The 44,002-nt window shown below is 34.1% G+C and carries 35 protein-coding genes, 3 tRNA genes and 1 pseudogene; 22 read left to right on the top strand and 17 right to left on the bottom strand.

Annotation, left to right across the window (positions count from 1 at the left end):
• Window positions 1-3: 3 nt before the first annotated feature.
• Both A3SG_RS0105905 and A3SG_RS0105910 read right to left on the bottom strand, forming a co-directional pair.
• Entirely contained in the window at window positions 4-765 is a 762-nt protein-coding gene (locus tag A3SG_RS0105905) for a C40 family peptidase (RefSeq protein WP_016989102.1), read from the bottom strand.
• Between the two features lie 71 nt (window positions 766-836).
• Window positions 837-2,015, bottom strand: a complete 1,179-nt coding sequence (locus A3SG_RS0105910; RefSeq protein ID WP_016989103.1) for an acetyl-CoA C-acyltransferase — start codon at window positions 2,013-2,015, stop codon at window positions 837-839.
• Between the two features lie 241 nt (window positions 2,016-2,256).
• Between A3SG_RS0105910 and A3SG_RS0105915 the strand changes: the two genes are divergently transcribed.
• From A3SG_RS0105915 to A3SG_RS0105930, 4 genes are all read left to right on the top strand, one after another.
• Window positions 2,257-2,340, top strand: a tRNA-Ser gene (locus A3SG_RS0105915).
• Between the two features lie 97 nt (window positions 2,341-2,437).
• Window positions 2,438-2,512: transfer RNA gene (locus A3SG_RS0105920), tRNA-Pro, on the top strand.
• A 23-nt stretch (window positions 2,513-2,535) separates the two neighbouring features.
• A tRNA-Arg gene (locus A3SG_RS0105925) sits at window positions 2,536-2,609 on the top strand.
• An 82-nt stretch (window positions 2,610-2,691) separates the two neighbouring features.
• Window positions 2,692-3,351 (top strand): M15 family metallopeptidase, encoded by a 660-nt coding sequence (locus tag A3SG_RS0105930; protein ID WP_016989104.1) that lies wholly within the window; start codon window positions 2,692-2,694, stop codon window positions 3,349-3,351.
• Between the two features lies 1 nt (window position 3,352).
• On the opposite strand, the gene A3SG_RS0105935 is transcribed toward A3SG_RS0105930, so the two are convergent.
• The 8 genes from A3SG_RS0105935 to tsaD form a co-directional block, all read right to left on the bottom strand.
• Entirely contained in the window at window positions 3,353-3,919 is a 567-nt protein-coding gene (locus A3SG_RS0105935; RefSeq protein ID WP_016989105.1) for a hypothetical protein, read from the bottom strand.
• 5 nt (window positions 3,920-3,924) lie between these two features.
• On the bottom strand, window positions 3,925-5,103 hold the full coding sequence (locus A3SG_RS0105940) for a THUMP-like domain-containing protein (RefSeq protein WP_016989106.1): 1,179 nt from the start codon (window positions 5,101-5,103) through the stop codon (window positions 3,925-3,927).
• A gap of 1 nt (window position 5,104) precedes the next feature.
• Entirely contained in the window at window positions 5,105-6,196 is a 1,092-nt protein-coding gene (locus tag A3SG_RS0105945) for an AI-2E family transporter (protein WP_016989107.1), read from the bottom strand.
• Between the two features lie 78 nt (window positions 6,197-6,274).
• Window positions 6,275-7,225: a zinc metalloprotease gene (locus tag A3SG_RS0105950; protein WP_016989108.1), complete on the bottom strand. Its 951-nt coding sequence runs from the start codon at window positions 7,223-7,225 to the stop codon at window positions 6,275-6,277.
• 707 nt (window positions 7,226-7,932) lie between these two features.
• On the bottom strand, window positions 7,933-8,880 hold the full coding sequence (locus tag A3SG_RS0105960) for a zinc metalloprotease (RefSeq protein WP_016989110.1): 948 nt from the start codon (window positions 8,878-8,880) through the stop codon (window positions 7,933-7,935).
• 610 nt (window positions 8,881-9,490) lie between these two features.
• Window positions 9,491-10,129: a DUF4159 domain-containing protein gene (locus tag A3SG_RS0105965; RefSeq protein ID WP_016989111.1), complete on the bottom strand. Its 639-nt coding sequence runs from the start codon at window positions 10,127-10,129 to the stop codon at window positions 9,491-9,493.
• Window positions 10,130-10,234: 105 nt separating this feature from the next.
• On the bottom strand, window positions 10,235-10,942 hold the full coding sequence (locus tag A3SG_RS0105970; protein WP_016989112.1) for a 16S rRNA (uracil(1498)-N(3))-methyltransferase: 708 nt from the start codon (window positions 10,940-10,942) through the stop codon (window positions 10,235-10,237).
• Window positions 10,943-10,945: 3 nt separating this feature from the next.
• Window positions 10,946-11,968 (bottom strand): tRNA (adenosine(37)-N6)-threonylcarbamoyltransferase complex transferase subunit TsaD, encoded by a 1,023-nt coding sequence (gene tsaD, locus A3SG_RS0105975; protein ID WP_016989113.1) that lies wholly within the window; start codon window positions 11,966-11,968, stop codon window positions 10,946-10,948.
• A 210-nt stretch (window positions 11,969-12,178) separates the two neighbouring features.
• On the opposite strand from tsaD, the gene A3SG_RS0105980 reads away from it, so the two are divergent.
• The 5 genes and pseudogenes from A3SG_RS0105980 to A3SG_RS19225 all read left to right on the top strand — a co-directional run bounded on the left by A3SG_RS0105980 (window position 12,179) and on the right by A3SG_RS19225 (window position 20,509).
• The gene (locus A3SG_RS0105980; RefSeq protein WP_016989114.1) at window positions 12,179-16,606 is read left to right on the top strand and encodes a translocation/assembly module TamB domain-containing protein; all 4,428 of its coding nucleotides are present in this window, start codon (window positions 12,179-12,181) and stop codon (window positions 16,604-16,606) included.
• 486 nt (window positions 16,607-17,092) lie between these two features.
• Window positions 17,093-18,079 carry a 6-phosphofructokinase gene (gene pfkA, locus A3SG_RS0105985; RefSeq protein ID WP_016989115.1) on the top strand — a complete coding sequence of 329 codons (987 nt, stop codon included), beginning with the start codon at window positions 17,093-17,095 and terminating at the stop codon, window positions 18,077-18,079.
• 80 nt (window positions 18,080-18,159) lie between these two features.
• Complete coding sequence (gene gap, locus A3SG_RS0105990) at window positions 18,160-19,164, top strand: type I glyceraldehyde-3-phosphate dehydrogenase (protein ID WP_016989116.1); 1,005 nt, start codon at window positions 18,160-18,162, stop codon at window positions 19,162-19,164.
• Between the two features lie 126 nt (window positions 19,165-19,290).
• Complete coding sequence (locus tag A3SG_RS0105995) at window positions 19,291-20,142, top strand: N-acetylglucosamine kinase-like protein (protein ID WP_016989117.1); 852 nt, start codon at window positions 19,291-19,293, stop codon at window positions 20,140-20,142.
• 5 nt (window positions 20,143-20,147) lie between these two features.
• Window positions 20,148-20,509, top strand: a pseudogene (locus A3SG_RS19225) (methylglyoxal synthase).
• Here the strand turns inward: A3SG_RS19225 and A3SG_RS0106005 are convergent.
• A complete protein-coding gene (locus tag A3SG_RS0106005; protein ID WP_016989119.1) occupies window positions 20,504-20,884 on the bottom strand; it encodes a RidA family protein in 381 nt (126 codons plus the stop codon). The pseudogene A3SG_RS19225 and the gene A3SG_RS0106005 sit on opposite strands and share 6 nt — an antisense overlap.
• A gap of 62 nt (window positions 20,885-20,946) precedes the next feature.
• Window positions 20,947-23,700: a putative LPS assembly protein LptD gene (locus A3SG_RS0106010; protein WP_016989120.1), complete on the bottom strand. Its 2,754-nt coding sequence runs from the start codon at window positions 23,698-23,700 to the stop codon at window positions 20,947-20,949.
• Between the two features lie 81 nt (window positions 23,701-23,781).
• On the opposite strand from A3SG_RS0106010, the gene A3SG_RS0106015 reads away from it, so the two are divergent.
• From A3SG_RS0106015 to A3SG_RS0106050, 8 genes are all read left to right on the top strand, one after another.
• Window positions 23,782-24,948 (top strand): N-acetylmuramoyl-L-alanine amidase, encoded by a 1,167-nt coding sequence (locus tag A3SG_RS0106015; RefSeq protein WP_016989121.1) that lies wholly within the window; start codon window positions 23,782-23,784, stop codon window positions 24,946-24,948.
• 48 nt (window positions 24,949-24,996) lie between these two features.
• Window positions 24,997-25,962 (top strand): MlaD family protein, encoded by a 966-nt coding sequence (locus A3SG_RS0106020; RefSeq protein ID WP_016989122.1) that lies wholly within the window; start codon window positions 24,997-24,999, stop codon window positions 25,960-25,962.
• Window positions 25,963-25,967: 5 nt separating this feature from the next.
• Window positions 25,968-27,305 carry a (Fe-S)-binding protein gene (locus tag A3SG_RS0106025; RefSeq protein WP_016989123.1) on the top strand — a complete coding sequence of 446 codons (1,338 nt, stop codon included), beginning with the start codon at window positions 25,968-25,970 and terminating at the stop codon, window positions 27,303-27,305.
• An 84-nt stretch (window positions 27,306-27,389) separates the two neighbouring features.
• The gene (locus A3SG_RS0106030; protein WP_016989124.1) at window positions 27,390-28,181 is read left to right on the top strand and encodes a (Fe-S)-binding protein; all 792 of its coding nucleotides are present in this window, start codon (window positions 27,390-27,392) and stop codon (window positions 28,179-28,181) included.
• A gap of 46 nt (window positions 28,182-28,227) precedes the next feature.
• Window positions 28,228-28,710, top strand: coding sequence for a hypothetical protein (locus A3SG_RS0106035; protein WP_016989125.1), 483 nt, complete (start codon window positions 28,228-28,230; stop codon window positions 28,708-28,710).
• 14 nt (window positions 28,711-28,724) lie between these two features.
• On the top strand, window positions 28,725-31,718 hold the full coding sequence (locus tag A3SG_RS0106040) for a glycoside hydrolase family 3 N-terminal domain-containing protein (RefSeq protein WP_016989126.1): 2,994 nt from the start codon (window positions 28,725-28,727) through the stop codon (window positions 31,716-31,718).
• A gap of 99 nt (window positions 31,719-31,817) precedes the next feature.
• The gene (bshA, locus tag A3SG_RS0106045; protein WP_016989127.1) at window positions 31,818-32,987 is read left to right on the top strand and encodes an N-acetyl-alpha-D-glucosaminyl L-malate synthase BshA; all 1,170 of its coding nucleotides are present in this window, start codon (window positions 31,818-31,820) and stop codon (window positions 32,985-32,987) included.
• A gap of 46 nt (window positions 32,988-33,033) precedes the next feature.
• Window positions 33,034-33,444, top strand: coding sequence for a protease complex subunit PrcB family protein (locus A3SG_RS0106050; RefSeq protein WP_016989128.1), 411 nt, complete (start codon window positions 33,034-33,036; stop codon window positions 33,442-33,444).
• Window positions 33,445-33,491: 47 nt separating this feature from the next.
• On the opposite strand, the gene A3SG_RS0106055 is transcribed toward A3SG_RS0106050, so the two are convergent.
• Both A3SG_RS0106055 and A3SG_RS22915 read right to left on the bottom strand, forming a co-directional pair.
• The gene (locus A3SG_RS0106055) at window positions 33,492-34,001 is read right to left on the bottom strand and encodes a hypothetical protein (RefSeq protein ID WP_016989129.1); all 510 of its coding nucleotides are present in this window, start codon (window positions 33,999-34,001) and stop codon (window positions 33,492-33,494) included.
• A 486-nt stretch (window positions 34,002-34,487) separates the two neighbouring features.
• Window positions 34,488-34,946, bottom strand: coding sequence for a hypothetical protein (locus A3SG_RS22915; RefSeq protein WP_316945187.1), 459 nt, complete (start codon window positions 34,944-34,946; stop codon window positions 34,488-34,490).
• A gap of 276 nt (window positions 34,947-35,222) precedes the next feature.
• Between A3SG_RS22915 and aroC the strand changes: the two genes are divergently transcribed.
• The 4 genes from aroC (at window position 35,223) to A3SG_RS0106080 (ending at window position 39,745) form a co-directional block, all read left to right on the top strand.
• Window positions 35,223-36,281: a chorismate synthase gene (aroC, locus tag A3SG_RS0106065; protein WP_016989131.1), complete on the top strand. Its 1,059-nt coding sequence runs from the start codon at window positions 35,223-35,225 to the stop codon at window positions 36,279-36,281.
• Window positions 36,282-36,357: 76 nt separating this feature from the next.
• Window positions 36,358-37,638, top strand: a complete 1,281-nt coding sequence (locus A3SG_RS0106070; RefSeq protein WP_016989132.1) for a dicarboxylate/amino acid:cation symporter — start codon at window positions 36,358-36,360, stop codon at window positions 37,636-37,638.
• A gap of 81 nt (window positions 37,639-37,719) precedes the next feature.
• The gene (locus A3SG_RS0106075) at window positions 37,720-39,000 is read left to right on the top strand and encodes a dicarboxylate/amino acid:cation symporter (protein WP_029596638.1); all 1,281 of its coding nucleotides are present in this window, start codon (window positions 37,720-37,722) and stop codon (window positions 38,998-39,000) included.
• A 256-nt stretch (window positions 39,001-39,256) separates the two neighbouring features.
• Window positions 39,257-39,745 (top strand): hypothetical protein, encoded by a 489-nt coding sequence (locus A3SG_RS0106080; RefSeq protein WP_083832407.1) that lies wholly within the window; start codon window positions 39,257-39,259, stop codon window positions 39,743-39,745.
• Between the two features lie 386 nt (window positions 39,746-40,131).
• On the opposite strand, the gene A3SG_RS23070 is transcribed toward A3SG_RS0106080, so the two are convergent.
• From A3SG_RS23070 to A3SG_RS0106095, 3 genes are all read right to left on the bottom strand, one after another.
• Window positions 40,132-40,263 carry an Hsp20 family protein gene (locus A3SG_RS23070; protein WP_410500988.1) on the bottom strand — a complete coding sequence of 44 codons (132 nt, stop codon included), beginning with the start codon at window positions 40,261-40,263 and terminating at the stop codon, window positions 40,132-40,134.
• Window positions 40,264-40,547: 284 nt separating this feature from the next.
• The gene (locus tag A3SG_RS0106090) at window positions 40,548-41,807 is read right to left on the bottom strand and encodes a DEAD/DEAH box helicase (RefSeq protein WP_016989136.1); all 1,260 of its coding nucleotides are present in this window, start codon (window positions 41,805-41,807) and stop codon (window positions 40,548-40,550) included.
• Between the two features lie 133 nt (window positions 41,808-41,940).
• Window positions 41,941-42,978 (bottom strand): formimidoylglutamase, encoded by a 1,038-nt coding sequence (locus A3SG_RS0106095; RefSeq protein ID WP_016989137.1) that lies wholly within the window; start codon window positions 42,976-42,978, stop codon window positions 41,941-41,943.
• Between the two features lie 94 nt (window positions 42,979-43,072).
• Between A3SG_RS0106095 and A3SG_RS0106100 the strand changes: the two genes are divergently transcribed.
• A complete protein-coding gene (locus tag A3SG_RS0106100) occupies window positions 43,073-43,963 on the top strand; it encodes a hypothetical protein (RefSeq protein ID WP_016989138.1) in 891 nt (296 codons plus the stop codon).
• Window positions 43,964-44,002 lie beyond the last annotated feature (39 nt).

Below are 44,002 nucleotides of genomic sequence, written 5' to 3' on the forward strand. Positions count from 1 at the left end.
TTTTTATATAATCTTTTTTATAACTCTAAGTTTGTGGGTATGCTTATTTATTTCAGCATTATAAATCCCCAAATGATCTAATCTGTCAATTCTTACTTTTCCACTTGCATGGATAATATAGTTATCTTCCATGATAATACCCACGTGAATAATGCTGCCTTCGTCATTATCAAAAAAAGCCAAATCACCTGGTTCGCTCTCTTCGATAAAACTCAAAGCTTCTCCTTGAGTAGCTTGTTGCGATGCATCCCTTAATAACTTGTAACCATTAAGTTTGTAAACCATTTGAGTAAAACCAGAACAGTCAATTCCAAAGGGCGTTTTTCCACCCCAAAGATAAGGAGCGTTTAGATAGAGAAACGCAGTGTTTAGAAGGTGTTTTTTGTCTTTGATACCATTGACTTTAGTTCCTTCAAAATCAAATCCACTTGTATTGATTGTATCGTCGATGAGAAACCCAATAGAAGCTCCTAAAGGGATAGGCATTAACAGATTAGAAGGTCCGGTAACGTATTCTATTAAATCAGAATTTAAAATGATTGGTTCTTCAGAAAGTTGATTGAAGTTTGATTCAGAAATACCTTGATATTGTTTCGAATCCACCCAGCCCTCGTACCCATCAAAATACATTTTGATGCGAGACCATTGTTTCTGTTGTTCTAAAATTTCAAAATGTTCACCAAATAAAACTTGAGAAACGATTTCGCTTCTATCATTGGGTTCAAACCGAAGTGGGATTATAGCCAGATTACAAATTCCGAACATTTATGTAAAATTATGAGTTAAGAGTTATGAGTTATAAGCAGTAAGCCTTATAACTCATAATCCATAATTAATTATATTCTTTCTATAACAACTGCAGAAGCGCCGCCTCCGCCATTACATATGGCAGCAGCTCCAATTTTTGCATTGTTTTGTTCTAACACATTCAATAATGTTACAATGATTCGCGCTCCTGAACAACCCAACGGATGTCCTAATGAAACCGCTCCTCCATTTACATTTACTTTATCGTTGTCTAACCCCAAAATTTTAGAATTTGCAAGTCCCACCACTGCGAATGCCTCATTAAATTCAAAATAATCAACATCATTGATAGATATACCTGCTTTGTCTAATGCTTTAGGTACCGCTTTTGCTGGACTTGTTGTGAACCATTTTGGCTCTTGTGCCGCATCGGCGTAACTTTTGATGAATGCGAGAGGTTTTAGACCTAATGCTAGTGCTTTTTCTTCACTCATAAGTATTATAGCTGCAGCTCCATCATTTATTGTTGATGCATTTGCCGCAGTTACAGTTCCTTCTTTTGAAAAGACAGCGTTTAACGTTGGAATCTTGTCCATTTTGACATTCGTGAATTCTTCATCTTTGGATACTATAATTGGATCTCCTTTTCGTTGAGGAACTGAAACCGGAACAACTTCGTTATCAAATTTACCATCTTCCCAAGCTTTTGCTGAACGCTTGTATGATTGAATTGCGTAGTTATCTTGGTCTTCTCTAGTAAATTCATATTCAGAAGCGCACAAGTCTGCACAAACGCCCATAGCGTTATTGTCGTAGGCGTCAACAAGACCGTCCTTTTGCATTCCGTCAACCATAGTAGAAGGACCAAATTTTGTTCCATTTCTCAAATTCATGTAGTGAGGAATTAAACTCATGTTTTCCATACCTCCTGCAACAACGATTTCGGCATCCCCACATTGTATGGCCTGTGCTGCCAGCATTACTGATTTCATGCCTGATGCGCACACTTTATTTATGGTTGTACAAGTAACGGTGTTAGGTAAACCTGCAAAAAGCGCAGCCTGGCGGGCAGGAGCTTGTCCTGTTCCGGCCTGAACTACATTACCCATATAAACTTCATCAACTAAATTTGGATCTAACTTTATTCTATCTAAAGCTCCTTTGATGGCTATTGCACCTAATCTTGGAGCGGGTACTGTAGATAATCCCCCCATAAAACTTCCGATAGGTGTTCTAACGGCAGAAACGATAACGACTCTTTTGTTCATGATATTTACAATGTTGGTTTATGTAGCAAATTTAATCATTTTAAAACAAATTTTGATTTTGATTTGAGGATTATATTTTTTCAAAATAAAAACGATTTTTATTTATAGCTATATGTTTGATTGTGAACTCTTTTTATAAAAATGTACAAAAACATTAAAAAAAAAGCTCTGAAATAGTTGTGAGTAATGCAATGAAGTGTTACATTTGCAACCGCAAAAAGGACATGTTTTCTTTGAGCTTGGAGGGGTGCCAGAGTGGTAATGGAGCAGTTTGCTAAACTGTCACCGAGCAATCGGTGCCAGGGTTCGAGTCCCTGTCCCTCCGCTTAGTAATTTTTTTAGGAAATATATTATATTCCATTTACAAAGCTTTTGTTCAAGCAATGTTGACAAGAATTATTAGATTGATGAAATGTTTTTTTCGGGGTGTAGCGTAGCTCGGTTATCGCGCCTGCTTTGGGAGCAGGAGGCCGCAGGTTCGAATCCTGCCACCCCGACTAATATTTTTTAAATGAGCAATGGAGGCATAGCTCAGCTGGATAGAGCACCTGCCTTCTAAGCAGGCGGTCGAAGGTTCGAATCCTTCTGCCTTCACTTAAACGACACTAGTAATAGTGTCGTTTTTTTGTATATAATAGTTTCAAATGTTTTAATTTTGTAAAAAAAAAAGCATCAAATGATCTTTAAAAATAAATTTTGCTTTCTATTTGTTTTACTTTTTGCCATAGTTTCGTGTAAGTCTCAAGTGCATAATAGCGTAATGAAACAAGTTAACGCTGCGGTTTTGAATGATACTACATTTGTGAACTTGAAAGAGTACAGCGACGATTTCGTATATGATATGAAATATGCAACTGAAGATAACTTTTTAAAAGCAAAAGTATACGATTGTGCGGAGTGTTATTTGCGGCTGAAAACAGTTGTCGCTTTAGTGGAAGCCAATAAAGAATTTACTAAAAAAGGATATCGAATTAAACTTTTTGATTGTTACAGACCTCTGGATATTCAAAAAAAAATGTGGAAAATTGTTTCTAATCCACAATATGTTGCTGACCCAACCAAAGGTTCCATTCACAATAGAGGAGGAGCAGTAGACATTACTTTAATTGATGCTTATGGTGCCGAATTAGATATGGGTACTACATTTGACTTTTTCGGGGTTGAAGCCAGCCATAGTTATACAAAGCTTTCTGAAAAAGTGAAAGAAAACAGGTTGTTATTAAAAAGTATAATGACTACCGCAAATTTTAATTCCTTTGATTCAGAATGGTGGCACTACAATTTAAAATCGGCGCTGAAAGACAAAGTCTCTAATGTAAAATGGGATTGCGAGTAATCTACTCGATACATCCTAAATTAGTAATAAAATAGTTCTCGGGCTGGTATATTTCATTATTCAATTCTGATTGAAATTCTTTTTTAAGCACATAATCTTCAGTTTCGGTCAAGTATTTGATTCTCATCATGGAAACGGGAGAGCTTTTTAGCTCTTCAAAACTACCTTTTACAAACATAAAGGATCCCGTTGTGACTCTATTGTCAAATCCGTTGTCGTCTCGCACCATGGTGCCACAATTTTCTTCATCAATGTGTAATAACGTTACTATTTTTCCATTGTGTAATTGGAAATACAGTTTCGAATTTTTATCAAAACAATTTGCTTTCAAAAAGCCTTTACTTTTTTGAATAAGTTGAACATTTAATGTAGGTAGATCATCTGTTAATGCTAAAGAATAGAAAATATAACTCGAATTTCCTGCAAAATTTTTCTCAGAGATCATGTATTCCCTTGTTGATTTATAAGTTCCTATAGAGTCACTAACGTTTGCGCTATAGTCGCATGGTGCTTGGGCAAAAAGAGTACCGGCCAGGAATAAGAATACTAGTATAATGAGCTGTTTCATTTTTATTATATTTTGTTGCAAATTAAAACAATTTTATTGTTATTTTCATCAGTAGTGAAAAAACAATAACTAGTTCCCCCATCTTTTATTTTCCATTTTTTACGAATATTTTCAACTGTATCCGGAAAATTTCTAATTGTGACATTTGCTTTTTTATCTTGTAAAAAAGTTTTCATTTCGACTTTATTGTAGGTAATACAATTTTTGATTTCAAAAATTCTTCCTGGGAATGAAATTAAATTAGTTGAAGTGTACAAATGAGAATGTTTTTGCAGCTTGTTTAAGGTATAGAAAGTGCCTATTTCATCGAATCCTCCTGATTTCATTATAGCACTATTCGGCTCATATAAATACTTTTGTGGCGCGCTGTAGTTTGATGTCTGATATTGATTATTCCATATAAAATCAAAAGACTCTGTTTTGTCTTTCAATAGGTTGATTGTTTTGATCTCAATTTTCCCTACATAGTTTTTATGTAATTCCCATAGCAGTTCTTTTACATCGTTCTCCAAAGCCACAATATGAATGGTTTTTATATTTCGTAATTCTAATACACCTGCTGAAATATCGAGTAAAGGAGCCGTCTTTATTAAAATAGCGTCCGAATTTTTAAAATAGTTATCAAGATTATCTGGAACGTTAGGCAAACAATCTTTAAGCATAAATACTTTGCCTTTAGCATCATTGCGTCTGGAAGGATCGATATAAATCCAATCCCATTTTCGGTTAAGGGACTGTAAAGTATTTAAGCTGTCTCCAGCGTGGCAAGCGATATTAGTTACATCTAGCTGCATGTAATTGTGTGCTACAATTTCAGACAACTCTGGATTAATTTCGCAATGGGTAACCGCAGTGACTCTTTTTGAAAAGTAGTAATCATCTACACCAAAACCGCCGGTAAGGTCGATCAAAGTGCCACCGGAAACAATAGTGGATTTGTACAACGCCGTTCTTTCGGATGAAGTTTGTTCTATTGAAACCTTACTGGGGTAAACTATTTTTTCGGTCCTGAACCAATGGGGTAGTTTGTCTTTTGCTTTGGTTTTTGCTTCAATTTGATTTAAAATAGCAATCCATTCTACTCTTGGAAACGGATTTTTTTGTAATGCTAATTTTGCAATGCTGCTCCCAATATTCCGATCTATAAACTCTTGAATTTCAGAACTTAGTATGTTTAAATCCAAATTAAATGTTTTTAGTTAATAGTTGGATTATTTTATTTTCTGGAAAAAATTCTTTACCTATCACTTTTAGTATTGTATAAAGAGGAACCGCTGCGATCATGCCTAAAATACCAAAAAGGAAACCTGCAATAAGTATCACAAGAAATATTTCTAGTGGATGAGAACTAACACTTTTAGAAAAAATAATAGGTTGAGATAGATTGTTATCAATAATTTGAACAATCCAAAAACCAATCAAAACATATATTGTGGTAGGTAGAATTTCTGTCTGAAAATCACTCCCTAAATTACTCAACATCGTTAAAACTGCTGCTAAAACAGAGGCAATTAGAGGACCGATGTAAGGGATGATATTTAAAATAGCACATAAGAAACCAATGATAAATGCATTAGGAACACCAAAAATCAGTAGTACGGTAATGTAACAGATAAATACAATAAATAATTGTAGCAATAAGCCCAGAAAATAACGTGATAATAAAGAATTAATTTTTTCTAAAGAATTCAGCGCTTGATCTTCATGGCCGTCCGGAATTAATTTTTTTGCTCTTGTAATAAATGAGTGGCGCTCTTTTAGAAAGAAAAAAGTTATAAACAAGACAGATCCTAGGCCCATTCCGAAGCTGCTGATGGTTGCCACTATTGCATTTAAAAAATTAGGGATAATATTGAAATTCATTTTAGAGCTAATATCTACGGCTTTCAGTATTTTTGATGAATCGATATGATGATTCTCTAAAAAAATTCTTATTTGGTCAATTAATTGAAGGGTTTGTTGCTCAATAGCACCTGTGTTTAACAGTGATAAGTTTTGACTTTGGGCTAAAATTAGTGGAATAAACATCATGAGAAAGCCAGCTATAATTATCACGAAAATGAATAACGTGGCAATGGTCGCAAAAACATGATTAAATTTTAATCTTCTTCTAAAGAAATCTAAAATTGGATTTCCAATTAGAGTAAGGATTAAAGCGACTATAAGGTATATTAATACGGATTGAATTTGGTATAGAAAATAAAGAAGTAGAGCAGTTAAGACTATTACGGTAATTGCCCTTAAAATTCCGTTTGCTATAGTTTTTGATGTAACCATTTAAATTTATTAGAATATAAAGATAAAAAAAACTCGCTAACAAGTAGCGAGTTTTAGTATTCTTATTTTTATTAAATATTAGATTCCGAAAGCAGCTCTTGCACCACCAGAAACAAATACGGCATCCATTCTTGATTTTTGTCCATTTGTAAACATATACATACCTGGATCGTCAGTGTAGTCCATGTAGTTCATAGTCATTTCTACCGGAGTTCCAGCACAAGTACTGTAATGAGGATAAGCTGGTATACCATAGTTTGCAGTATTGTGAGTAGGTGTATCGTCTACGAAATCATTTCCACAAGTAGCATCTCCCCAAATGTGACGTAGGTTCATCCAGTGTCCCACTTCATGAGTAGCAGTTCTTCCTAAATTATAAGGAGCATTAGCAAATCCTGACAGTCCAAAGTATTTAGAATCCATTACTACACCATCCGTATCTGGATTTCCACCAGGAAATTGTGCGTATCCTAAGATACCTCCACCAATTGTACAAACCCACATATTCAATTTATTGTCTGGAGAAGTTGCGTCAATACCTCCTCTTTTTCCATTTTTCATTACATCTCTTGTTCCCCAAGATCTCTTTTTCGTTGATTTTCTGTTGATCGTTTCTAAAACGAAGCTGATTCCAACATTTGCTTTATCTCCAGAGAATAATGTAGGCACTGAATTATAATCAGAATTTGCACCATTGAAATCATCATTTAGAACATCGATTTGTGACTGAATTTGTGCATCTGAAATGTTTTCATCAGCAGTGTTGTACAATACGTTTACTACAACGGGAATTTCTACTTTGCCGTTCACTAAACGACCTGTTAACATTGCATTTTGAGTAAAAGCTTCAATTTTGTTCATTCGAATTGCCAATGTAGGGTCGGCAGCTAATTGTGCGGCCAATACTTCTTGAGTTGCACAACCTCGTTTGTTAATTGTATTTGTTGCTAATTCAGCGGATTCTGTTTGGTCATTTTGACATGAAAAGAGCATCATAAATGCCGCGGCGGATAAAATAATTTTTTTCATAATAGAGTTGTTATAAATAATTGGTTTTGGTTAATAATACCCCAATTTTATAACATTTTATTCAAAAATAAAAATTTTCAGCAATAAAAATATGCTATTTCATTTAAAAAATAGTTCTCATTGACTATTTTTCAATAGTAATTCTCTAGCTCTAAATTACGTTATCAGAAATTTATTTTATTTTAAATTTCAAAACCTTTTGGTAGTACTTTTTTGCATAGTAATTGTTTTGTCTTTTACTTTTAACAGTTTAGTATTCAGTTTTTTTACTGAACGAATTTATTTTTTCTGTAAGTTTATATTTTACTTTTGAGATATGTCACTATTTTCTTGCTCTAAAGTTGTTTTAGCCCATCTTACTTTAGAATGAATAAACTCTAATCAAATTTTTAATTTTTTTTTGAACCGCAAAATTTTTGGTCCGTTGCTGTCTTTTAGCTTTATTTTAATCTAATAATGTTCCTTTAGATTCAGTTTAGTAGTAGAAAAATTGATAAAATATGTTTTTATGCTATTTAATAGCAACTTTTATAAAAAATAATGTGAGGTTTTATTTTTAGGGAAGAATTTATCGTTTCGAGTATGTACGCAAAAGTGGCAGTAGATTCTACACTCAGCTCTTTTAGTTGTATTTATATTTTGGGATGTAAACATAAAAAACCCGCTAACAAGGAGCGGGTTTTTAAGATTCTAATTTTTATGAAAATTTAGATTCCAAAAGATGCTCTCGCACCACCTGAAACAAATAGAGCATCCATTCTTGCTTTTTGTCCATCAGTAAACATATACATTCCTCTATCGTCTGTGTAGTCCATATAGTTCATTGTCATTTCTACTGGAGTACCAGCACAAGTACTGTAATGAGGGTAAGCTGGAACACCATAATTAGCAGTATTGTGTGAAGGAGTATCAGAAACTAAGTCACTTCCACAAGTAGCGTCACCCCATATGTGACGTAAGTTCATCCAGTGACCCACTTCATGAGAGGCAGTCCTACCTAAGTTGTAAACTCCCGAAACTGTACCTGTACGTCCAAATGCGTTATTATCTATTACAATTCCATCAGTCGCTGCTGATCCACCAGGGAACTGAGCATATCCAAGGATACCACCCCCTAAATTACAAGACCACATGTTTAACACTGTTGTAGGAGAAGTAGGTGCGATTCCTTTGTTTGCCGTTTTCATAGCATCATTAGTAGAAAAGGAAGTCGTTCTTGTCGATTTTCTTACTATGTTCTGTAGTACAAATGTAATTCCAACGTTAGTAGCAACTCCAGAGAATAAAGCAGGAACGCTTCCGAAGTCAGCATTAGTAGCAGTAAAATCTTCGTTTAACACGTCAATTTGAGATTGAATTTGTGCATCAGAGATGTTTTCAGCCGCGGTTTTATACAATACGTTTACAACTACAGGAATTTCAATTTTTCCGTTAACTAAACGACCTGTTAATTTCGCTTTTTGAGTAAAGGCTTCAATTTCATTCATTCTTAACGCTAAAGTGGGGTCGGCTGCTAATTGGGCAGCAAGCACTTCTTGAGACGCGCAACCACGGTGCGCAATTGCATTAGTTGTTAGGCTTGTCGATTCTGACTGATCATTTTGACAAGAATAAAGCAGCGTCAATGCCATAACAGATAAAATAATTTTTTTCATAATACTTGTAGGTTTTGTTAGTTAATTGGATTATTAATCAATTAAGTGGCAATTTTATAACAAAAAAAGTAATAATCAAAATAAAATTAAAAAATAAATTAACAATAATTTAAGACCGCTTATTTAATGCGCTTTTTACAAGATTGAAAGAATAAATTTTTAGAATAAAACAACCTATGTCGGATATAATAATTTGCCTAATATTACTCTATTTTTTTCAAATGGGTCAATCGGTGTAATTTGTTAAAAATTAAATACTAATCTTTGAATTTCTTATCTCTGCTGTAATGGATTGAGAAATTGATTTTTTATATCGTAGCAAGTGCCTCCATTTAGGTCGGCCGTAACTTAAGTGGTGCTTTTTGTTGGCGTGATTATGCCTTCACTTGTCAATGCCTAAAAACTAAAATAGAGTTTGGGAGTGGCGATGCTACTGTGAAAATGCATTGGTATATTGTGATATGTCCTGCTTCCTTTTTTTAGTCCGTCTGTGATTTATCTAAAAAAAACAAGCTTTTTTTGGAAAAAAAAATAGAAATACGGCTAATTGATCTAAGAAATAGTTGTTTTGAAATTGTATTATAGCGTCTTTAATTAGCTGATCATTGTATTAATTGTTAAATAGGTAACTTATTATGTTTGCTCCCATTTTTAGTGCTTTTTCTCTGACCACTGCTGGATCGTTATGCACTTCTGGATCTTCCCAACCGTCACCTAAATCACATTCGAAAGTGTAAAGTAGTACAAGTCTGTTTTCTACGAAAATACCGAAGGCTTGTGGGCGTTTTCCCTCGTGTTCATGGATCTTGGGCAACCCACTGGAAAAGAGATAGGGTTTTTGAAATATAATATGATTTGCTGGTATTTCAACAAGTGGGTTGTTTGGGAATATTTTTTTTAGTTCTTTTCTAATGTATTGATCCATTCCATAATTATCATCAATGTGAAGAAAACCTCCAGCAATCATATACTTGTTTAAATTACTGACTTCGGCATCACTAAAAGCTACATTTCCATGTCCTGTCATGTGGATGAAGGGATAAGAAAATAAATCAGGACTACCCGGTTCCACCGTTGCGGGTTTTACATTTATTGTCGTATTAATATTTGCATTGCAGTATTTAATTAGATTAGGTAGCGAAGTGGGATTGGCATACCAATCCCCACCACCACTATATTTCACTAAAGCAATTTCTTGAGAAAAGGACGAGACTGTAATTAGTAGTAAAACAAAAAATATTTTTTTCATATGATAATATGTATTGTTTTTATAGCTTCTATCTAACTACAGTTTAGCTCTAATGCTTCTAAATGAATTTAGTTCTACCAGTTTCATAATTCTGTAGATAGAGTGTTAATCCTCATTTATAAACGCAACACTATGACAGGCGACTATTGCCGCGGTCTCCGTTCTTAATCTGGTATTTCCTAAAGATACGGGAATGTAGGCGTTATCAATCGCCATCGCGATTTCTTTTTCGGAAAAATCTCCTTCAGGACCTATCAGCATAGTCACATTATCATTGGCGTTCAAAACTGATTTCAATGTTTTTTTATCCGTTTCTTCACAATGTGCTATTAGTTGCAGTCCATCATTTTTACGCTTTAAAAAATCTTTCAAAGAAACAGCCTCATTTAATTTTGGAAGATATAATTCGTTGGACTGTTTCATGGCAGACAAAATAATTTTGTCAAATCGTTCATTATTAATGACTTTTCTTTCGGAGCGGTCGCATATAATGGGTGTAATTTCATGGATTCCTATTTCGGTTGCTTTCTCAAGAAACAATTCGTAGCGGTCATTCATCTTTGTAGGAGCGACAGCAAGGTGCAAATGATATTTTGATTTTGGCTTTTTTTCGAAAGAAAGAATTTTTACGGTGCATTTACTGTCAGAAGCCAAAGTGATTTCAGTTTCGAACAAATAACCTGAGCCATTGGTCACAAACAGTATATCAGTGTCCTTTTTACGTAAAACCTTTATAATATGTTTGCTTTCTACTTTGTCAAAAGAAAAGGTTTCGGTCGTTTCGTCTATATTTGGGGTATAAAATAGTTGCATAATTTAGAATTGAATTCGTGCTTTAGAGACTACAGCAGCAGTTTCAAATTGTTGTGATAAAAATTTTTGATAACCCACAATTCCAATCATCGCGGCATTATCTGTAGTGTATTCGAATTTTGGGACAAATGTTTTCCAATCGTATTTTTGTTCTGCATCCTTTATGGCTTTTCTAATTCCAGAATTAGCAGATACGCCGCCGCCTATGGCGATTTGCTTAATTCCAGTTTCTTTAACTGCTAACTTTAATTTATCCATTAATATTTCAACAATTGTATATTGGATAGAGGCACAAATATCATTAATGTTCTCTTTTATAAAATTAGGATTCTCTAATTTTTTCTTTTGTACAAAATATAATATAGCTGTTTTTAAGCCTGAAAAACTAAAGTTCAAACCTGGGACTTTGGGTTTAGTAAAAGCAAATGCCTTCGGATTTCCCACTTGAGCATGTTTATCAACTAAAGGACCACCAGGATAGGGAAGCCCAAGGATTTTTGCACTCTTGTCAAAGGCTTCGCCTACAGCGTCGTCTGTAGTTTCTCCAATGATAGTCATGTCAAAAAAGTCATTTACCTGTACAATTTGAGTGTGTCCGCCACTTATGGTTAAAGCCAGAAAAGGAAAACAAGGTTTTTCAAATCCTTCTTCATCTATAAAATGAGCTAAAATATGGGCTTGCATATGATTAACTGAAACAAGAGGAATAGCCAATGCTAAAGCCATTGATTTAGCAAAAGAACTTCCCACGAGAAGCGATCCCATTAATCCGGGACCTTGAGTAAAAGCTATTGCTGACAATTGTTCTTTGCTAATGTTTGCTTGGCGAAGCGCAGCATCGATAACAGGAACAATATTTTGCTGATGTGCACGAGAAGCTAATTCTGGTACAACGCCGCCATATTGGGCGTGAATGTGTTGATTTGCCACAACATTAGACAGTACTTTGTCGTTATGTAGGACGGCCGCTGCAGTGTCATCGCAGGAGCTTTCGATAGCAAGAATAAAAACCTCGGAATTTTGCATAAAAAGGCACAAATTTTGAATTATATTTACACACCGATTTTATTTTTTATAATTTTGCGGCGCAGCCAAAATTAAAGAATTTTTATTAAAGGTGTCGCTCTTTCCTTGGGCAAAATAATATTTTAGAATAAAAATAAAAAAATAATAGGTATCAAAAAATTTATTAAAATAATTTTTCGCTTTATTTCGGGGCTGCTTGTGCTTTTACTGATGCTGGGTATTGCTCTTTCGATACCTTATATTCAGACAAAAATAGCCCAGCATTTCACAAACAGCATTAATAAAGACTTTGGAACAAATATTTCCATTGATGCCGTACGTTTATCTGTTTTTGGCGGTGTGAAATTCAAGAATGTCTTAATATTGGATCATCATAAAGATACTTTAATCTTTTCTAAAATTGTAAATACTAATATATTAGAAGGCAAAAAAATTCTTGCGGGTGACTTAATTTTTGGAAATGTTAGACTTGATGGTTTGTTATTTAAAATTAAATTATATGAGAATGAAGATCAAACTAATTTAAATCAGTTTATAAATGCCTTCGATAGTGACAAACCCTCCACTAAAAAGTTTTTATTAAAAGTAGATAACGCTGACGTTACTGATGCTCATTTTAGTGTCATAGATGAAAATAAAGAAACTCCAGTTGACATTGATTTCACAAAATTAAATACGACTCTCAGTGATTTTTTACTCTACGGCCCAGACTTAAAGGCAAATATAGATAAAATGTCTTTTTTAGATCATCGGGGTTTGTATGTTGTAAATATGAGTGCTAATTTTACTTATTCTAAAAAGAAAATTCAATTTGGAAACCTTGATTTGTCTACTAAAGAATCGAAACTCAAGGCTAATGTAATTTTAAATTATAAGCCTGGTGATTTTTCAGATTTCACTGATAATGTAAAATTTGATGTTAAAATAAAACCATCTCAAATTGCTACCAATGATATCAGACACTTTTACAATGAATTAGGTAAAAATCAATTTTTCAAAATAAATGCTGATATAAAGGGGCCGTTAAATAACTTAAATATCAGAAATCTAAATTTAGCTGATTCAAGAAATACAAAGATTGATGGTTCAATAATTTTTAAAAATATTTTTGGCTCCAAAGATCAAAAATTTTATATGAACGGGAACTTTACTAGAATGTCAAGCAGCTATGATAATTTGGTGACAATACTTCCAAATATTCTAGGAAATAAATTACCAAAGGAACTAAAGAAATTAGGCAGATTTACTATTGTAGGTAATTCACAGCTAAGTGCCACTGCAATTGACGCTGATTTTTCTATGGTCACTGACTTAGGTATTGTGAAATCCTTTTTCAAGATGAAAAGTATTGATTTTATAGACAAAGCTTCTTACATGGGTAATGTTGTTTTAGAAAATTTCGATTTGGGGAACTTGTTAGATCGAAAAGATTTGGGGAAAATCACAATGAATATCGACATAGACGGTAAAGGCTTTACAGAAAAATATCTAAATACAGCTTTAAAAGGAGATGTTACTAAAATAGATTTCAAAAACTACACCTACACTAATCTTGTAGTGAATGGTAATTTTAAAGCGCCTAATTACAAAGGTCAGATTTCGATTAATGACCCCAATCTTATTATGAACTTTGACGGTTTATTGGATTTAACCAATAAAGAAAATAAATATGATTTTCATATTAATGTGGAAAATGCCGATTTCAATAAGTTGAAGTTAGTAAAAGATTCTGTTTCTTTATTTAAGGGAGATGTAGTGGTTCAGGTGACAGGCAATTCAATTGAAAATTTACAAGGGAACGTCTACATCACAGAAACTTCTTATCAAAATGGAAAAGACACTTATAAATTTGATGATTTTAACATCACCTCTAGTTTTGATACGGACAGGGTTCGAACAATTACCGTAAATTCTCCTGATATAATCGAGGGGGAAATTGTGGGGAAATTCCAGTTTAGTGAACTTGGGAATTTAATCAAGAACTCTTTGGGAAGCTTGTATACTAATTTTAAACCAGACAAAGTTAGTAAAGGACAGTTTTTGAAGTTTGATTTTAAGATTTACAGCAAAATTATTGAATTGTTTTATCCTGAAATTGCCATTGGATCGAATACCGCAGTAAAAGGAAATATAAAATCTGATACCCAAGAATTTAAACTGAAATTTAATTCGCCACAAATTGTAGCTTCCCAAAATACATTCGATAATGTCAGAGTGTCAATTGACAATAAAAACCCGCTGTTTAATGCATATATTGAATTGGATAGCATTAAGACTAAATATTATAAAGTACGTGATTTTAGTCTGATCAACATCACGATGAAGGATACTTTATTCTTCAGGTCAGAATTTAAAGGGGGACCAAAAGGAGAAGATTATTTTAATTTAAATTTGTACCACACCATTAATAAGGAAAACGATAATGTTGTAGGACTAAGTAAATCAGAAATGAAGTTCAAGGACTATCTGTGGTTTTTAAATGAAGAGGAAACACCTAACAACCAAATTGTTTTTGACAAGTCGTTTAAAAATTTTAAGATAGACGATATCATATTATCTCACGAGGAGCAGGCGATATCGCTCAAAGGAACTATAAAAGATAGAACAAATAAGGATTTAAAACTAAGTTTTAAAGATGTTAATCTCTACAAGATTACGCCAGAAAACAATCAATTTGTGTTTCAGGGAAATATAAACGGCGAAATTAGTTTTAAGCAAAATAAAGCGATATATAAGCCTACAGCGTCGCTGGTGATTGATCATTTGAACATAAATAAAACAGACCTGGGTGATTTAAAATTTGATATTGAGGGAGATCAAAATCTGGAAAAGTTTACAATAAATTCCTTCTTAGAAAACGAAAATTTTGAATCATTCAACACTTTTGGGAATTTCCAAATCATAGGGGATAAAACCGTTCTTGACATGAAACTGAAATTTGCTAAATTTGATTTAGGAATATTAAGTTCTTTGGGTGGGGACGTGATATCAAACATAAGAGGATTGGTCAGTGGCAATGCCACAATTCAGGGTAATTTAGAAAAGCCTGATATCAATGGGCGTTTGTATGTTGAAAAAGCCGGATTGACAATTCCTTATCTAAATGTTGATTATGAATTAAGTGACAGATCGGTAATCGATTTAGTTGGTCAAAAATTCTTGTTTAGAAATAATACATTGACAGATTCAAAATTTCAAACAAAGGGTACTTTAAATGGGAACATTGAGCACAATAATTTTGCAGATTGGAAACTGGATTTAGCGATAAGTGCTAAAAGACTACTTGTGCTAAATACGGTGGATAAGGAGGATGCGGCGTATTATGGCACTGCATTCATAGACGGTAGTGCAACTATTAAAGGGCCTACTAATGGGTTATTCATTCGAGTGGAGGCAAAATCAGAGAAAGGTACTGAGGTAAAAATACCTATAAATTATGCGGAGAGTGTAAGTGATAACTCTTTTGTTCATTTTTTAACTGCCAAAGAGAAGTACAACATCCAAATGGGAATTGTTGAAGATACGAGGAGATACAAGGGACTGGAGCTAGAGTTTGATCTTGATATCACGGACGATGCAGAAGTAGAAGTAATTTTAGATCGGGATTCAGGACATGGAATCAAGGGTAGAGGTTTTGGATCCTTGCTGTTTAAGATTAATACTTTAGGGAAATTCAATATGTGGGGCGATTTCCAGGCTTACGAAGGGTCCTATAATTTTAAATATGGGGGGTTAATTGATAAAAAATTCGATGTTAAAAAAGGCGGGTCTATTTCATGGGAAGGAAACCCAATGAAAGCACAACTGAATCTGGAAGCGGTATATAAGACAATTGCAAATCCTGCGGTATTATTAGAAAACTCATCATTTAATAGAAAAGTACCTGTAGAGGTAGTAATAGGAATTCGTGGGGATTTAGCCAGTCCAGAACCTGAATTTAATATTGAATTCCCTACGGTGAGCAGTGTATTAAAATCGGAGATTCAATATAAATTGAATGACAAAGATATCAGACAAACGCAAGCACTTTATTTACTGTCTACAGGAGGATTTTTAAGTCCCGAAGGAGTTAGTCAGTCTGATTTTTCTGGAAGTTTGTTTGAAACTGCCTCCAGTTTATTGGGAGGTATCATAAAATCAGATAATGAAAAATTCAAAGTTGGTTTAAACTATATTTCTGCAGACCGAAGAATAGGAAAGGAAACGGACGGAAGGTTCGTCGCGACGATTTCATCAAAAGTAAATGAAAGAATTACAATTAACGGCAAAGTGGGTGTGCCTTTTGGTGGAATTAATGAGTCGGCAATAGTTGGGGATCTTGAAATTCAGTACAGAGTAAATGAAGACGGAACGCTGAACTTGCGTTTGTTTAACCGCGAGAACGATATTAATTATATTGGTCAAGGTATAGGTTACACCCAGGGAGTAGGTGTTACTTACGAAGTGGATTTTGATACCTTTAAAGAATTAGTGAACAAGATATTTAAAAACCATAAATTAGGTCTAGAACCAGCATATACTCAAGAATATCAAGACTCTAATCTGGCGCCTGAATATATAAATTTCTCTAAGTCCAAGACTCCTAAAACAAAAATCCCTAAGAAAAATTATGAAGCAGTAATTCCTGAGGAGAATTAAGGCGATGTTATTGTATAAACAAAGTTAAATAACAGTAGCTTTTACTTTGTAAAAACTCAAAGAGCGCGTTGCTGTACAAGTAACACTACTTGTTTTTATTCATAATTATTGCTACTTTCCAATAAATATAAAAAAGTGTTTTATTTAGTATGATAATGACATAGTTGGTTAGAGGAAAAGCGAACATATTAAAAAGGCCGTAATAGTACGTTTCTCAAAAGGGCTTATGTTCTAAATAAAGGAGTTAGGTCTGTGCTAATGTTCTTTTGATCTTAATGCAATAATGTTATTATTTCCAACTTATATTAAGTGATTATCAATTTATAATTTAAAAAACTAACTAATATGAAAAAAAAAGAAGCTTTTTTGATTTTCCTAAAACTTATCAACGAAAACGTTTGAATTTGGTTCGCTTAACTATTTTAATAAAAACATAACACTAAAAGTGCATTATGTTTGCTAAATTTACGCTTCAATACGTAAATAATGCCAAAAACAATAAAAAAAATAGGGGTTCTAACTTCGGGCGGAGATTCACCTGGAATGAATGCGGCCATTCGATCAGTTGTTCGAACTTGTGCTTATCATAATATAGAATGTATAGGGATCTATAGAGGTTACCAAGGAATGATTGAAGGAGACTTTAAAGAAATGGGACCTCGAAGTGTAAATAATATTGTCAATAAAGGCGGGACGGTTTTAAAATCTGCTCGTTCTATTGAATTTAGAACTCCAGAAGGAAGAAAAAAAGCGCATGACCATCTTGTAAAAGCTGGAATAGATGCCTTAGTTGTCATCGGGGGAGATGGAACTTTTACAGGAGGTATGATATTTAACGCCGAATTTGATTTTCCGGTAATGGGTATTCCAGGAACCATTGATAACGACATATTTGGTACCAGTCATACTTTAGGGTACGATACCGCTTTAAACACCGTAGTTGAAGTAATTGATAAAATTAGAGATACCGCAAGTTCACATAACAGACTGTTTTTTGTCGAAGTTATGGGTAGAGATGCAGGTCATATTGCTTTGAATGCCGGAATAGGTGCAGGAGCAGAGGAGATACTTATACCTGAAGAAAATTTAGGATTGGATCGATTGTTAGAATCATTACAAAAGAGTAAAGCTTCCGGCAAATCCTCGAGTATAGTCGTAATTGCTGAAGGAGATAAAATTGGTAAAAATGTATTCGAATTAAAAGATTACGTTGAGACAAATTTACCTGAATATGATGTTAGAGTTTCTGTTCTAGGCCATATGCAACGCGGTGGTTCGCCCTCTTGTTTTGATCGGGTTTTAGCGAGTAGATTAGGCGTGAAAGCAGTGGAATCATTATTAGAAGGGAAATCGAATTATATGGTAGGCTTACAAAGCGATACTGTCACACTAACACCGTTAGAGCAAGCCATAAAAGGAAAGACAGAAATAGACAGAGAGTTGCTGCGAGTCTCTGATATCATGTCAACATAAATAAGAACTATGAAGTTTATTGTGAGGCAATTAGGCTTTAAAATGAAAGTGAATAAAAATAAATAAAAAATTTAATTAAGATGTCAAAAGTAAAATTAGGAATAAACGGTTTTGGAAGAATTGGAAGAATTGTTTTTAGAGAATCTTTCAATAGAGATAATGTAGAAGTTGTTGCGATAAACGATTTATTAGACGTAGATCACTTAGCTTACTTATTAAAATACGATTCCGTTCATGGACGTTTTGCAGGGAAAGTAGAAGTTATAGACGGAAAGCTTTTTGTAAACGATAGAAATATTAGAATTACAGCTGAAAGAGAACCTGCTAATTTGAAATGGAATGAAGTTGATGTAGATGTTGTTGCTGAATGTACTGGATTCTTTACAACTAAAGACACAGCAAATGCGCACATTACAGGAGGAGCAAAAAAGGTCGTTATTTCTGCTCCATCTTCTGATGTACCAATGTTTGTTATGGGAGTAAATCACGAAAGTGCTAAAGCGTCTGATGTAGTAGTTTCAAATGCTTCATGTACAACAAACTGTCTGGCTCCTCTAGCTAAAGTTATAAATGATAATTTTGGAATAGTGGAGGGATTGATGACTACAATTCATGCCGCCACTTCAACTCAAATGACAACTGATGGTCCGTCTAAAAAAGATTTCCGTGGAGGAAGATCAGCTCTTGTTAACTTGATACCTTCAAGTACAGGTGCTGCAAAAGCAGTTGGAAAAGTTATTCCTGAATTGAACGGGAAATTAACAGGGATGTCTATGCGTGTTCCTACAGTAGATGTTTCAGTTGTAGATTTAACAGTAAAATTAGCTAAAGAAACAACTTACGAGGAAATAATGGCAGTTTTGAAATTAGCTTCAGAAACTACAATGAAAGGTGTATTGGGTTACACAGAAGACATGGTAGTATCTCAAGATTTTGTGTCTGATACAAGAACTTCTATTGTCGACGCAAATGCAGGAATTGGATTAAATTCTACTTTCTTTAAATTGGTGTCCTGGTATGATAATGAATATGGATATTCAAGTAAAATGATTGATTTATCAGTTCATATTGCAGGATTAAAATAATAATAATTTTATAAACTTTCCCGTTTAATCTTTTAAACGGGAATTTTTTATTTTAAATAGAGATTGAAGTAAACCAAATCTTTATTACTTGTAGAAGAAAGCGAATATAACCAAATACCCAAACAAATGAGATTAATAGTTGATAGCGGCTCTACAAAAGCCGATTGGATTGCAATAGACGACGATGGAAAAGTATTGTTTACTACACAAACACTTGGATTAAATCCCGAAATTCTTGAAAGCAAACAAATTGTTGAGCGTTTAAACGACCGTTTTGATATTGTTCAAAGCAAAAAAAAGGCTACTCATTTATTTTTTTATGGTGCAGGTTGTGGGACAGATAGAATGAAATTAGATTTGTCACAAGCTTTTCAAAGTTATTTTACCAATGCAATCGTTTCAGTAGAAGAAGATACTTACGCAGCGGTTTATGCGACTACTCCTAAAGGTCAAAAAGCAATTGTTTCTATCTTAGGAACCGGTTCTAACTGTAGTTATTTTGACGGAAAAGAATTGCATCAAAAAGTACAGTCATTAGGATATATTATAATGGATGATTGTAGTGGGAACGTTTTTGGGAAAGAGTTGCTACGTAAATATTACTTTAATAAAATGCCAAGGGAACTGGCTGTGGAATTCGAAAAAGAGTATAATGTAGACCCTGATTTTATTAAGAGTAAGCTATATAAAGAAGACAATCCGAATGCTTATTTAGCCACCTTTGCAAAGTTTTTAATCCAGCACAAGGATTCAGAATTCTGCAAGAAAATTATTTTTAAAGGGATGAAGTCTTTTGTTAAAAACTACATCAAACAATATGATAATTGCAAAGAAGTCCCAGTACATTTTGTAGGTTCTATCGCTTTCTATTTAAAAGAGGAGTTACAACAAACTTTTGAAAAATACGATTTGAAACTCGGTAATGTTCTTAGAAGACCTATTGACGGTTTAATTGCTTATCATATTGCAAATAAATAAAAGCTATGGAAATTGCTATTATTGCTCATAATGAAAAAAAGCAGATATGGTTCAGTTTTTGAATGAAAACAGTGATTTATTGCAACATGAAAATATCAAGCTAATTGCCACTGGAACTGCAGGAAGTAAGGCTGAGATTGCTGGCTTCAAAGCGCAGAAGATGCTTTGCGGTCCTATGGTGGGAGATGCGCAAATTGCGGCGAGAGTAGCAGAAGGAAAGACTAAAATGGTTCTTTTCTTTAAAGACCCGTTGGCCAGCCACGCTCATGAAGTAGATATAAACATGCTGCTTCGCGTATGCGATGTTCACAATGTGCCAATAGCGACAAGCGAAGCAACTGCTCTGTTATTATTAAAATCGTTATAGAATTGCAATTATAGAAATTTCTACATTTACATTTTTTGGCAAACAGGCCACTTGAACCGTTTCACGAGCTGGAGCGGTTTTTTCGTTGAAATAAGAACCATAAACGATGTTTATTTTGGTAAAATCGTTCATATCCATTATAAATATTGTAGTTTTTACGATATTTTCAAATGTCATTCCTGCGGCTTGCAGCACCGCTTTCATGTTTTGCATCACCTGTTCTGTTTCTGCTTCGATCGTCTCTAATACCAATTGTCCTGTTGCTGGGTTTATTGCAATTTGTCCTGAAGCATAGAGTGTGTCTCCTTTGAGCACTGCTTGATTATATGGGCCTATTGGCGCTGGAGCTTTATCAGTAAAAATTATCTTTTTCATAAAAATGTTTTTTGTTTTTGCAATTAATTTTTCACAGGGAAAAGCAACCGGAAAGGAGTGTGTTAACGTGTTATATTTGTATTTCGTTTATCAAACTTGATGTCGCTTAACACTCCTGACTTTATTCCGATAAAGAATCCCCAGTTAGCATTTGTTCCAAAAGGGGTCCAATTGAAGTCCATTCTCCAGCTTAACAAATCCCGTTCGAATCGAAGTTGTGTAAAGGTAACCCCATTTTGCACAAAATCATAACCGGTCGATATCCCTGCTTTCCATTTTGGTGTAAGGTCAGTATTTGCTGAAATCATTATCGAATTCCCAATGATCTGTTTCTCTCTGTTGTTGTTTCCATACGTTAGCGAATAGGCAAAAGTCATATCCCATGGTAATTTTGAATTGAAAAACTCTGAAATTTTATCTTCTCCCGTTTCTTCAGCACCATCAAATTGACTTACACGAGTGTCGTTTAAGATAGTATTAGCTCCAAAAAGATCATCCTCACGACCACCATTTCTTTGGCTTTGTTCGTTTCCATTTCTTTTGTTTTGGTCCTTTTCTGTACTCGATATGGAGTAGTTCAACGTCACATTGCCACTTGTCATTCTAAATAAGCTACCACCGTTATTAATATTATAGATAGCGATTCGATTCCCGGAATTGTTAATCGCATACGGATCTAATGTAGCACCAAAGTTAACATTCATCTTATCGTGAAATAATTGTGTTCCTCCACTTATTCTGACCGGTGACCAGGCAAGCGTTGTTACTCCATCTGCATCTAAATTGTAATTCGTAGACAGGTTTAAATTGTTAAGCAGCATTATTTTTTTAGGCTCTACTTTAGTGCTGTCTGTGTCTTTTACTTTTGCCTCAAAAGTATTGCTTAAATCGAATCCAAGGTTATTAGAATTGTTTAGTCCCGGTGCACCAAAGATACCACCTTCAAAACGTGAATATTGTTTTGTGATTGTTCCGCTGGCGTCAGAGGCATAAGTGTCATAGTATTTTTCAAAACTGGGTGTATAACCATATGAAACACTCGGTCTCATGACGTGTCGGATTGATTTTATTTTTTTGTCTTCACCAAAATTAAAAGTACCATAAATAGTAGTACCTACACTAGAGGAAAAAGAATACGTTCTAAAGGCGTCAAAGCCGCTTATAATTTTATCGACTACTTTACTCTGGTTGGCATCATAATTTTTTTCAATTGTTTTCGCATACCATACTTCTTCGTAATTTAACGTGGTAGATGCGCTAAAATACTTAAACAATTTGAAATTGGTGCTTACAGGAATGCTGTGTTGAACTCCTAACTGCGCGTCTCTAAACATTTGTGGTTTAAAAAAAAGAGAATCAGTAGTGATTATAGAATTACGACCATTTAAGTTGTACTGTAAATTAATGTTTTTGAAAAAACCTTTTTTAATTCCGTCTTTTCCAACGAAGGGATACACTCGATCCACACTAAGTTGAAGGTTCGGTAGCGTCATATTAATCACTTCAGTTTGGGTGTTTTGTGAATGTGTCGCGGATAAAGACATCCTTACTTGTGGTATTGTTTCGAATGTCTTAGAATAGGAAATCGAAGAGCTTAAGGTGTTGTTAAGATTAGATCCAATATTAACCTGATTTATCGATTGTTCAAAATACTTACTGCTCCCAAGATTGACGGATGCTGAAAAACTAGAATTAGGATTTGCTTTTGAATCCCGCGAATGTGACCATTGTAAATTGTAAATATTTTGCTTTGAATAATTGGGATAGCCTCGCTCGCTGGTAATTAAATTCTCAAACCTGAAATTTATATTACCTCTAAAAGCATATCTTTTAGCATAGGAGGATTCAAAGCGCATCCCGTAGCTACCATTTGTATAGTAATCTCCTAAAAAAGTTAAATCATAATGGTCGTTTAAAGCAAAATAATATCCTCCATTTTGCAATGAGAATCCTCTATTATTCGAATCATTATAACTGGGCAAAATGATTCCAGAGATATTAGTTTCTTGGGTCATCGGAAAGTAAGCAAACGGCAGAGCTATCGGGGTAGGCACATCAGCAATTACCATATTGGTTAAACCTGTTATTACTTTTTTTCCTGGAATGAATTTAACCTTATCAGTTTGAAAATAATATTCAGGATTATCTATGTTTTTAGATGTGGTAAATCGAGCGCCTTTTAAAAAGTATACAGAATCGTTTTCCTTTTTCGTAATTTCTGCTTTTATCTTAAATTCGCCTTGGTCAGATCTTGAATTCCATATTAAAGCTTTTTGTGTTTTAAAGTTGAAGCGAATTGAATCTGGCTCTACTACATTTTCACCTTGCTTGAAATTAGGGTACTGTGTATATTTCCCTGTAGAATCTTTAATTCTGCCGGCATAAACTTCATTATTTTCATAGTTCATGACGATTATTCCCGCCTTTAATTCAACATCTTGATAATAAAGTTCCGCTTTGTCGTATAAGGTGATTGTCTTTTTCTTTTGGTCGATTTTGGCATACTGCGCGGCTTTATACTTAACCTTGCCGTCTAGAAAAGCTTTTTTAGGCTTGATAGTATCTTTTTTAGGAAGGGTGTCCGTTTCTTTTCTAAGACTTGAAAGAAAAGCACTATTTTTATTGATAAGTAAAGAGGAGGTGTCTGCCTGCTTTTTAGCGGTTATAGCGGTCGTTTTTTTTGATATATCTTGAGCATATAAATTACCATATCCCATTGTCAGGAAAAATGATGCTAAAACGATATTAAATAAGTTTGTCTGCAAAGGTTTAAATGCTATTTTTGTAAAATTATGGCTTGTTTTTTGAAGTGTCAAACTTACATATTATTTTGTGGCAAAAATAATCAAATAAAAAAATTAATAGCTTAGTATTTTAATTAAATTAACCTTAGAATTATGTACCTAATAAATAAAATTAAAGTAGTTTTCACTTTTTTTCTAACTACGATTTCTTTTGTAACTTATGGCCAGTCCAGTAACTTTAAAGTGACCTTAGATGCTGGACACGGTGGGCATGATTTTGGTGCAGTGTATAGTGGACATGTCGAAAAAAACATTGCTTTGGCGGTTGTGCTTAAAGTGGGTAAGTTGCTAGAGGCAAATTCGAAAGTGGATGTTATCTACACAAAAAAGACAGATATTTTTGTTGATTTAGTTGAAAGAGCTAATATTGCAAATAGAGCCAATGCCCATATTTTTGTTTCTATTCATTGTAATGCCAACAGAAATACAGCGGCCGACGGTACCGAAACCTATGTTATGGGTATGAATAAAATTGCTTCAAACTTAGAGGCGGCGAAGAAAGAGAACTCGGTTATTACGTTAGAGAAAGATTACAAAAGAAAATACGAAGGTTTTGATCCCAATTCTCCGGAAACAATGATTGGAATGACGTTAATGCAGGAAGAATACTTGGATAATAGCATTTCCTTAGCCAGTAAAATTGAAAACGCATTTGAAGGTTTAGGAAAGAGGATTCGTGGTGGAGGTGTAAAACAAGCGCCATTTATGGTACTCCACAAAGCATATATGCCAAGAGTTTTAGTTGAAATGGGATTTATTTCTAATTATGCTGAAGGAAATCGATTAGACTCGGAAGTTGGTCAAAATGAGATTGCTAATGCTATTGCCACTGCAATAATTAGTTATAAAAACGAATATTATGGAACTGGTGCTGTAGAAAATTTGGAAGTTATGCCTTCACAGAGAAGTAATGAAAGTGCGGTTAAGGACAGCGCAAGCCCAGCTAAAACAAAAGTAGATTCAGCATCTGCTGACAAGAGAAAATCAGCGTCCAAAGAAGACAATTCACAGATCCTATTTAAAGTACAAATTTCTGCAAGTGGAAGAAAAATGGATTTGCAACCTAGAAATTTTAAAGGATTAAAAAATATATCTATGGATCATGATAATGGTGCTTATAAATATATGTTCGGTGCAACTTCTGATTACGAAGAATCTAAAAACCTTTTAGAGGAAGCTAAGGCAAGAGGATATAAGTCCTCTTTTTTGGTTGCTTTTAAAAACGGAAAAAAGATTAGTATTCAAGAAGCCATTAAATAGTAAGAAGTTCAATTATTTTACATTAAATTTGTACAAAATACTTAAATTTTGAAATTAACAAGAGAAATTAAGACTGCAATTTTAGTAATTGCATCAATATTATTATTTATTTGGGGGTATAGCTTTTTAAAAGGAAGAGATCTTCTAAGCAGCTACAAAACATTGTATGTAGAGTACGAAACCGTAGAAGGATTAACTCCCTCTGCAACCGTTACATTAAATGGTTTAGAAATAGGTAGAGTTACGCACATTACGATTATTGAAAGTACCGGTAATTTGTTAGTAGAGTTGCAAATCAAATCTGATTTTCCAATTTCAAAGTCAAGTGTAGCAATAATTTATGAGCCTGGTTTTATTAACGGTAAACAAATTTCTATTGAGCCCAATTTTACAGACAAGGAGATAGCGGTCGATGGTGATAAATTGAAGGGAAAAATTAGACTTGGGCTTACTGACAAAGTAGCAGAGAAGTTAGAACCGCTTCAAGAAAAATTGGATAAGATTTTGGCTAATGCCGATGTTCTGATCAATGGAATTAATAGTGTTTTAGACAAGAAAGCTCAAGAAGATTTGAGAAATAGTTTGGCTGAATTAAGTAAAACAATGGAGCAGTTTCACAAAGCTTCATTGAGTATGAATACCATACTTGATGAAAACAAAACTCAGATTAAAGGAGTTGTCACAAATTTCAACAAAATATCCGGCAATTTTTCTAAAATTTCAGATTCTTTAAATAAAGCCGATTTGGGTAAAACGGTGAGGACGTTGAACAAGACTTTGACAAAAGTGGATGGCGTACTGCTTGAATTAGAATCTGGAAACGGTACAATGGGAAAACTATTGAATGATGATACATTATACGACAACCTATCGAAAACTTCGAAAGAATTAGAGCTCTTACTGCAAGATGTCAGACTTCATCCTACAAGATATATAAACGTTTCTCTTTTTGGAAAGAAAGACAAACCGTATAAGGCCCCTGCAACCGACACTATTTCAAAAGAAAAAAACTAGCAATTATGAGTTATTTAGATAATATTTTATTTGCCCTATTATTAATTATTGGGTTTGGTTATTTTTTTGCTAGCTTAAAAAAAATAAAAAGAAACATAAATCTAGGGATAGCGGTTGACAGACAAGATAATCCCGCAGCCCGCTGGAAAAACATGGCTATGATTGCTATGGGACAGTCAAAAATGGTGAAAAAGCCAATAGCTGGTGCACTTCATGTTATTGTTTACGTAGGTTTTATAATCATCAACATTGAGTTATTAGAAATCATAATTGACGGTTTATTTGGGACACATCGAGTTTTTGCCTTTTTGGGTACTACGTATGATGTTTTAATTGCTTCATTTGAAATTTTGGCAGGTTTAGTGCTGGTAGCCGTTGTTATTTTTTGGCTTAGAAGAAATGTTATAAAGTTAAAAAGGTTCATCAATAAAGACTTATCAGGATTTTCTAAAAACGATGCAAACTATATCCTTTATTTTGAAGTCGTCTTAATGACTTTGTTTTTATTAATGAATGCAACTGACTTACATTTGCAAAATGTGCCAGGAGGTTTTTCTCATTTCATAAAAGCGGGTTCTTATCCTATTAGTCAATTTATAGCGCCTCTCTTTAATGGAATGTCAAACGAGTTAGTGATGGTTCTTTTTGAAACGTCTTGGTGGTTGCATATAATAGGTATTTTTATTTTTATGAATTATTTGTATTTTTCAAAACACCTACACATCTTATTGGCCTTTCCAAACACGTATTTTGCTGATTTAAATCCACAAGGACAATTTAATAATTTAGAAGCAGTAACTAACGAAGTTAAAATGATGATGGATCCTAACGCTGATCCATTTGCAGCAGCTCCGCCATCCGCTGAGGGTGAAGTTCCCGCTAAATTTGGAGCCAGCGATGTTCAGGATTTGAATTGGGTACAATTGTTAAATGCTTACACTTGTACAGAGTGTGGTAGATGTACATCTGCCTGTCCGGCAAATATGACCGGTAAACAACTATCTCCACGCAAGATCATGATGGATACGAGAGATAGAATGGAAGAGGTAGGGAGAAATATTGATGCTAATAAAGGTGTTTTTATTCCAGATGGTAAATCATTATTGAACGACTACATTACACCAGAAGAACTATGGGCCTGTACCTCTTGCAACGCCTGCGTGGAAGAATGTCCGGTGAATATTAGTCCGTTATCCATTATTATGGATATGCGACGTTACTTGGTTATGGAGCAAAGTGCAGCACCTACTCCCGTAAATGCGATGATGACCAACATAGAAAATAATGGAGCGCCATGGCAATACAATCAGCAGGATAGATTGAATTGGAAAAACGAAAATTAATTTTTTCAAAAACTTTAGTAGGTTATTTTTTTAACCAATTATCAAACAATTAGTTAGTTAGCTAGCTGAATAAAAAAATATAAAATGTCAGAGAATTTAATAGTGCCAACAATGGCGGAAATGCTTGCCGAAGGAAAACAACCTGAAGTATTGTTTTGGGTGGGTTGTGCAGGAAGTTTTGATGATAGAGCAAAAAAAATAACAAAAGCATTTGTACGAATTTTAAATCGTGCAAACGTACCTTTTGCCGTACTTGGCACGGAAGAAAGTTGTACTGGTGATCCGGCAAAAAGAGCTGGAAATGAGTTTCTTTTCCAAATGCAAGCGATGATGAACATTGAAGTTTTGAACGCGTATGAGGCTAAGAAAATAGTAACTGCCTGTCCACATTGCTTCAATACTTTGAAAAATGAATATCCAGAATTAGGTGGTAAGTACGAAGTAGTACATCACACTGAATTTTTAAAATCATTGTTGGATGATGGAAGACTAACCATCGAAGGAGGTCAATTTAAAGGAAAACGAATCACTTTTCATGATCCCTGTTATTTGGGAAGAGCTAATAACGTATATGAGGCCCCTAGGGAGCTGATTCAAAAACTCGATGCTGAATTAGTAGAGATGAAACGTTCACGTGCTAACGGTTTGTGTTGTGGGGCAGGAGGCGCTCAAATGTTTAAAGACGCAGAACCGGGAGATAAAGAAATTAATATTGAACGAACGGAAGATGCATTAGAGACAAAAACAGACATAATTGCTGCAGGATGTCCATTTTGTAATACGATGTTAACAGATGGTATTAAAAACAAAGAAAGAGAGGGTGATGTAAAAGTGATGGACATTGCGGAATTAATTGCAAATGCCCAGGATTTATAGAGCTTTAGAGTTAAAATCTAAAATTCAAAATTAAAAAATAAAAAAAATGTACGTACCATTTGAAAATTTACCGGAAGAATCCAAAATTTGGATCTATCAAGCAAATAGAAAATTTTCGGATGCCGAATTTGCTGAAATTGAAACTGCTTTGCAGGCCTTTCTAGAAAATTGGGCAGCACACGGAACAAGTTTGGTGTCTTCTTATCAATTAAAATACAATAGATTTATTATACTAGCTGTGGATCAGGATGTTCAGGCTGCAACAGGTTGTTCAATAGATTCTTCTGTTGAATTCATCCAATCTTTGGAACAGAAATACAAAGTTGATCTTTTGGACAAAATGAATGTGACTTTTAAACTAGGAGAGCATATTGCCCATAAGCCATTAATAGATTTTAAAAAGATGGTAAAAGACAAGGCAGTTACAGAGAACACTATCGTTTTTAATAATCTGATCAACAATATTCAGGAATATAATGAATCTTGGGAAGTCCCAGCTATCGATAGTTGGCACAGCCGATTTTTCTAAAAAATAATACTTTAATGAAAAATACAGGCATCAGAATTAGTTTTCTTTATGTCTTATTTTTTTTTATAACCAGTTGTATTGGGATAAAAAATAATAAGCCGAAGGTAGTATTTGCCCATATCCCTGCTGAGATTAATGATTTGGTAATTGACAAATCTCAAAAAACAGCTACGCTTTTTGAAATTTCAAACGACGGAAAAAAATGGGTAGATAGCATTTATAATGCGATGACATTTGATGAAAAAGTAGGCCAATTATTTATGGTGGCTGCCTATTCGAATAAAGATAATGAGCATTACGATGCTATCGATAAACTCATAACAGAAAATAAAATTGGAGGATTAATCTTTTTTCAAGGAGGACCTGTACGTCAAGCCAATTTGACAAATCGGTATCAATCCAAATCAACAACACCATTGTTTATTGGTAATGATGCCGAATGGGGACTCAGTATGCGTCTCGATTCAACTTATACTTATCCATGGAACATGACTCTTGGCGCTGTGCAGGACATGAAATTGATTGAGAAATTGGGTGCTCAGATGGGAGAACAAAGCAAGAGACTTGGTCTGCAATTTAACTTTTCTCCTGTATTGGATATTAATACGAATCCCAAAAACCCTATTATAGGTTTCCGTTCTTTTGGTGAAGACAAGTATAAAGTTACGGAGAGAGCCATTGCAATGATGAAGGGGATGCAAGGAAAAGGGGTGTTTTCTACAGGGAAACATTTTCCGGGTCACGGGGATACCGAAACTGATTCACACAAAGGATTGCCAACAGTTAATTTTTCTAAGCAAAGGTTAGAGGTAATGGAGTTCTACCCTTACAAAAAAATGTTTGAGGAAGGACTTGCCTCTGTTATGGTAGCGCATTTAAACGTACCGAGTTTGCAATCCAAACCAAATTATCCCTCTTCTATCTCTTATAATGTTGTCACAAATGTGCTTCAAAAGGAATTAGGCTTTCGAGGGCTTATTTTTACGGATGCCTTAAACATGAAAGGGGTAAGTGAATTTAGTACTCCGGGACAGATTGATTTACGAGCTTTTCTGGCGGGTAATGATGTTTTATTATTTCCGGAAAATGTACCGCTAGCTTTAGATGTTTTCAAACAAGCCTATCAAGATTCGTTATTCAATGATAGTAGACTGGCTTTATCAGTAAAGAAAATTCTTAAATTCAAATATTATGCAGGCTTAAATACCTACAAGCCAATTGAAATTAAAAACTTGTATAAAGATCTTAACTCCACTAAAAATAAGGCGCTAAATTATGAATTGTATGAGAACGCTATTACTGTTCTGAAAAATTCTAATACTGTTTTACCAATTAAAGATTTAGCAAATCAAAAGATTGCCTATTTAAAAATGGGGGATGCAACAAACAGTACATTCGTTTCCACATTAAAAAAATACACGGAAGTAACTGAAATTGCAGATGACAATCTTGAGAATTTACAATCAAAACTAAACGAATTTACAACTGTAATTATTGGTTTCCATAAATCAGATATAGCATTTAAGAACTTTGAATTTAGCCAGGCAGAATTAAAAAAACTAGCATTTTTGTCCAAAAACAATAATGTAGTACTAGATGTTTTTGCTTCTCCTTATTCCTTGATTCCCGTAGCTAGTTTTGATGATGTCGAAAGTGTGGTGATTTCATACCAAAACGGTCCCATTGCACAAGAAGTTTCTGCAGAATTGATTTTTGGCGCGATCGAAGCTAAAGGGAAACTACCCGTTACTGTTACTGCAAATTTTACCGCTAATTCAGGGCTTTCGACAGAGAAATTAAATGTTTTAGGATTTACGGCAGCTGAAAATGTTGGAATGAATCCTTTAATTTTAGATAAAATTGAACCGATAGCACAAAAGGCGATCGATGGAAAAATGGCTCCTGGAATGCAGATTTTAGTGGCAAGAAAAGGAAAAATTATTTACCAGAAGTCGTTTGGATACCAGACTTATGAAAAGGGTTCAAAAGTGACCAATACGGATCTGTATGATGTTGCTTCTTTAACTAAAATCTTATCTACGTTACCCAATGTAATGCTGCAATATGATCAGCATAAAATAAACATGGAAAGTAGATTAGACTCTATGCTACCTATTTTTAAAAATTCAAATAAACAAGACATACACTTTAAGGAATTATTGTCGCATTATGCTAGATTGCAACCTTGGATACCTTTTTATAAAGCTACGGTAGATAAAAAGGGGAACCCTTTGGATAAATACTATAAAAAGAAGTCAGAGGTACAGTTTTCCACAAAAGTGGCTGATAGTCTTTTTTTACGAAATGATTATCATGATACTATTATGAAGTTGATTGCAGACAGTAGGCTGCTTCCTCAAAAAAAATACAGATACAGTGACTTCACGTTCATCATTCTAAAAGAGTATTTAGAAAAAGCTACCGGGAAAAAATTAGATGTTTTAAGTACGGAGAATTTTTATAAACCGCTTGGAGCAAATAATACGATGTATAATCCATTGCAAAGAATTGCTAAAGATCGAATCGCTCCAACAGAAATTGACAGCTATTTCCGTCATCAGATTATACAAGGATATGTTCACGATATGGGAGCTGCAATGGAAGGCGGAATTGGAGGACATGCCGGGATTTTTTCAAATAGTATGGATGTGGCCAAAATAATGCAGCTTTATTTGCAAAAAGGAAATTATGGGAATAGGCAATATTTCTCTGAAAAGACATTCAATGACTTTAATACCTGTTATTTTTGTGCGGAAGGCAATAGAAGAGGAGTAGGCTTTGATAAACCTCAGTTAGGGGACAAAGGCCCCACATGCGGGTGTGCTTCCATGACCAGTTTTGGACATACTGGATTTACGGGAACAATGGCTTGGGCGGACCCAGAAACGGAAATCGTTTATATCTTCTTATCCAATAGAACATTTCCCGGAGATTCCGCAAATAAATTATCAAGAGAAAATATTCGAGAAGACATTCAAGAAATAATTTATGATGCAATTGAACCATAATACATTAATTTGAAGTAGATACTTAATTAAAGATTTCTTTTGCCATTTTAAAAAATGGCGTTCCTATTTTCCTTAAATTCGTTACATTAAAATAAATACATGAAAATTGCAATAGTTTGTTACCCTACGTTTGGAGGAAGTGGAGTTGTCGCTACCGAGTTAGGACTAGAATTAGCTCGTCATGGGCATGAAGTTCATTTCATTACTTACAGTCAGCCCGTTCGTTTGGCATTGTTAAACCCCAATGTGCATTATCACGAGGTTAACGTCCCTGAATATCCACTGTTTCTATATCAACCCTACGAGTTAGCACTGTCGAGCAAATTAGTGGACATGGTTAAACTTTATAAGATTGAAATTCTGCATGTCCATTATGCTATTCCTCACGCTTACGCGGGTTATATGGCAAAGCAAATGTTGAAAGATGAAGGGATTGAGATTCCTATGGTAACTACACTACACGGAACAGATATTACTTTGGTTGGGAATCATCCTTTTTATAAACCGGCAGTAAGTTTCAGTATCAATAAATCGGATGTAGTGACATCAGTTTCACAGAGTTTGAAAGAGGATACTTATAAGTTATTTAACATAAAAAAAGACATTCATGTTATACCAAATTTCATAGAATTAGATAAGAATGTTCAGGATCCCGACATTCCATGTCGCCGTTTTGTGATGGCAAAGGAAGACGAAAGAATAATCACGCACATTAGCAATTTTAGGGAAGTAAAACGGATTCCAGATGTGATCCAAATATTTTATAAAATTCAACAGAAAATCCCTGCTAAATTAATGATGGTAGGTGACGGTCCTGAAAAAGAAAAAGCGGAATATCTTTGTCAGGAATTAGGGATTATGGACAAGGTAATCTTTTTTGGAAATAGTAATGAAATCGATCAAATTTTAAGTTATACTGATTTATTTTTGTTGCCGTCTCAAACAGAAAGTTTCGGTTTGGCAGCTTTGGAGGCGATGGCTTGGGCAGTTCCTATAATATCAAGTAACTCTGGGGGGCTCTCTGAGGTGAATTTTGAGGGAATTTCAGGCTATTTGAGCGATGTTGGGAATACTGATGAAATGGCAGAGAACGCTTTGAAAATAATAAGAGACGACGCTACTCTTTTAAAATTTAAAGAAAATGCTTTGTCTGTCGCAAAAAAGTTTGACATTAAAAATATTTTGCCCTTGTATGTCGATCTCTATGAAAAGGCAATTAAAAAATATTCGAAAAAAAATAAATTTTTGAGTCAATCTAAAAAGGAATAAACCTTTGAATCAACATAAAATAACCCGATGAGAAAAATCTGTTCTTTTGTTTGTTGTTTTTTTATTAATAGCCTGTGGTGCTAAAGCTATAAAAACCGCGGTAAAAAAGCCTTTGTTTGAAGTGTTAACGCAACAACCTAATGGAGGAGGTAATATTAATTTCTACGAGATATTGACTGAGCCGAACGAGATAAAGATGTTACAAAATGATAAGAAGCTAAAAAATAAAATTAGCGTTATTGATGTTCAAAAATCAAATTTTATCATTTTGAATATGGGCAAAAAAAATACTGGAGGTTACTCGATAGGAATTGAAAGCGCAGTGGAAACCGAGGCAAATATAATTATTAATGTCAAAGAGAGTAGTCCGGAGACTGGTTCTATGGTAACGCAGAGTATTACTTATCCGTACTGTGTTGTCAAAATTAATTCTAAAAAAGAAATTATTATTAAATAAAAAAAAGCCACTATCTCTAGTGGCATTTTTTATAAAAAAGTATTGTATTAGAATTGGTACTTAAGACCCAAAGCAATATCAGAACCATAATTATTATTGTAATAACCAGAACCACCAAATTCAGGTCTGAAATCTAAAGAGATCAATAATGGAATATCAAAATTGTACTCAATTCCTATGTCACCAGCAGCAAAAACAAATGCTTCATTGTTATAATTACTATTGTCATAATAATCTCTACCGAATGTTCCTATACCTCCACCAACACCTGCGTACCAGTTAAATCCACCATCGATGTTCCATACCCATTGGTATAAAGCAGCTAATTTGATTGCGTTGTCATCATAACCATTATTTTTGTAGTTGTTTCTGTTTCTCCAACCCAAATCAAGTTCAAGTCTATTGTTACCTCCTAAGGCTCTTTGGTAAGTAATTTCAGTTCCAAAACCTCCACTGTCTCCTAAACGTAAACCTATTGCATTTTTAGAGATTTCTTGTGCTTGCGTGCTAAATGCTAATCCGATTAACATAAAAGCTGATAAAATAATTTTTTTCATAGATAGATATTTGTTGTTGCAAAGTTACAACGAAATGTTAACGAAAAATTTATACTATAATTGTTAATTGTTTCATAATTCACATATTCTGATTTGTTGTTTTATGTTATGTTCTTTGACTGTCAGGCGCTTTGTGTTTTTATTTTGACTAATAAAAATATGTTAAATTTTTAATAGGGGAGATTCAATTAATAAAAGCTATTAATTTATTTGGAAAATAGTTTCGCTGAGATAAATTGACCGCTCCAATTGTCTTGCATTTCAAAAAGATTTTCTTCTTGCGAAAAATGGGACTCTTGATTACGGTATATTTTCCACTTTACGTTGTTGTATTCTACAGCGGTCAAATTTTTGACTCAATCTCCATAATTCGAATAGAAAAGAGATCCATTTTTAGTTTCCTTTTCTTATAATTTTTGTTCATGAATATGCCCGCAGATTACATAATCGTACTTTTTTTCTATAGCTATTTCCGTCGCTGTCGCTTTAAAATCTGAAATGTGCTTGACTACTTTTTTTACTCCGGCTTCGATCTTCTTTGAAAAAGAATAGGGTTTTTTTCCGATTTTTTTTAAACACCAGATTAACGAGTCGGTTGAAAAGAATTAAATAATCGTACCCTAAGCAACCTAATTTAATAATCCCTTTCGAATGATTTGCGGAGGCATCTAAAACATCACCGTGAAAGATCCATGCCTTTTTATCTTCCATTTCCAAAAGCAGTTTATCTATTAATTCAATATTGCTCAAATTTTGATCACTCAACTTCCGAAGCATTTCATCGCGATTTCTTGTAATGTAATAGATTTCAGTCCCTTGAGAAGAAAGGCTCCTTATTTTTTGAATGATTTTAAAGTGGGTGATGATAAAATAGGAATTACTAATCTGACATATATTGACAATGTAACCATTGAGTACTAAATTTTTTGGTTTTATTGATGACAAGTATTCATTGAATTCTACTGCATGACTACCAAAGGTTCCAAGATGCACGTAAGAATTACAATGAGTGCCAATTTTCTTTTTTTCAATTGATCTTATATTTGAAGTGATACAAATTTAGGAATTGAGCTAAGGATTTAGTTTTACTGTAGTGTTATGAATAGCCATTAACTAGTAACTACAAGTAATCTTATTACGTTGAGAATTTTGTTATGTAATCGTACTTTTAAATTTTTTACTTTAAGTCTTAAAACATATATTTGCTCTAAACTTTTTATAATGGCAGGAAATAGCTACGGGACCCTATTTAGAATAACAACTTTCGGGGAATCACACGGAGAAGCATTAGGCGGAATCATTGATGGATGTCCTTCAGGAATAGCAATAGATTTAGAGGCAATTCAACTTGAAATGTCCAGAAGGAAACCAGGGCAATCTGCCATAGTTACACAACGGAAAGAAACGGATGATGTCCAGTTTTTGTCCGGTATTTTTGAAGGGAAAACAACGGGTACACCCATTGGTTTTATTATACCAAATACCAATCAAAAATCAGACGATTATTCCCATATAAAAGATAATTATAGGCCTAGTCATGCCGACTATGTTTATGAAAAAAAATACGGAGTTCGTGACTATCGAGGTGGTGGACGTAGTTCAGCACGAGAAACAGCGAGCAGGGTATTAGCGGGGGCGATTGCAAAGCAAATGTTGCCAGATATCAAAATCAATGCTTATGTTTCATCAGTGGGGCCTATTTTTTTAGAAAAGCCATACCAAGAGTTGGACTTTTCTAAAACAGAAAGTAATCCTGTACGTTGTCCTGATGAAGAATCAGCGGTAATAATGGAAGAGTACATACGTGAAATTCGTAAGCAAGGCGATACAGTAGGTGGAACGGTCACTTGTGTCATTCAAAATGTTCCAGTTGGTTTAGGAGAACCTGTTTTTGATAAGCTGCATGCAGAACTAGGTAAAGCAATGCTTTCTATCAATGCTGTTAAAGGATTTGAATATGGAAGCGGATTTTGTGGTGCCCAAATGAAAGGTAGCGAACATAATGACCTACACAATGCGGACGGAACTACAAAAACGAATATGTCTGGTGGTATTCAGGGTGGAATCAGCAATGGTATGGACATTTTTTTTCGTGTTGCTTTTAAACCGGTAGCGACCATTATGCAGAAACAAGAGTCGTTAGATAATCAAGGAAATATTACAGAAATGACAGGAAAAGGACGTCATGATCCCTGTGTGGTACCTCGAGCAGTTCCTATTGTTGAGGCGATGGCAGCAATTGTCTTGGCAGATTTTTATTTGATCAACAAAACATATTAATACTAATGAATCGGTAACTTCAATTAAGAAGATACTTTTAACAAATAACCCACTCAAATAACCCACCTTAAATCAAATGAGTTCTATAGAAACACAAAAGAAGTCAATAACGTCAAACTTGACTTCACAAATACTGATTGCAATGGTTCTGGGAGCCATCTTAGGAGTAATAATTCACAACACTATTTCAGATGAAGCAGCTTTATCTTTTAGTAGTAAGGTAAAAATCCTTGCTACAGTTTTTATAAGATTGGTGCAAATGATTATTGCGCCATTAGTATTTACTACATTAGTTGTGGGTATTGCAAAGTTGGGAAATGTTAGTGCAGTGGGTAGAATTGGAGGAAAAGCGTTAGGCTGGTTTTTTACAGCCTCTCTTATCTCTTTATTGCTGGGAATGTTTTTTGTGAATGTTCTTGAGCCTGGAGTAGGACTTAATTTATCTAATGTTGATTTGACGTCAGGATCAGAAGTGTTAGCTAAAACGCAGAGTATTTCTTTTGAAAATTTTATTGAACATATTGTTCCAAAGAGTATATTTGAAGCACTAGCGACTAACGAAATCTTACAAATTGTTGTTTTTTCCATTTTCTTTGGTTTAGCTGCAGCATCAATTGGAGATTATGTAAAACCGGTTGTTACTGCATTAGATAAAATGTCACATATCATTTTAAAAATGGTAAATTATGTGATGAACTTTGCGCCAATCGGTGTTTTTGGCGCTATTGCTGGTGTTTTTGCTGTTAGGGATTTTCAAGAACTAGCAATCACTTATTTTAAATTTTTCGGTTCGTTTTTGATTGGTATTTCATCACTTTGGGTAGTATTAATTCTTGTGGGTTATATTTTCCTTAAAAGCAGAATGACAGTACTGTTAAAGAGAATTGTTAGTCCGTTAATTATTGCTTTCGGAACGACAAGCAGTGAAGCGGTTTTTCCAAAATTAACGGAGGAATTAGAGCGTTTTGGGGTAAAAGATAAAATTGTTTCATTTATGTTGCCTTTAGGTTATTCATTTAACTTAGACGGCAGTATGATGTATATGACTTTTGCCAGTATTTTTATAGCGCAAGCCTATGGTATTGATTTGGACTTAGGAACTCAAATGACAATGCTATTGGTTTTGATGCTTACCAGTAAGGGAATTGCTGGTGTGCCTAGAGCAAGTTTAGTTGTTGTAGCAGCTACCTGTGGGATGTTTGATATTCCAATTGAAGGAATTGCTTTGATATTGCCAATAGATCATTTTTGCGATATGTTTAGGAGTGCAACCAATGTTTTAGGGAATGCACTAGCCACTTCGGTGGTGGGACAATGGGAAGAAAATAATGAAATAGATATTGTTTCATTAGACTAAAAGACATGAAAAACTCCTCGATTTTGAGGAGTTTTTTATTTTTGTATATTTGGCTTGATGGCCAAAAATAAAATTAAAATTATGAAAAAACTTGCGATGCATTGGAAGATCTTAATAGGAATGATATTAGGATTGCTGTTTGGCTTATTAATGAAGAATTTAGAACAAAAAGGGATTATTGTTGACTGGATTAAACCCTTTGGCACCATTTTTATAAACCTTCTTAAAATGATAGCGGTTCCTTTAATCGTGGTTTCCTTAATCGTGGGTTTAGCCGATCTAAAGGATATTTCAAAACTTTCAAAACTGGGTGGGAGAACGGTATTGTTTTATTTATGCTCCACCGTAATAGCTGTTACTATTGGTTTAGGATTAGCCAATCTAATAAAACCAGGTAGGTATATCAATCAAGAATCGAGAGAGAGTTTAATCCAAAATTTTTCGGTGGATGCCTCTCAAAAAATAGAAATGGCAGCGAGTGCAAAAAAAAATGGCCCTCTTCAACCCTTGATTGATATCGTTCCAGATAATTTTTTTAAAGCTTTGAGTGACAATGGAAGCATGCTACAAGTTATACTTTTCGTGATCCTTCTTGGTATTGGTCTTATCCTTGTCGAAGAAGAAAAAGCTAAACCTGTTGTTGACTTTTTTAAAGGTTTGAATGATGTTATTATGAAAATTATTGACATTATAATGTTGTTTTCACCCTACGGTGTTTTTGCTTTGATGGCGTCGTTGATGGTTGAAATTCCTGATTTCAGCACCTTAGGTGCTTTAGGAATCTACGGATTAACAGTTTTGTTAGGATTATTTATCATGGCTTTCGTACTTTATCCTATCTTGTTATTGATTTTTGCAAAAGTAAATCCAATAAAATTTTTCAAAGCCATTGCGCCTGCTCAATTATTAGCTTTTTCGACAAGTTCAAGTGCCGCTACATTACCGGTTACTATGGAATGCGTAACAGAGCATATTGGAGTTGATGAAGAAGTATCCAGTTTTGTCTTACCGTTAGGTGCTACGGTAAATATGGATGGTACAAGTTTATATCAGGCAGTAGCAGCCATCTTTATAGCTCAGGCGATGCTTCCAAATCCTTTAGACTTAAATACGCAGTTGATGATCGTGGTAACTGCAACTCTTGCTTCAATTGGTTCTGCAGCGGTTCCTAGCGCCGGTATGGTCATGCTTGTTATTGTTTTAGGTCAAGCTGGAATTCCTGAGGCGGGACTGGCACTTATCTTTGCCATTGACCGACCTTTAGATATGTGTAGGACTGTCGTAAACGTGACTAGTGACTCTACGGTTGCTACAATTGTGGCAAAATCAGTTGGGAAATTACACCATCCCAAAGATTTCTAGGTTTATTTTAATACCATACAAAGTGTTTTTAGTATACGTTTAGCCGTTCGGTTTATTTATTTAAGGTTAAATATCTTGAGTATATTTTACTTTGGCGGCTTTCTTTTTAATTTGTTACTAATTTTAAGGTAACGTTTTAACGCTGAGTAGTAAACTTGATTGTAAGATATTTCTTTTTGTTAATTTGGATACTTTATTAAATGTATGTGTTGGCAATCAGTTATATAAATGAATATTTGATTCACAAAAGTAATTTATGTTCCATCTACGAATAATTTTATTTCTTTTTTCATTTAACATGTTTGGCAATGGTCCCATTGTTGAAACTCCCTTACCCTCTAGAAAAGTAATTGTAAAGTTAATGATTGTAGCAGCAAATAATTTGTCTGAGTGTAAATTCGAGCAATCGTTAGAAGCGTCAAGCTTAGCATTAAAGTATGCTATTGACAGCGATGACGATTATCTTGTAGCACAGTCCTATAATATGATTGCAGCTAATTATGAAGAACTGTCTGAAGTTGATAAAGAAATTTTTTATTACAAAAAAGGACTTTCCTACCCGAATAGAACTACTAATGACATTATCAAGAATTCGTTAAATAATAATTTAGGGAATATGTATTGTTTTGAAACAAAGAATCTTGATCAAGGAATAAATTATTACGAAAAAGCAATAGAATACAGCACTAATATTGCATCTGCCAGAGGTACCTATATTACAAAAACGAATCTTGCTTGGGCATAATTTTTTAAGGGTAGTTTTGACAAAGGAGAGCTTTATTTGGACTATATCCACTGTTATAGTTTAAAAGCTTCTCTTCGAATACTAAAAAAAGACAATTGCGAAATAATACTAAACTAATTTTAGTTCAAATGACTTCATGATAGCTTTTTAATTAAAAGAATTTCAAAGAAGCCCATTCTTATTTAATAGCCATAGTTTTTGCTGTTTTTTTCCTGTCGCCTTCTTTTTTGGCAATATCATTATGCAGTATGCCATATTTGTAATTAGCATTGACATGTTGTATCAGTGTAATTCGGAAGATTAAAAGATCTGGATAAGGATTGATAACTAAACTCTTTTCAATAGTAATTCTCGTTACTTTTAGTCTCTTATTTCTTTTCTATTTTTTATGAAGTAATAGCAACTATCTTGCGATGCAATTCAATTTTAAAATCCTCTTTCTTTAGACCAGGAATTGCTAGTTTGATTTCAATTTTCTTATCTGTTGCTTTCCTATTATATCGGTATGAGTTCCTAATCTAGAGTAACTAAGATCAGTCATTTCGATAAAATCGCTAGAGAAAAAATCATCAAAAAAGATATTAATTGTTGGTAAAAAACTAGATTTTGACGATGGAACAGATCTTTTTTATTTACTAATGCTTCCATAATTGTTTGGTTTTAAATAATTACAAACTAGGATTAAAACCAGATAATAAAATATAATTTATCAATCTCTATAATATTTAATGGCACAATAAAAAAAACACCTTTCCCTTATTAGGAGAAGGTGTTTCTTACCGTGAATTAGTAGAAAAACGGATTAGTACCAGCGCTTTTTATTTTGCTTTGAAGCATCTGACTTTCTTGATTTATGAGCTCCACCGCTTCTGTTTGAATTTTTGGGTTTTGTAGATCCGCCAGGTGCTGTTTCCGGACTTCCAGAGTGCCATGGATAAGGATGATCACTTATGATTTTCACATCAACTTTAATTAATTTCTGGATGTCTTTCCAGTAGGTATGCTCATCTTTACTGCAAAAAGAGATAGCGACACCGCCATTTCCAGCACGTCCTGTTCTTCCTATTCGGTGAACGTATGTTTCAGGAATGTTAGGCAAATCAAAGTTAATAACGTAAGGCAATTGATCAATATCAATTCCACGAGCTGCAATATCAGTAGCCACAAGAACGCCAACTTCTTTATTTTTGAAAGCTTCTAACACACGTTGTCTTGCATTTTGAGATTTATCCCCATGTATGGCCTCAGCTGCGATACCGTTTTTGCGTAAAGCTTTCACAACATTGTCTGCGCCGTGCTTTGTTCTTGAAAAAACTAAAACATCAGACAAGTCTTGATTCTTTATTAAATGGTATAACAAGTTTCGTTTTTCAGTTTTTTCAACAAAATAGACATGTTGTTCTACATTTTCAGCTGTTGATGAAACAGGAGAAACGGTTACTGTTTCTGGATTTGTTAAAAATATCTCAGCCAGTTCGCGAATTGCGATTGGCATTGTTGCAGAGAAAAATAATGTTTGTCTATTTTTAGGAGTAAGCTTTACGATTTTTTTTACATCGTTTACAAAACCCATATCAAGCATTTGATCTGCTTCATCAAGTACTAATGCGTGCAAATGATCTAAATCAATAAAACCTTGTTTGTGTAAATCAAGTAATCTTCCTGGAGTTGCAATTAAAATATCGACACCGTTTCTAAGAGCATCAACTTGCGGGTTTTGTGAAACGCCACCAAAAATGGTAAGTTGGGTAAGGTTAGTGTATTTACCGTAAGTGTCAAAACTTTGTCCAATCTGCACTGCTAGTTCTCGCGTTGGGGTAACTACTAATGCACGAATTTGTTTTGCTTTTTTTGAGGAGCCCACAATGCGATGCAATTGATGTATAATAGGTATGGCGAAAGCTGCTGTTTTTCCTGTTCCTGTTTGTGCACAACCAATCAAATCCTTCCCTGCTAATACCAGTGGAATAGATTGCTCTTGAATGGGTGTGGGGTTAGTATAGCCTTGTTCATATACGGCTCTTTGTATACTTTTTGAAAGTGATAAATCTTCGAATAACATATTTTTGAAATTAAATATCCTCTATTAAGTGCGAGGATAGTTTTTGCAAATATAGTATTATTATTTTTGATGCTTATTTATTACCGTTGTTCATGTGGATTTATACTTGTTGTCAAAGGTCTGTGGGAGATAATTAAATGATGCTATTGTTGGCTTTTATAAAATCAGTTACTAAGTATCCAATTAGCTTACCTATCAGATGATCGTTTTTTTCTTCTCCTAAATCCGGTGCACCTTCACAGATGTGTAAATAAGATGCATTTTTGTGTTTGCCGAAAAAAGAAATAAACTGCCTGAGTTCTTCTATTGAGAAACCACTCAAAGTCATGGCGCTGCTCGCAATATTTGGTATGGCATCTAAATCGATTTCAATTCCGAAAAAATCAGTTTTTATAAAATCAAGGGCACTAAACATTTCTTGGTTGAACTCTTTTTCCTTCCTGATAGCTAGGCTATCATACGTATTATAACGGACTCGGTCCTCTGTTTTTTTAATTAGATCTAAAACACTCTTAGAGGTGTAGTTTTCATGTAATCCAAAAATAAAATATTTTTTAAGAAAGCCTTCTTCGTAAGCGTATGAAAATCCATTGCCGCTATGGCGTCCTTCTAGAATTCGAAAGTCAGAATGAGCGTCAAAGTTAATAGCATTTACCGATTTTCCTTTTGCAAGGGCAGTACCTTTTATGTTACCGTAAGAATTATTGTGACCACCGCCAATTATTATCGGTGTTTTACCGGATTTGATGATGTTAAAAACAATATGAGAAACGTCTTTGTCTATTTTTTCCACTAATTGACTTAACTTGGAACGGTCATCGATATCATGGAAATTTAAATGTTCGACTTCTTTCATTTCTTCGGAAACATTAACCTGCCCTAAAACAATAATTTGGCTCCCTTTACAAAAACGATTGTGCTGTATATTTGCGATATTTTTGATAGCTGTGTCCCATGCTGAAGCTGTTCCTGGTCTTCCAAAATTAGCTCTTACTCCTATATCTTCAGGGATTCCTAACAAAACATACTTGGCTTCAGAAGTGTGTAAAAATGTAATGGGATCCACTCCTTTTGGTATCGTAATCATTTTTTCTCCAAATTTTATTTCGCCACTTCTGTGGTTGGTAATTTTGACAAGGTCATTCATTGTAAAAGGCAGAAGCTTTTCCATAAAAAAAATAATTTTTTCAAAAATACTATAATTGTGTTAACTTACGTTAGTACTTCAATATATATTGTTAAATTTGAAAAAAAAATATTTTAAAATGGAAGATCAAAAAAGTAGTTCAAGTCTCAAGGTAGTAATCGCTGTATTAGCGGTTTTATTAGTGGGAAGCTTAATTTACATATTTAAGGTTACTTCTGATGTAAAAACAGTTCAAACAGAATTGAAAACTACGATGAGTGACAAAGAAGTAGTCATGAAAGATTTACAAGAATTAAAAACAACTTATGATGCAGCAATTTCTGAGAATACTTCAATGTCTGATGAATTGATTCAAGAAAGAGACAAAGTGGTGAGTTTAATGGCTGATTTAAACAAGTCCAAAGGGGATGTGGCTTCAATGAATAAATACAAAACCCAATTTAATGCGCTTCAAAAAAACATGAAAGTTTTGATTGCTGAGAACGCAAATTTGAAAAAAGAAAATATAACCTTAACTACGCAACGTGATAGTACGGCAGTTGTCCTTGGAGTTTCTAAAAAATACAATGAGACTTTAGTTGGACAAAACGAAGAGTTAGCGAAAGCGGTAGAGAAAGGTGCTAAGTTGACTGTTTTAAATATGAAAACGTCAGCTTACAAAGTTAGAAATTCAGGTAAACAAATCGAAACGGATAAGGCCAGAAGAGCAGATGTTCTTAAAATTAGTTTTACAATTGCTGAAAATCAAATTGCGAAATCAGGTGATAAAACGTACTATGTACAAGTAATAGATAGCAAAAACAATGTTTTAGGAGATAAAAAGATCATCAATTTTGGTGATGACACATTGACGTATAGCTTCATGACTGTTGTGAAATATGAAAATAAAACAGTTCAGGTTACTGAAAATTTACCAGGAAAGGATTTTGAAAAAGGAACCTACTTTGTAAATGTCTTCGATAAAAATCAAATGGTTTCAAAAACTAGTTTTGTTTTTAGAATAGTATAAAATTTTACGTCATAAAAAAAGAGGAGCTCACTGGCTCCT

The sequence above is a fragment of the Flavobacterium sp. ACAM 123 genome (genome assembly GCF_000264055.1).
Lineage (GTDB): Bacteria > Bacteroidota > Bacteroidia > Flavobacteriales > Flavobacteriaceae > Flavobacterium.

Coding starts and splice junctions, on each gene's coding strand:
- A3SG_RS0106030 (WP_016989124.1), top strand. CDS start 27,390: ATGTCAGAGAATTTAATAGTGCCAACAATGGCGGAAATGCTTGCCGAA.
- A3SG_RS0105910 (WP_016989103.1), bottom strand. CDS start 2,015: ATGAACAAAAGAGTCGTTATCGTTTCTGCCGTTAGAACACCTATCGGA.
- tsaD (WP_016989113.1), bottom strand. CDS start 11,968: ATGCAAAATTCCGAGGTTTTTATTCTTGCTATCGAAAGCTCCTGCGAT.
- A3SG_RS0106005 (WP_016989119.1), bottom strand. CDS start 20,884: ATGAAAAAGATAATTTTTACTGATAAAGCTCCAGCGCCAATAGGCCCA.
- A3SG_RS0106080 (WP_083832407.1), top strand. CDS start 39,257: ATGTTCCATCTACGAATAATTTTATTTCTTTTTTCATTTAACATGTTT.
- A3SG_RS0105965 (WP_016989111.1), bottom strand. CDS start 10,129: ATGAAAAAAATATTTTTTGTTTTACTACTAATTACAGTCTCGTCCTTT.
- A3SG_RS0106075 (WP_029596638.1), top strand. CDS start 37,720: ATGAAAAAACTTGCGATGCATTGGAAGATCTTAATAGGAATGATATTA.
- A3SG_RS0106040 (WP_016989126.1), top strand. CDS start 28,725: ATGAAAAATACAGGCATCAGAATTAGTTTTCTTTATGTCTTATTTTTT.
- A3SG_RS0105930 (WP_016989104.1), top strand. CDS start 2,692: ATGATCTTTAAAAATAAATTTTGCTTTCTATTTGTTTTACTTTTTGCC.
- A3SG_RS0105980 (WP_016989114.1), top strand. CDS start 12,179: ATGCTGGGTATTGCTCTTTCGATACCTTATATTCAGACAAAAATAGCC.
- pfkA (WP_016989115.1), top strand. CDS start 17,093: ATGCCAAAAACAATAAAAAAAATAGGGGTTCTAACTTCGGGCGGAGAT.
- A3SG_RS0105935 (WP_016989105.1), bottom strand. CDS start 3,919: ATGAAACAGCTCATTATACTAGTATTCTTATTCCTGGCCGGTACTCTT.
- A3SG_RS0105945 (WP_016989107.1), bottom strand. CDS start 6,196: ATGGTTACATCAAAAACTATAGCAAACGGAATTTTAAGGGCAATTACC.
- A3SG_RS0106055 (WP_016989129.1), bottom strand. CDS start 34,001: ATGAAAAAAATTATTTTATCAGCTTTTATGTTAATCGGATTAGCATTT.
- A3SG_RS0106015 (WP_016989121.1), top strand. CDS start 23,782: ATGTACCTAATAAATAAAATTAAAGTAGTTTTCACTTTTTTTCTAACT.
- A3SG_RS0106095 (WP_016989137.1), bottom strand. CDS start 42,978: ATGGAAAAGCTTCTGCCTTTTACAATGAATGACCTTGTCAAAATTACC.
- A3SG_RS0105970 (WP_016989112.1), bottom strand. CDS start 10,942: ATGCAACTATTTTATACCCCAAATATAGACGAAACGACCGAAACCTTT.
- A3SG_RS0105960 (WP_016989110.1), bottom strand. CDS start 8,880: ATGAAAAAAATTATTTTATCTGTTATGGCATTGACGCTGCTTTATTCT.
- A3SG_RS0106025 (WP_016989123.1), top strand. CDS start 25,968: ATGAGTTATTTAGATAATATTTTATTTGCCCTATTATTAATTATTGGG.
- A3SG_RS0106090 (WP_016989136.1), bottom strand. CDS start 41,807: ATGTTATTCGAAGATTTATCACTTTCAAAAAGTATACAAAGAGCCGTA.
- aroC (WP_016989131.1), top strand. CDS start 35,223: ATGGCAGGAAATAGCTACGGGACCCTATTTAGAATAACAACTTTCGGG.
- A3SG_RS0106070 (WP_016989132.1), top strand. CDS start 36,358: ATGAGTTCTATAGAAACACAAAAGAAGTCAATAACGTCAAACTTGACT.
- bshA (WP_016989127.1), top strand. CDS start 31,818: ATGAAAATTGCAATAGTTTGTTACCCTACGTTTGGAGGAAGTGGAGTT.
- A3SG_RS0105950 (WP_016989108.1), bottom strand. CDS start 7,225: ATGAAAAAAATTATTTTATCCGCCGCGGCATTTATGATGCTCTTTTCA.
- A3SG_RS0106035 (WP_016989125.1), top strand. CDS start 28,228: ATGTACGTACCATTTGAAAATTTACCGGAAGAATCCAAAATTTGGATC.
- A3SG_RS0106100 (WP_016989138.1), top strand. CDS start 43,073: ATGGAAGATCAAAAAAGTAGTTCAAGTCTCAAGGTAGTAATCGCTGTA.
- A3SG_RS0105995 (WP_016989117.1), top strand. CDS start 19,291: ATGAGATTAATAGTTGATAGCGGCTCTACAAAAGCCGATTGGATTGCA.
- A3SG_RS0105905 (WP_016989102.1), bottom strand. CDS start 765: ATGTTCGGAATTTGTAATCTGGCTATAATCCCACTTCGGTTTGAACCC.
- gap (WP_016989116.1), top strand. CDS start 18,160: ATGTCAAAAGTAAAATTAGGAATAAACGGTTTTGGAAGAATTGGAAGA.